Genomic DNA, 55,624 nt, shown 5'->3' on the forward strand with positions numbered 1-55,624 from the left:
GCGGTGGGGTCTGCCAGTGCCGTCGGGTCTGCGAACCCCGTCGGGTCTGCCAGTGCCGTCGGGTCCGCGAACCCCGTCGGGTCCGCCAGGGCCGCCGCCTGGTCGAAGCCGGTCGCCGAGATGTCCGGGACCACGGCGAACAGGTCCGTGCCCGCGAATGCGCCGCTCACGTCGTTCCTCCTGTACGAGTTCCGCTTGGCGTCGGGTCTGCCAGTCCCGTGGGGCCCGCCAGGGGCGCCGCCTGGTCGAAGCCGGCCGCCGAGATGTCCGGGACCACGGCGAACGGGTCCGCGCCCACGTACGTGCCGCCGCTCACGTCGTTCCTCCCGTGCGAGTTCCGCCTGCCGTGGGGTCCGTCGGCGGGAGGGGGCGGCTGCGGGCCTCCGCGCGATGCCGACGCCAGGCCCGTGCGCGCAGGAACGCCGAGATCAGCAGCCCCAGGACGGTGGCCAGCGGCCAGATCCAGACGGCGAGCCGGAACGTCCCCCAGGCCACGAGCCCGACGGCCGCGAGCCCCGCCAGGGTGGGCAGCGCCCGCAGCAGCCTGCCCCGGCGGCCGCCGCGCACCAGGCGCGTCAGCGGCAGGGCGCGGCGGCTGAGCTGGCCCATCAGGGAGAAGTCCGGGTGGTACCGGTAGCCGATGTACCAGGCGGTCCAGCACTCGACGGCCAGCAGCGCGGCCAGGGACGGGACGCTCAGCAGCCAGGCCGTCAGGACCGTGGTCTGCGGGGCGTCGTAGACGTCGGCCAGGCCGACCACGAAGGTGTGCGGGAAGAACAGCAGAAGGGCGCCGCCGGCGGCCCGGCCCAGCATGACGGGCAGTTCCAGCCGCCGCATCACCAGCAGGAACTGCCGTGCCTGGCGGTCGCTCGCCCGCAGCAGCCGGGCCTCCTCGTCGGCCCGCCGCCGTTCCCGGGCCTGCTCCAGCGCCAAGGGGTGCAGGCGCAGCGCGAGCAGCAGCGTGACGGGCCGGCTGTCCTCGGCCAGCCGCGCGAACCACGGCACCGGCGCGGGCAGCCCGTCCCGTGCCTGCCGTACGTCCTCCCGCAGCTGCCGGGTGACCTGGGCCGGACGGGCGGCCAGCTGCAGCAGCTCGGCGGTCAGCCGGGGCCGTACGGCGACGGCCTCGCGCACCCGTTCGCGAGGGGCGGCCAGCTCGGGGACGCGGTCCAGCAGCTCGACGGCCGCCGCCCACTCCCGGTGGTGCTCGTGCCAGCGCTGGTCGACGTACGCCAGCTCCTCGCCGCCCCTGCGGTGTCCGAGCCGGACCAGCAGATGGTGGGCGTGCAGGTCGGCCATGACGGAGACACACTGGCCCTCGCCGGCCGCCGCGGCGGTGGCGAAGTCGGGCAGGTCGGCCATGCCGAGCGGGATGCCGCGGTAGGAGGGTTCCTGCCGGGGTGCCAGCCAGCCGATGAGGTCGATCAGCGTGCCCGGGGTGGGGCGGCCACGCAGCCCGTCCAGCAGCACGTCGAGGGCCTCGGCGCGGGGCGCGTCTCCCTCGGGGCGGAACTCCGCCAGCCAGGCGCGCAGCCGGGCCCGCTCCCGGCCACGGTTCAGCCGGGAGACCATCGCCTCCCAGTGGGCGTCGAACTCCTCGCCCAGCCGGACCGGGTCGGTGAAGGTCCGGCCCGCGTGCGAGAACGCCGGCGCGTCCGGGGCGGGGGCCGGGGCCGGGCGGGGGGCGGTGCGCTGTCCGGGGATGCGGGGCATCACCCGCGGGGTGCCGCCGGTGAGCCACTCCTCGACCTGCGGCGCGCCCCAGCGATGCTCCGGGCGCTGGGTGAGCAGCCCCTCGCACAGCAGGCGCAGCCGCCGGTCGCCGATCCGCTCCAGACCGAAGTCGCCCTCGACGACGGCCTGTCCGACCGTGCTCGGCTCGGTGTGCGGGATCGGGTGCCGGCCCAGCGCGGCCTCGGCGACGACCATCCCCAGCGCCCACCAGTCGTCCTCCGGGCGTACGGCGGCCCGGTGCAGGACGGCCTGCGGCGAGGAGTAGCGCAGCGTGCCGGACCAGCCGGCGGGCGCCGTGACCGGGAAGGGCCCGGCGACGGCGATGCCGAAGTCGACCAGGACCAGGCCCTCGGCGGGGTGACCGTAGTCGCCGAGCACCAGGTTGGACGGTTTCACGTCACGGTGCACGACCTCCGCCGCGTGCAGCGCGGCCAGCGCCCCGTGCAGCCGCGCCACCGTCGCCCGGATGCCGTCGGCCGGCATCCGGCGACCGTCCTGGCCGCGCAGATAGGCGGCGAGGTCGCTGCTGCCGTGCGAGGGCAGCAGGTGGTACGGCGCCCCGTCGGCCGTGCCCTCCTCCAGCACGTACGACAGCCCGGCGTGCAGGTCGGGCCGCAGCAGCGCGGTCACTCGGGCGTCGGGGACGGCGGCGGGGTGGAACCACTTCAGGACCCGTACGGGCCGGTCCGGGGCCAGGCGGTCCTGGACCCGGAACACGGACGCGCGCAGCTCGGCGGAGTGCCCCGCCTCCGCCCTGCGGTCCTCGGTCCGCTCGCCGTGCCGGGGCAGCGGCTCCAGCAGCTGGAACCGGTCGGTGAGCGAGGGCGGCAGCCGGTCCGGGTCGGGGCGCGGGTCGGGTCCGAGGGCGCGGCCGGCCGCCGGATCGGGGTCGACGAGGGTCGGTGCGGCGAGGCCGTCGTGCGGATCCGCGGCCTGGAATCCGTCCGGGTCGGCGCCGCCGGGCGGATCGACGGGAAAAGTCATGGCATTCACCTGGGGGTGAAAAGGACGCGGTGGCCCGTGAGCGGACGAGAAGTGAAGACGGCGTGGAGAGATGTACGGCTCATTCGGCGCGAGCGTGCCGGGAATTCCACGGCACGGCGAAAAGCGCCCCGAGAGGGCGGGCCGGGTGAAGGGGCAAGCCGGGCCGGAAGGATAGCGGCCCCTTCCCGCCGGACACCCGAGAACGCGGAATTCCGTACCCTTTCGTGGTCCGTCGGCCCGATCCGGTCCGTACTCCCGGAAGAACCCGGGGCACTCCCGGAAGAGCCCGCGGCCGCACCGCCGACGCGGTTATCTTGACCGGCATGAAGCCTGACGGTCTGCCGGATCGTGCCGAACTCGTACAGGAGCTGCGGCAGTTGCGCCGTGGCGGCCTGCCGGCGCTGCAGTCGCTGGTCCCGGAGGCACTGCGCGCCGCCACGCTGCACGCCGGATACGCCCGGGACGACGGCGACCTGGCCGACGGGGCGGAGCGGCTGCTGGGCGCGGCCGCGGCGCGGCTCGGCGCGGACGACCTGATAGGCCGGGCCGCGCAGTGCACGTTCGGGCTGCTGCCCGGCCGCCGCGGCGATCCGGCCGCCGACCGCCGCCGGGCCGCCGCGCTGGTGTACGGGGTGACCCCTGAGCGGTTCCGGCACAGTCAGGAACGGCAGGTCGTCGAGCAGCTGGCGGGGGCAGTGCTGGCGGAGGCGCGCGAGCCGTCGGGGCCCACGGTCCGGGCGCCGGGGACCCCCGCCGCCCGGACCCCCGCCCGCGTGCCCACGGTCGGGCTGCCGGGACGGGCCGGGAACAGACCGGTCACCGTCCACATATCGCCCATCGAGCTGCTGCGGGACATCGACATCCTGGTCTCCTCCGAGAACGTGCACCTGGAGATGTCCAAGTCGTTCCGGCCCACCGTCTCCGGCTCGCTGCGCCACGCGGCGTCCGTGGGCTGCGCCGCGGACGGGCCGGTGACCGACGTCCTCGCGGACGAGCTCGCCGCCTGGGTGCGGGCCCGGCCCGGTGTGCTGCCCCTGCGGCCGGGCGCCGTGGTGCCGACCGGTCCGGGTGCGCTGGCCGAGCGCGGAGTGCGCCGCGTCTACCACGCGGCCGTGGCCGTCCCCGAGGGCCATGGCTACCGCGTCGACCCCCAGAGCATCGCCACCGCCGTCGCCGCATGCTTCACCCACGCCCGCCGCGAACGCACCGACACCCACCCCGCCCTGCGCTCCCTCTGCTTCCCCGTCCTCGGCGCGGGCCGCGGCGGCCTCGACCGCAGGACCAGCGCCTCCTGGCTCCGCTGGGCGATCGAGGACGCCCTCACCGCCGACCCGGACTGGCAGGTCCATGTCGTCACCCGTTACCCGGAGGTGGCCCGCCTGTTCGAGGCGGCACCGCCGGAGGGCTGAGCGGGCGGGTGCGGAGTTCAGGGGTGGCGTCGGCTGGGGCCGGTGAACCGCATGTGCGGGGTTGCTGACGCCCGCGGCCTCGCCCGCAAGGCCCGCGCGGCCCGGCTGTGCCGGGCGATCCCCGACGTCCTCACCCTCGACCCGGGCCGGCAGGCCCACGGGGTGCGCTGCCAGGAGGTGGCCCGCCTGTTCGAGGCGGCACCGCCGGAGGGCTGAGCGGGTGGGTGCCGTGCTCACGGGCGCCAGCTCGGGTCGGTCAGGTGGACGCCCGTGGCCGCCGAGGCCCGCTCCAGGCGGCGGAGTTCGCCGCGTGCGGGGACGCCGTACACGCGTGCGTGGGTGCCGTCCGTGTGCACCGTCACCCTCGGCCCGCGCGGGTAGTCGCGGTCGAGGTGCGGGGCGTACCGGCGGGCGCCCAGGGGGGTGCGGGGGACCAGGCGCTGGTTGGCCGAGCCTCGCCAGACCAGGTCGGTCGGCTCGGCGATCCGGAAGCGGCCGGTCACCACCGCGTCCGCGCCGTCCAGCGCGGCCCACACCTCGGGCGGCACCTCACCCGGCTCGTGCCCGGTGTAGACGAGCAGGTCGGCCTCCGGGCGGCCGCGGGCCAGTCGCAGCCGGCCCGCGCCGAGCAGCAGCGCGGCCAGCGCCGACGGCTGCTGGAGCGGCTCCCCGCCGCTGACGGTCAGCCCCTCGGCGCCGTCCGCCAGTGCCGCGTCCCACAGCTGGAGCAGGTCGCCCACGGTGGCCGCCCGCCCGCCGTCCGCGTCCCAGGTGTGCCGTGACATGCAGCCCGGGCAGGCCAGCGCACAGCCCTGGAACCACAGGGCCAGCCGGCGGCCGGGGCCCAGCGTCTCCACCGGGAAGTACGCGTCGGCGATCCGGACGGGTCCCTCGGCGCCCGGGTACACGCCCGCCCCGAGCCGTTCGGTGTTTCCCGCCATGCGCGCCCCCGGTAATTCGAAGATTCATTCGCCTTCTCCGGCGCACTTCCCCGCCGCTCCCCAGCCGCTTCCCCGGTGTGCTCGGCACACGGAGGAAGGGAAGCGTATTGCCTCCCTCACGGTTCCAGCTGGGGTTTTTCGAAGTTTTCCAGGATCGGTCCTTCCCTTCCGGTCGTTCACCGGTCGATCTCCGGCTGATTTCCGGATGCTGGTATTCCGTGCGGGAAATCCCGCCTGTCGGAGGCATTTATCCCCTAGGCTGCGCCGCGAATCCCGGATCACGGCGAAGCCCCAAAGCTTTGGCCATTAATTCCGGCGAGGGGGACTCGACGGAAGACGAGGGGAGGGCATATGAGCGGAGCGAGGTCCGTACCGACGGACTACGGCCGCAGCCGCGTCACCGCACGCACCCGATGGCGGGCCGGCCGCCGCGGGCGGCGCGACGCGGCGGCCCGCATCACCACCGAGCACTACGCCCAGCAGGTGCAGCTGGGACTGGAGCTGGCACTGGGAGAGCTGCGCTCCCGCTTCCACACGGAGCACGCAGCCCTCATCGAACGCCTCCACGCGGAGGCCGCCCGGATCGTGACGGAGTACGACCAGCGGCACGAACAGGTGCCGACGGCCCTGGCGCGCTTCGGCGGCTGGGTGGCCCAGTGGCGCACCGCGGTGACGGCCTGCCAGCAGCGCGGCCTGGCTCTCGCCGCCTGCGCCGACCAGGAACTGGCCCACTATGAGGCCGCGTACGCCCGCAAGGAGGACCGCATACGCGTGCCGCTCGAGGAGCGCGCGCCGACGACACCGCCCGGCGAACGGCCGAGCGCCGCCGTGCTGGACGAGACCTGGACGGGGGAGCCGGACTGGCGGCTGGACACCCCGCCGGTCCCCAGAGCGCTGCGGATTCTGGAGCAGGAACCGGTGGCCGGTACGGCCGGCCCGGGAGAGTGGGGGATGCGATGACCAGGGCGACACGCGCCCGGCGCGACGGGCGGGGACGGCTGGCCGCGGTCCTGGGCACGGCGGGACTGCTGCTGACGGCCTGCGGGACGGGGGAGGTGTTCGGCGAAGAGGAGCGGCTCTCCGCCGACTGCGCCGTCGTCCTCGACGGCTCAGGCTCCGGCAACGACGACGCGGGCGGGTTCCGGGCCCAGGAGAAGCTGAACGCGACCCTGGTGCCCTTCCTCGCCGACAAGAAGTGCAAGTACCTGTCGTACGCGCCGATCACCTCGGCCTCCGCCGCCTCCTCCTGCCAGGTGGCCCGGACCGACATCGACCCGGACGCGTACACCCGCTCCGACCGCGAGAAGCTGTGGGACCAGACCCGGGAGATCGCCAAGACCGCCGCCGACAAGATGCTCAAGTGCGCCCGCGAGCGCCAGCCCGGCTCGGATGTGTTCGGCGGACTCGAACGGGCCGCCGACGTGCCCCGCGAGAAGACCGACGCCACCTTCCACGTGCTCGTGATCAGCGACTTCGACCAGGCGGATCCCGACTTCCGGCTGTCCAAGTACCAGCTCGAGACCCAGGCGCAGCGCGACACCGCCGTCGAGGAGCTGGTCACCGGACGCGGCCTGCCCGACCTGCCGCACACCACCGTCTACCGCGTCGGCTTCGCCATGCGCGGCGGCAAGACCAACCCCGAGCGCGTCGAGCAGATGGAGCAGTTCTGGCAGCAGGTGCTGGAGAAGGAGGTGAAGGTCGATGTCGACGACGGATACGGGGCCTGACGAGCCCCGTCGGCTCGGCCGCGGCATGTGGCGCCGGCGCGGCGAGGGCCGGGCGCCCGGACTGGGCCGCGGACGGGCCGCGACCCCGCAGCGCGGCAACGTCCCGCCGACCGACACCAGAGAGGCCAGACGCCTGCTCAAGGCGGCCGAGAAGGCCGGCCGCACCGCCGCGAAGGACGGCACACTCACCCCGTACCTCCTCGGCTCCCCCCACCGCCTGCCCTACTTCGGCCGGCTGATCGGCCTGCGCGGGCACGCCCGGGACCGGGTCAGGGCCCTGCACCACGGCCACGAGGAGCGGCAACTGCGCGCCTCGGCGGACCTGTACGCGCAGACGGCGCGACGCGAGGCCCAGGTACGGCGGGCGCGGGCCCGCCGGCAGGAGGAGGAGCAGCGGCAGAACGCGGCGACCTCCCGGCTCGACCGGGTGGCGACCCGGCTCGCCGCCCGCGAGGACCGCCGCGACCGGGTCCTGCCCTGGATGGCGGCCCGCATCGGCACCCGCCGCACCGACGACGCCACCCCGGGCGGCCGGTACGACGACCCGTACGCGCCGGATGCCCAGGGCACCACGTCCGACTGGGACGACGACTCCGGGCCGGCCGCCGCTGCGGCCCCCGCCGCCCCGACGCCGCGCGCGTCCTGGGAGGGCCTCACCGAGACCGCGGCCATGGCCCGGCTGCCCCGGTTGGGCCTCACCGGACTGCTGATCCTCGTCGAACTCCCGGTGTACCTCGGCCTGTTCCTCTCCCTGGAGAACGGGACGCGAGAGGGCCGGACGAGTGCGTTCCTGCTGGCGATCGCGGTCGGCGTGGCCATGACGGTGGCCCCCTTCCAGGCCGGCCGCCGATGGCGCCGCCGGGCCGGCACGGGCTCCCTGTGGATCACCGTCCCCTTCGCGGCGCTGGTCGTCTCGGTCTGGGCTGCGGCGGCCTGGTACCTGGGCGACATGCGGGCGAGGTCCATCGTCCGGGACGACTCCTCGTCGGTCCTGACGGACCTGGCGCAGCAGTACGGCGCCAAGGTGACGTCCGAGCCGCAGACCCTCCTGGAGGAACTCGGCCTGGCGCCGCAGACCGTCAGCCACACCTTCATCGCGCTGCTGCTGCTCTCCGGCGGCATCGCCTTCCTGCTGGCCGTGACCGAGGAGCACCCGTTCGTCGCCGCCTACCGGCACCACGGCCGGCGGCTGAAGAACGCGGAGGCCGCGCTGGCCCGCGCGGAGGCGGCCGCCGCGGCGGCCCGCCGGCAGCAGGAGACGCAGGAGCAGCGGCGCAGGGAGCGGGACCAGGCCCTGCTCGCCGAACTCGCCGCGGTGGACGGCGCGTTCGAGGCCGCCGCCCACGCCTACCTCGACGGCGTCCAGGCCGCCTCCCACGACCCGGCGGTCACGGAGGGCGCCATGCGCCTGTCGGTCCGCTACCCGCTGCTGCCGGAAGTGGGGCCGACGCCGGGCTCGGGCTGAGCCCCTGCCGGGGGCGGTGACCGCTCACCGCCCCCGCAGGCTCACGCCAGCCAGTCGTCGACCCCCGCCAGCAGCTTCTCCTTCACGTCCTCCGGCGCGGCCGAACCCCGGATCGACTGCCGGGCCAGCTCCGCCAACTCCTCGTCCGTGAAGGCGTGATGGTGGCGGGCCAGCTCGTACTGGGCCGCCAGGCGCGAGCCGAAGAGGAGGGGGTCGTCGGCGCCCAGGGCCATCGGGACACCCGCCTCGAACAGGGTCCGCAGCGGCACGTCCTGGGGCTTCTCGTACACGCCCAGCGCCACGTTCGAGGAGGGGCACACCTCACAGGTCACGCCCCGGTCGGCCAGCCGCTTCAGCAGCCGCGGGTCCTCCGCGGCCCGCACCCCGTGCCCGATCCGTGAGGCGTGCAGATCGTCCAGACAGTCCCGGACCGAGGCCGGCCCGGTCAGCTCGCCCCCGTGCGGCGCCGACAGCAGCCCGCCGTCCTGCGCGATGGCGAACGCCCGGTCGAAGTCGCGCGCCATGCCCCGCCGCTCGTCGTTCGACAGCCCGAAGCCCACCACGCCCTGGTCCGCGTACCGCACCGCCAGTCGGGCCAGCGTCCGCGCGTCCAGCGGATGCTTCATCCGGTTCGCCGCCACCAGCACCCGCATCCCGAGCCCCGTCTCCCGCGACGCCGTCTCCACCGCGTCCAGGATGATCTCCAGCGCCGGGATCAGCCCGCCCAGCCGCGGCGCGTACGAGGTCGGGTCGACCTGGATCTCCAGCCAGCCGGAGCCGTCCTTGAGGTCCTCCTCCGCGGCCTCTCGCACCAGCCGCTGTATGTCCTCCGGCTCCCTGAGGCAGGACCGTGCCGCGTCGTACAGCCGCTGGAAGCGGAACCAGCCCCGCTCGTCCGTGGCGCGCAGTCTCGGCGGCTCCCCGCTGGTCAACGCGTCGGTCAGCGCCTCGGGCAGACGCACCCCGTACTTGTCGGCCAGCTCCAGCACGGTCCCGGGCCGCATCGACCCGGTGAAGTGCAGGTGCAGATGGGCTTTCGGCAGCTCAGAGACATCACGTACACGCTCCATTCAGCGATCCTGCCGTACGTCGATGTCGTCCGGGTAGCCGTTTCCCCGAACGTGGTCTTGCTCGCACAAAGCAACGGGCCGCCTCCCGAAGGAAACGGCCCGCAACCTACTCACGTGAGTAGGTTCAGTCCCTGGCCTCAGCCAGCAGCTTCTGAATACGGCTCACACCCTCGACGAGATCCTCGTCACCCAGCGCGTACGACAGCCGCAGATAGCCCGGCGTGCCGAAGGCCTCGCCCGGGACGACCGCGACCTCGGCCTCCTCCAGGATGAGCGCCGCCAGCTCGACCGTGTCCTGCGGACGCTTCCCGCGGATCTCCTTGCCGAGCAGCCCCTTCACCGACGGGTACGCGTAGAACGCACCCTCGGGCTCCGGGCAGAGCACGCCGTCGATCTCGTTGAGCATGCGCACGATGGTCCTGCGGCGCCGGTCGAAGGCCTCCCGCATCTTCGCGACCGCTTCCAGGCCGCCGGAGACGGCGGCGAGGGCGGCCACCTGGGCCACGTTCGAGACGTTCGACGTCGCGTGCGACTGCAGGTTCGTCGCCGCCTTCACGACATCCTTCGGGCCGATGATCCAGCCGACCCGCCAGCCCGTCATCGCGTACGTCTTGGCGACACCGTTGACCACGACGCACTTGTCGCGCAGCTCCGGCAGCAGCGCGGGCAGCGACACGGAGGCGGCGTCCCCGTAGACGAGGTGCTCGTAGATCTCGTCCGTCATCACCCACAGGCCGTGCTCGACGGCCCAGCGGCCGATCTCCTCGGTCTGGGCCTCCGTGTAGACCGCGCCGGTCGGGTTCGACGGGGAGACGAAGAGCACGACCTTCGTCTTCTCCGTGCGCGCCGCCTCCAGCTGCTCCACCGAGACCCGGTAACCGGTCGTCTCGTCGGCGACGACCTCCACCGGCACGCCCCCGGCCAGGCGGATCGACTCCGGATACGTCGTCCAGTACGGCGCCGGGACGATGACCTCGTCGCCCGGGTCGAGGATCGCGGCGAAGGCGTTGTAGATCGCCTGCTTGCCGCCGTTGGTGACCAGGATCTGCGACGGGTCGACCTCGTAGCCCGAGTCGCGCAGCGTCTTCGCGGCGATCGCGGCCTTCAGCTCGGGCAGACCGCCGGCCGGCGTGTAGCGGTGGTACTTGGGGTTCTTGCAGGCCTCTACGGCCGCCTCGACGATGTAGTCCGGGGTCGGGAAGTCGGGCTCACCGGCGCCGAAGCCGATCACCGGACGCCCGGCGGCCTTCAGGGCCTTGGCCTTGGCGTCCACGGCGAGGGTGGCGGACTCGGAGATCGCGCCGACTCGGGCGGAGACCCGGCGCTCGGTGGGAGGGGTTGCAGCGCTCATGGAGCCCATGTTTTCAGACAGGAAACCGGCCCGGCACGCGGGTTTCACAGACTGAACATGCACGGGCAAACCCCTGAACATCCGTCCGGACCCGGCCGCGAACCCGGGCGATGGCCTGGTGATCTTCGGGCGATTTCCCGACGATCTTCCGCCCGGGGCGCCCCACGGGCCACTTTCCGTTCGACGAGGCGCTCAGGACCACGTACACTCCTACGACGTTGGCCTTCAACAGCCGCGCCACAACCGGTGCACACCGAGCATCCGGGCAGATGCGGTACGTTGGGGAACACACAAAGGGTCGTAGCTCAATTGGTAGAGCACTGGTCTCCAAAACCAGCGGTTGGGGGTTCAAGTCCCTCCGGCCCTGCTACACACACCTTCGCCAGGATGTGTGCGCATGTACGTACAGCAATGCACCGCCGTGCGGCTCAGACCGGGCGCGGCACGGCCACGACCCGGGAACAGGTGAGGACGAATGGCGGATGCCGTGGGCTCCATCGACACGCCTGACGCCCAGGACGAGGTCCCTGAGGCCAAGAAGAAGACCCGCAAGGGCGGCAAGCGCGCCAAGAAGGGCCCGCTGAAGCGGCTCGCGCTCTTCTACCGACAGATCGTCGCGGAGCTCCGCAAGGTCGTCTGGCCGACGCGGAGCCAGCTGTCGAGGTACACGACGGTGGTGATCATCTTCGTCGTCGTCATGATCGGCCTGGTGACCCTGATTGACTATGGACTCAGCAACGCCGCCAAGTACGTCTTCGGCTGAGCCAGGAGCGAAGGGCGCCGGGTGATCGGCGCCCCTTTCGCGTGTTCCACCCCTATGTATCCAGGAAGAAGCAGCCACCGTGTCTGACCAGAACCTGAACGACGCCATCGAGCCGGACGAGGCTGACGACGAGCTCGACATCGTCGAGGGCGCGGACGAGGACCTGGACGAGTTCGAGGCTGCCGACGACGAGGCGGGTGAGCCCGCCGAGGAGGCCGCGCTCCACGTCGAGGACGAGGCCGACGAGGCGGTCGCCGAGGACGAGGCCGAGGAAGAGCCGGCCGAGCCCGTCGACCCCGTCGCCGCCCTGCGCGAGGAGCTGCGCACCCTGCCCGGCGAGTGGTACGTCATCCACACCTACGCCGGCTACGAGAACCGCGTGAAGACCAACCTGGAGCAGCGCGCCGTCTCGCTGAACGTCGAGGACTACATCTTCCAGGCCGAGGTGCCGCAGGAAGAGGTCGTCCAGATCAAGAACGGCGACCGCAAGACGATCAAGCAGAACAAGCTCCCGGGTTACGTCCTGGTCCGCATGGACCTGACGAACGAGTCCTGGGGTGTCGTCCGCAACACCCCCGGCGTCACCGGCTTCGTGGGCAACGCCTACGACCCGTACCCGCTGACCCTGGACGAGATCGTCAAGATGCTCGCCCCGGAGGCCGAGGAGAAGGCCGCCCGCGAGGCCGCCGAGGCCGAGGGCAAGCCGGCTCCGCAGCGCAAGGTCGAGGTCCAGGTGCTGGACTTCGAGGTCGGCGACTCGGTCACTGTCACCGACGGCCCGTTCGCCACGCTCCAGGCCACCATCAACGAGATCAACGCCGACTCGAAGAAGGTCAAGGGCCTCGTCGAGATCTTCGGCCGCGAGACCCCGGTCGAGCTGAGCTTCGACCAGATCCAGAAGAACTAGTTCTTTCTGGACGTACCGCTTCCGCGCAGGTCAGGCGGGCTCTTCGCAGCCGGTCTGACCTGCGCGGTTTCAAGCCGCGCAGCTATACCCGTTATCGTTGTGCGGTATGCCTGCGTCCGGGTGGTCCCCGAACGCGGGCAGGACCCGAACCGAAAGGACCCGGAGAGCTATGCCTCCCAAGAAGAAGAAGGTCACGGGGCTCATCAAGCTCCAGATCCAGGCCGGCGCCGCCAACCCGGCTCCGCCGGTCGGCCCGGCGCTGGGTCAGCACGGCGTCAACATCATGGAGTTCTGCAAGGCCTACAACGCCGCGACCGAGTCGCAGCGTGGCTGGGTGATCCCGGTGGAGATCACGGTCTACGAGGACCGTTCCTTCACCTTCATCACCAAGACGCCGCCGGCCGCCAAGATGATCCTCAAGGCCGCGGGCATCGAGAAGGGCTCCGGCGAGCCGCACAAGACCAAGGTCGCCAAGATCACCGAGGCGCAGGTCCGCGAGATCGCCCAGACCAAGCTGCCCGACCTCAACGCCAACGACCTGGACGCCGCCGCGAAGATCATCGCCGGTACCGCGCGTTCCATGGGCGTCACGGTCGAGGGCTGAACCCCAGCCCCGTAGCACCTTCGTAGAAACGCGGCTCCGGCCGCACGTGGAAGGGCCTGCTCGGCCCGGACCACGACTCCTCTTCAGCACACAGGAGCAGTAGTGAGCAAGCGCAGCAAGTCTCTCCGCGCTGCGGACGCCAAGATCGACCGGGAGAAGCTCTACGCCCCGCTCGAGGCCGTCCGTCTCGCCAAGGAGACCTCCACGACCAAGTTCGACGGCACCGTCGAGGTCGCCTTCCGTCTGGGTGTCGACCCGCGCAAGGCCGACCAGATGGTCCGTGGCACCGTGAACCTGCCGCACGGCACCGGCAAGACCGCCCGGGTCCTGGTCTTCGCGACCGGTGACCGTGCTGCGGCCGCGGAGGCCGCGGGCGCCGACATCGTCGGCTCCGACGAACTGATCGACGAGGTCGCGAAGGGCCGTCTGGACTTCGACGCCGTCGTCGCCACCCCGGACCTCATGGGCAAGGTCGGCCGCCTCGGCCGCGTGCTCGGTCCGCGTGGTCTGATGCCGAACCCGAAGACCGGCACCGTCACCCCCGACGTGGCCAAGGCCGTCACCGAGATCAAGGGCGGCAAGATCGAGTTCCGTGTGGACAAGCACTCGAACCTGCACTTCATCATCGGCAAGACGTCGTTCGACGACACCAAGCTGGTGGAGAACTACGGCGCGGCCCTGGAGGAGATCCTCCGTCTGAAGCCGTCCGCCGCCAAGGGTCGCTACATCAAGAAGGCCGCGGTCAGCACCACCATGGGCCCCGGCATCCCGGTCGACCCGAACCGCACCCGCAACCTCCTCGTCGAGGAGGACCCGGCCGCGGTCTGAGCCTCAGGCTCACCGAAGTCGGTCACGGGCCCCGCACCTTCCCAGGTGCGGGGCCCGTTCCCGTGTGGGGGTGCCGTGACCTGGGTTAGCGTGACACGGGAAACGCACAGGGGGATCGATGAAGTGGACGACGGTCCGCGGGGGACTCTCGCCGACGGTGGTGGCCGTGCTCGTACTGGCCGGTGCGGCCGCCTGCACCTCGACCGGCGAGCAGCCGGAGAACGACGAACACCGGACGACCCCCGTCTCCCTCACGGCCCTGCGGTCCGCCGAGCGCTCCACCGGGCGGGCGGCGTCGGCCAGGGTGAGGTCCACCGCCGTCATGGGCCCCGCACTGTCCCTGAAGGCCACCGGCGCCCTCGGCTGGGGCGACGGCCTCACCGGCACCCTCACGATCACGTACACCGGCGGCACGACGGCCCAGGCGATGCGCGACCTCGGCATCACCTCCATGGAGGCCCGCTACCTGCCCGACGCCTACTACGCGCGCACGGGCGAGGCCCTCGCCGCGAAGACCGGCGGCAAGCACTGGCTCCGGTACGCGTACGACGACCTCGAGGGCCTCGGGGCCGGCGCGAACTTCGCCGACCAGATGCGCAACATCACCCCCAACCAGTCGGTGAGGCTGCTGCTGGACTCCGAGGACGTGCGCAAGGTCGGCGAGGAGACCGTGGAGGGACGGCGCGCGACGCACTACTCGGGGACCGTGGCCGTGGGGGACGTCACCGACTCCGGCCTCAGGAAGCAGCTGGAGCAGGCCGGCGTCACCACCGAGTCCGTCGACATCTGGGTCGACGACCGGGACCTGCTGGTCAAGAAGGTCGAGAAGGGCCGGACGACGACCGGCGAGTACAGCCAGACGGCGTACTACAGCGACTACGGCACCGAGGTCGCCGTCGAGGCGCCGCCGGCGCACGACACCGCGGACTTCTCCCAGCTGCTCGGGCGGCAGGACAGCGGCAGCGGCTCGTAGGAATTCACGGGACCTCACCCGCCTCTCTGGGATACCTTCACACCGCGCTGTGAATCGACCATGTGTTCACTGTGCTCGTCGGTGTTTCCTGGGGGGAATTGCATGAGATCTTCCGTCGGTGTCCTCGTGCTGTCCGCACTGCTCGTCGCGGGCTGTGGCGCGGCGGGCGGTACGGAGAAGAGCGGGGACGACTCGGCGGCCGCGACCGCCGTCGGGCTGGCCGCGGCGAAGACGGAACAGCTTCCGTCCCTGCGCTACCGGATGACCGGCCGGATGCCGGAACAGGGCCGGATCGAGGCCGAGGGCGCCCTGGCCAGGAAGCCGCCGGCCATGAGCCTGAAGTCGGTCGTGCTCAGCGGGCCCGACAAGGGCAGGGGCGAGGTCCGGCTGGTCGACGGGGCGGTGTACTGGGGCAGCGACGAGGCCAACGAGGACGGCAAGCACTGGATCAAGTTCGGCGCGCCGGGCCGCTCCAAGACCCCGAGCGGCGTCGAGGTCGACTCCGGCCCGATGGCCGACAAGGTCAGCCAGAATCCGGCCCGGGAGGGCGCCTTCCTCGCCGCGGCCGACGACCTGAGGAAGACCGGCACCGAGACCGTCGAGGGCGCGCGCACCACGCACTACCAGGGCACGGCCACCCTCGACGACATCCGGGCCTTCTACAAGGACGAGGACAAGAGCGTCCGCCAGCGGCAGGAGCAGGCCCTCGCCCAGTACGAGAAGCTCGGTGTCGACGAGCTGACCATGGACGTGTGGATCGACGACGCCGACCACACCCGGAAGCTGCGCATGCGGGGCTTCGGCCGGAAGGGCGAGCTCGACGTCACCACCACCCTGCTCGACCTCGGCAAGCCGGTGACCGTGAAGGCACCGCCGGCCTCGGACACGGTCGACATGGCCAAGGAGATGGAGAAGGCCCGGGGGTAGGGCCCGTACGGGCGGATTTGCTTGACGGCGACCCGTTCGCGTACGCTCCTGCAGAAGCCAAAGACCGCTGGTCGTTGCCGTGCGCTCGGGAGAGGGCGCGGTGGCCGAAGGATCCGCTGAAAATGCGGGCGACCCGCGCAGGTGACAGTGGAAGTGCTCCCGGACGGACTCCGCCCCACGGATTTCGTTTGGTCGAGCTACGCCCCGTGCGCCTGCGCCGGGGCGTTTCGTTTGTCACAGCCCCTTCCGCGCGGTCGTCATCACCCGGAAGGAGGCCGACGCTCATGGCAAGGCCCGACAAGGCTGCCGCGGTAGCCGAGCTTGCGGAGCAGTTCCGCAGCTCGAACGCCGCCGTGCTGACCGAGTACCGGGGTCTCACCGTGGCGCAGCTCAAGACGCTGCGTCGTTCGCTCGGTGAGAACGCCCAGTACGCCGTGGTGAAGAACACGCTGACCAAGATTGCGGCCAACGAGGCCGGGATCACGACGCTCGACGACCTGTTCAACGGTCCGACGGCGGTCGCCTTCGTCACCGGTGACCCGGTGGAGTCGGCGAAGGGTCTTCGTGACTTCGCCAAGGACAACCCGAACCTCGTCATCAAGGGCGGTGTCCTTGAAGGCAAGGCGCTGTCCGCCGACGAAATCAAGAAGCTTGCGGACCTCGAGTCCCGCGAGGTTCTGCTCTCCAAGCTGGCGGGTGCCTTCAAGGGCAAGCAGTCCCAGACTGCGCAGCTCTTCCAGGCGCTTCCCTCGAAGCTCGTCCGCACCGTGGACGCTCTTCGCGCCAAGCAGGACGAGCAGGGCGGTGCCGAGTAACTCGGCTCGCGAAATGACCGCCGCCTGAGGCAGCCCGCCTGAAGCGGTGGTCGTAGCGGGCCGAACGTACGCCCGCCATACATGTACATCCCGGCACCAGCCGAATTAGTGGAAGGATCGCCCACCATGGCGAAGCTCAGCCAGGAAGACCTGCTCGCGCAGTTCGAGGAGATGACCCTCATCGAGCTCTCCGAGTTCGTGAAGGCCTTCGAGGAGAAGTTCGACGTCACCGCCGCCGCCGCGGTCGCCGCTGCCCCCGTCGGCCCGACGGCCGTTGCCGAGGCCCCGGAGGAGAAGGACGAGTTCGACGTCATCCTCACCGGCGCCGGCGAGAAGAAGATCCAGGTCATCAAGGTCGTGCGCGAGCTGACCTCCCTGGGTCTGAAGGAGGCCAAGGACCTCGTCGACGGCACCCCGAAGCCGGTCCTCGAGAAGGTCAACAAGGAGGCCGCGGACAAGGCCGCCGAGGCCCTCAAGGGCGCCGGCGCGTCCGTCGAGGTCAAGTAAGTAACCCTTACGGCTACCGCCGTATGGTCTCGCGGTCGGCGACGACCGTAGCGCAGGCTGAAACAGCCCCCGCGGGGCTGTAACGCTCACGCACCGAGGAGCGATCATCCATCCGGGTGGTCGCTCTTCGGCGTTCTCGGGGTGCGGCCGGGGTTGCCTTGCACCCGCGTTCGCGGGGGGTATGGTGATCTTCGTCGTGTCTCCGGGAACCCCCGTTCGGGCAAGGGGGCCTTGACGAACCGCACGCAGCGCGCAATTCTCAGGACGCGTCGTCACAAGGATCCGAATCCGAGGCATGGATCGACGACGAAGAGGGCAGTATCAACGTGCGTTGAGGGCAGTGCCTTGTCGCAGGAGTTGAGAGCAACGAGGGTCTCGAAAACCCGCACTGGACATCAGTGTGCCAAGTGGCTACACTGACCCTTTGCGCTGCCTGTTAGCTGTCCCCTGCCCGTCACCAGGGGCATGCCCTCGCCCGAGCATCGATGATGGAAAGATCCCTGACCTGGGTTTTCTGTCTCTTTCCGTGGGAGAGGGGCCGGTACGCGCGTAGTGAGTCCGAGCCCTCGGAAGGACCCCCTCTTGGCCGCCTCGCGCAACGCCTCGACCGCGAATACGAACAACGGCGCCAGCACCGCCCCGCTGCGCATCTCCTTTGCAAAGATCAAGGAGCCTCTTGAGGTTCCGAACCTGCTCGCGCTGCAGACCGAGAGCTTCGACTGGCTGCTCGGCAACACCGCCTGGCAGAGTCGGGTCGAGGAGGCTCTGGAGAACGGTCAGGACGTCCCCACCAAGTCCGGCCTCGAGGAGATCTTCGAGGAGATCTCCCCGATCGAGGACTTCTCCGGGTCGATGTCGCTGACGTTCCGGGACCACCGCTTCGAGCCGCCGAAGAACTCGATCGACGAGTGCAAGGAGCGCGACTTCACGTACGCGGCTCCGCTCTTCGTCACGGCCGAGTTCACCAACAACGAGACCGGTGAGATCAAGTCCCAGACGGTCTTCATGGGCGACTTCCCGCTCATGACGAACAAGGGCACCTTCGTCATCAACGGCACCGAGCGTGTCGTGGTGTCGCAGCTGGTCCGTTCGCCCGGTGTCTACTTCGACTCCACCATCGACAAGACGTCCGACAAGGACATTTTCTCCGCCAAGATCATCCCGTCCCGGGGTGCCTGGCTGGAGATGGAGATCGACAAGCGCGACATGGTCGGCGTCCGTATCGACCGTAAGCGCAAGCAGTCGGTCACCGTGCTGCTCAAGGCGCTCGGCTGGACGACCGAGCAGATCCTCGAGGAGTTCGGCGAGTACGAGTCCATGCGCGCCACCCTGGAGAAGGACCACACCCAGGGCCAGGACGACGCGCTGCTCGACATCTACCGCAAGCTGCGTCCGGGCGAGCCCCCCACGCGTGAGGCCGCGCAGACGCTTCTGGAGAACCTGTACTTCAACCCGAAGCGTTACGACCTCGCGAAGGTCGGCCGCTACAAGGTCAACAAGAAGCTGGGTGCGGACGCTCCGCTGGACGCGGGCATCCTGACCGTCGAGGACGTCATCTCGACGATCAAGTACCTGGTGAAGCTGCACGCCGGCGAGACCGAGACGGTCGGCGACAGCGGTCAGTCGATCGTCGTCGAGACCGACGACATCGACCACTTCGGCAACCGTCGTCTGCGCAGCGTCGGCGAGCTCATCCAGAACCAGGTCCGCACCGGTCTGGCTCGTATGGAGCGCGTCGTCCGTGAGCGCATGACGACTCAGGACGTCGAGGCGATCACGCCGCAGACGCTGATCAACATCCGGCCGGTCGTCGCCTCCATCAAGGAGTTCTTCGGCACCAGCCAGCTGTCGCAGTTCATGGACCAGAACAACCCGCTGTCGGGTCTCACCCACAAGCGCCGTCTGTCGGCTCTTGGCCCGGGTGGTCTCTCCCGTGAGCGGGCCGGCTTCGAGGTCCGTGACGTGCACCCGTCGCACTACGGCCGTATGTGCCCGATCGAGACCCCTGAAGGCCCGAACATCGGTCTGATCGGCTCGCTCGCCTCCTACGGTCGGGTCAACGCGTTCGGTTTCGTCGAGACCCCGTACCGCAAGGTCGTCGAGGGCCAGGTCACCGACGAGGTGGACTACCTGACCGCCGACGAGGAGGACCGCTTCGTCATCGCGCAGGCCAACGCCACGCTCACCGACGACCTGCGCTTCGCCGAGAACCGCGTCCTGGTCCGCCGTCGTGGCGGCGAGGTCGACTACGTCGCCGGTGACGACGTGGACTACATGGACGTCTCGCCGCGCCAGATGGTGTCGGTCGCGACCGCCATGATTCCGTTCCTCGAGCACGACGACGCCAACCGTGCCCTCATGGGCGCGAACATGATGCGTCAGGCCGTGCCGCTCATCAAGAGCGAGTCCCCGCTCGTCGGCACCGGCATGGAGTACCGCTCCGCCGTCGACGCCGGAGACGTGGTCAAGGCCGAGAAGGCCGGTGTGGTCCAGGAGGTCTCCGCGGACTACATCACCACGGCCAACGACGACGGCACGTACATCACCTACCGTCTGGCCAAGTTCGCCCGGTCCAACCAGGGCACCTCGGTCAACCAGAAGGTCATCGTCAACGAGGGCGACCGCGTCATCGAGGGCCAGGTCCTCGCCGACGGTCCGGCCACCCAGAACGGCGAGATGGCGCTGGGCAAGAACCTGCTCGTGGCGTTCATGCCGTGGGAGGGTCACAACTACGAGGACGCGATCATCCTGTCGCAGCGCCTCGTGCAGGACGACGTCCTCTCCTCGATCCACATCGAGGAGCACGAGGTCGACGCCCGTGACACCAAGCTCGGCCCCGAGGAGATCACCCGGGACATCCCGAACGTCTCCGAGGAGGTCCTCGCCGACCTCGACGAGCGCGGCATCATCCGCATCGGTGCCGAGGTCATCGCCGGTGACATCCTCGTCGGCAAGGTCACCCCGAAGGGTGAGACCGAGCTGACGCCGGAGGAGCGCCTGCTGCGCGCGATCTTCGGTGAGAAGGCCCGTGAGGTCCGTGACACCTCGCTGAAGGTGCCGCACGGCGAGACCGGCAAGGTCATCGGTGTGCGCGTCTTCGACCGCGAGGAGGGCGACGAACTGCCGCCCGGCGTGAACCAGCTGGTCCGCGTCTACGTCGCGCAGAAGCGCAAGATCACCGACGGTGACAAGCTCGCCGGCCGTCACGGCAACAAGGGTGTCATCTCCAAGATCCTGCCCATCGAGGACATGCCGTTCCTCGAGGACGGGACCCCGGTCGACATCATCCTCAACCCGCTCGGTGTGCCGTCCCGAATGAACCCGGGACAGGTCCTGGAGATCCACCTCGGCTGGCTCGCCAGCCGCGGCTGGGACGTCTCCGGTCTCGCCGACGAGTGGGCCCAGCGCCTGCAGGTCATCGGAGCCGACCAGGTCGCCCCGGGCACCAACGTCGCCACCCCGGTGTTCGACGGTGCGCGTGAGGACGAGCTGGCGGGTCTGCTGCAGCACACCATCCCGAACCGCGACGGCGAGCGCATGGTGCTCCCGTCCGGCAAGGCGCGGCTGTTCGACGGCCGTAGCGGTGAGCCGTTCCCGGACCCGATCTCGGTCGGCTACATGTACATCCTGAAGCTGCACCACCTGGTCGACGACAAGCTGCACGCCCGCTCGACCGGTCCGTACTCGATGATCACCCAGCAGCCGCTGGGTGGTAAGGCCCAGTTCGGTGGCCAGCGGTTCGGTGAGATGGAGGTGTGGGCCCTCGAGGCCTACGGCGCCGCGTACGCCCTCCAGGAGCTGCTGACCATCAAGTCCGACGACGTCACCGGCCGCGTGAAGGTCTACGAGGCCATCGTCAAGGGCGAGAACATCCCCGAACCCGGCATCCCCGAGTCCTTCAAGGTGCTCATCAAGGAGATGCAGTCCCTTTGCCTGAACGTGGAGGTGCTGTCCAGCGACGGTATGTCCATCGAGATGCGTGACACCGACGAGGACGTCTTCCGCGCTGCGGAGGAGCTCGGCATCGACCTGTCCCGGCGCGAGCCGAGCAGCGTCGAAGAGGTCTGACGGGAGTTCGGCGGACCTTGAACCATCAGGGTCCGCCGGCCCCGGGACCCCCGTTTCAGACCCCAAGACTTACAACCCTGAGAGGGATTGACGCATAGTGCTCGACGTCAACTTCTTCGACGAGCTCCGGATCGGCCTGGCCACCGCTGACGACATCCGTCAGTGGAGCCACGGTGAGGTCAAGAAGCCCGAGACCATCAACTACCGCACGCTCAAGCCCGAAAAGGACGGACTCTTCTGCGAGAAGATCTTCGGTCCGACCCGGGACTGGGAGTGCTACTGCGGCAAGTACAAGCGTGTCCGCTTCAAGGGCATCATCTGTGAGCGCTGTGGCGTCGAGGTGACCCGCGCCAAGGTGCGCCGTGAGCGGATGGGCCACATCGAGCTGGCCGCGCCCGTCACGCACATCTGGTACTTCAAGGGCGTCCCGAGCCGTCTGGGCTACCTGCTCGACCTGGCTCCCAAGGACCTCGAGAAGGTCATCTACTTCGCGGCGTACATGATCACGTACGTCGACGAGGAGCGCCGTACGCGCGACCTGCCCTCGCTGGAGGCGCACGTCTCCGTCGAGCGGCAGCAGATCGAGAACCGCCGGGACGCCGACCTGGAGGCCCGCGCCAAGAAGCTCGAGACCGACCTGGCCGAGCTCGAGGCCGAGGGTGCCAAGGCCGATGTGCGCCGCAAGGTGCGCGAAGGCGCCGAGCGTGAGATGAAGCAGCTGCGTGACCGTGCGCAGCGCGAGATCGACCGTCTCGACGAGGTGTGGACCCGGTTCAAGAACCTCAAGGTCCAGGACCTCGAGGGCGACGAGCTGCTCTACCGCGAGCTGCGTGACCGCTTCGGCACGTACTTCGACGGTTCGATGGGTGCGGCTGCCCTGCAGAAGCGCCTGGAGTCGTTCGACCTCGACGAGGAGGCCGAGCGCCTCCGCGAGATCATCCGTACCGGCAAGGGCCAGAAGAAGACCCGTGCGCTGAAGCGGCTGAAGGTCGTGTCTGCCTTCCTGCAGACCTCCAACAGCCCCAAGGGCATGGTGCTCGACTGCGTGCCGGTCATCCCGCCGGACCTGCGTCCGATGGTGCAGCTGGACGGTGGCCGCTTCGCGACCTCCGACCTGAACGACCTGTACCGCCGTGTGATCAACCGCAACAACCGTCTGAAGAGGCTCCTGGACCTGGGTGCCCCGGAGATCATCGTCAACAACGAGAAGCGCATGCTTCAGGAGGCTGTTGACGCCCTCTTCGACAACGGTCGTCGCGGCCGCCCGGTGACCGGTCCCGGTAACCGCCCGCTGAAGTCCCTCAGCGACATGCTGAAGGGTAAGCAGGGTCGCTTCCGTCAGAACCTGCTCGGCAAGCGTGTCGACTACTCGGCGCGTTCCGTGATCGTCGTCGGTCCGCAGCTGAAGCTGCACCAGTGCGGTCTGCCGAAGGCGATGGCGCTGGAGCTGTTCAAGCCGTTCGTGATGAAGCGCCTGGTCGACCTGAACCACGCGCAGAACATCAAGTCGGCCAAGCGCATGGTCGAGCGTGGCCGCACCGTGGTGTACGACGTCCTCGAAGAGGTCATCGCCGAGCACCCGGTGCTGCTGAACCGTGCGCCCACGCTGCACCGCCTCGGCATCCAGGCCTTCGAGCCGCAGCTGGTCGAGGGCAAGGCCATCCAGATCCACCCGCTCGTGTGCACCGCGTTCAACGCGGACTTCGACGGTGACCAGATGGCCGTGCACCTGCCGCTGTCCGCGGAGGCGCAGGCCGAGGCCCGCATCCTGATGCTGTCCTCGAACAACATCCTCAAGCCCGCCGACGGCCGTCCGGTGACGATGCCGACCCAGGACATGGTCCTCGGTCTGTTCTTCCTCACCACCGACGGTGAGATGCGGGACATCAAGGGTGAGGACCGCTCCTTCTCCTCCGTCGCCGAGGCGATCATGGCCTTCGACGCGGGCGAGCTCTCGCTCCAGTCGAAGATCGACATCCGCTTCCCGGTCGGCACCATCCCGCCGCGCGGCTGGACCCCGCCGGCGCAGGAGGAGGGCGAGCCGGAGTGGCAGCAGGGTGACAGCTTCCGGCTGAAGACCACGCTGGGCCGTGCGCTCTTCAACGAGCTGCTGCCCGAGGACTACCCGTTCGTCGACTACGAGGTCGGCAAGAAGCAGCTCTCCGAGATCGTCAACGACCTCGCCGAGCGCTACCCGAAGGTCATCGTGGCGGCGACGCTCGACAACCTGAAGGCGGCCGGCTTCTACTGGGCCACCCGTTCCGGCGTGACCGTCGCCATCTCCGACGTCGTCGTTCCCGAGGCGAAGAAGGAGATCGTCCGCGGTTACGAGGCGCAGGACGAGAAGGTCCAGAAGCAGTACGAGCGCGGTCTGATCACCAAGGACGAGCGCACGCAGGAGCTCATCGCGATCTGGACCAAGGCGACCAACGAGGTCGCCGAGGCGATGAACGAGAACTTCCCGAAGACCAACCCGATCTTCATGATGGTGAACTCGGGTGCACGAGGCAACATGATGCAGATGCGTCAGATCGCCGGTATGCGTGGTCTGGTGTCGAACGCGAAGAACGAGACGATCCCGCGTCCGATCAAGGCCTCGTTCCGTGAGGGTCTGTCCGTGCTGGAGTACTTCATCTCCACGCACGGTGCCCGTAAGGGTCTGGCGGACACCGCTCTGCGTACCGCCGACTCGGGTTACCTCACCCGTCGTCTGGTCGACGTCTCCCAGGACGTCATCATCCGCGAGGAGGACTGCGGCACCGACCGTGGCCTCAAGCTGGCGATCGCCGAGCGCGAGGACGGTGTCCTGCGCAAGACGGGCAACGTCGAGACGTCCGTGTACGCGCGCTGCCTCGCCGAGGACATCGTGGTCGACGGCAAGGTGCTGGCCCCGGCCGGTACCGACCTCGGCGACGTGCTCATCGACGAGCTGGTCCGCCACGGCGTGGAGACGGTCAAGACCCGCTCGGTCCTGACCTGCGAGTCCGCCGTCGGCACCTGCGCCATGTGCTACGGCCGCTCGCTGGCCACCGGCAAGCTGGTCGACATCGGTGAGGCGGTCGGCATCATCGCCGCCCAGTCCATCGGTGAGCCCGGTACCCAGCTGACGATGCGTACCTTCCACACCGGTGGTGTGGCCGGTGACGACATCACCCAGGGTCTGCCGCGTGTCGTCGAGCTCTTCGAGGCCCGTACCCCGAAGGGTGTCGCCCCGATCTCCGAGGCCTCCGGCCGCGTGCGGATCGAGGAGACCGAGAAGACCAAGAAGATCGTCATCACGCCGGACGACGGCAGCGACGAGACGGCCTACCCGATCTCGAAGCGCGCCCGACTCCTGGTCAGCGAGGGCGAGCACGTCGAGGTGGGCCAGAAGCTCACCGTGGGTGCCACCAACCCGCACGACGTGCTGCGCATTCTGGGCCAGCGTGCCGTCCAGGTCCACCTGGTCGGCGAGGTCCAGAAGGTGTACAACTCGCAGGGTGTGTCGATCCACGACAAGCACATCGAGATCATCATCCGGCAGATGCTGCGCCGCGTGACGATCATCGAGTCCGGCGACGCCGAGCTGCTGCCCGGTGAGCTGGTCGAGCGCTCGAAGTTCGAGCACGAGAACCGTCGTGTGGTCCAGGAGGGCGGTCACCCGGCCTCCGGTCGTCCGCAGCTCATGGGTATCACCAAGGCCTCGCTGGCCACGGAGTCCTGGCTGTCGGCGGCGTCCTTCCAGGAGACGACCAGGGTCCTCACGGACGCGGCGATCAACGCCAAGTCCGACTCCCTGATCGGCCTCAAGGAGAACGTCATCATCGGTAAGCTCATCCCGGCCGGTACGGGTCTGTCCCGCTACCGCAACATCCGGGTCGAGCCGACCGAGGAGGCCAAGGCCGCGATGTACTCGGCCGTCGGCTACGACGACATCGACTACTCGCCGTTCGGCACCGGCTCCGGCCAGGCCGTTCCGCTGGAGGACTACGACTACGGTCCGTACAACCAGTAAGGCGTACGTCTGAGGACCGAAGGGCGGTCACCCACACGGGTGACCGCCCTTCGGCGTTGTTCAGCGGCCCGTCAGCTCCCAGACGGTGACGGCCACCGTCGCCACCGCGGCCAGGGCGCCGATGCTGGCGATCGGCCAGCGGGAGCGTTCCAGGGCGTCCAGGCGCTGTTCGTGGTCGGCGAGCTGCTTGTCGGTCTGGTCGCTGCGCTGGACCAGCAGGGCGAGCTGGCCGTCGGCGCGGGCGAAGCCGGCCTCGACGGTGCCGCGCAGCCGTTCCAGCTCGACGGCCACGGCGGTCGGGTCGGACAGTGCGGAGGGTTCGTTCATGCGTCGTCCTCCTCGGTGGACGGCGCACCCGTCCGCAGCCACCCGGGCAGCAGGGCCTGTACGGCGGGCAGGGCCATGGCCCGGGTGACGCCCGCGGCCGCGGCCAGGGCGCCGGCCACCCATGGAAGCGTCTCGGGGATGCCGGCGGCGTCGACGACCGCCGGCAGCAGGACGCACAGGCCGACAGCGGTCTGGAGGACGGTACGGAGGGTTCGCTTGGCGGCCTCTGACACGGGGAGCCTCGTTTCTCGGGAGTTCTCAGGAGCTGTACGGGACCCTCAGGGCCGCCCAGGACTTGGCGCCCGGCCAGCCGTCGGCGGCGGCGCCGGTGTAGCCGAGCTTGCGCTGCCACCTCGCGTACGACTTCCGGTCGGCCTCGGTCCACTGCGGGCCGGGGCCGTCCTCGTACGCGGAGCAGCCGACGGCGACCAGGCGCTTGCCCATCGCGGTGACGATCGCCGAGCGGGGCGTCTTCCTGAACCACTCGGCGCCCGGGAAGGGCTGGTACGCCGGCTTCGTGGCTCCGGAGCCGGTGTCGGTCGGCGTCTTGTCCAGCCGGGCTGCGATCCGGGCGCGCAGGTCGGCCATGGCGAAGCCGCGGGGGTCGATCTTGGCGCTGGTCCACTCCTTGTGGCCGATCACCGAGCGGGCGCTCCAGCCGTGCGCCCGGCACAGGGCGGCCGAGGCGCGCACGATGGCCTCCAGCTGGGCCTCGGGCCACGGGTCCTTGCCGTCGCCGAGGTTGACGCACTCGAAGCCGTAGAAGTGGGCGTTGCCGTCCTTGGTGCGCTGGTTCGGGGCGGGCAGGGTGGCGTGTTCGGCGGCGACCGCGGCGAGGACGTCGGGGTCGCCGGTGCCGGCGTGGTTGGCGCGGCCGTTGCCGACGAGGTGGACCGTGCCGTCCTTGGCGATCACGCCGTGGCAGAGCGGACCGGGCAGGGCGGAGTGGCCGTTGAAGCACAGGCGCACGGTGGCGCTGGTGCCGGTGGTGACGGTGTGGTGGATGACGACGCCGTTGACGGGGCCCCAACTTCCCTTGTGGTTGCGGTTGTTGGTGCGCCAGCCGGGGTGCTCGACGACGGCGACGCCCTCGGCCCGCAGCGCGGACACGAGGGCGGTGGCGGAGAGGGGGTTGGCCATGGGCGGTGCCTCCCTGGGTGGGTTCCGGGCATGAGAAAACCCCGGCCGGCGAGGCGGCTCGGGGTGCGTGGGCTGCGGTGGGGTGGGGGAGAGGGCGTGCGTCAGACGCCGCTGTCGGTGTCGGTGTCGGTGTCGGTTTCCGTGCCGGTGCCGGTGCCGGTGCCGGTGTCGGTTCCGGTTTCCGGGTCGGAGCCGCCGCCGGTGTCCGGGGCGCCGTCGCCCTCGTCGGTCGCCCACGCGGCGCACAGCGCGACGTATGCCGCCCGGTTGGCCTCGAAGTCGGCCAGGGCGGCGGCGACCGCCCGCTGGACGGCCGTTCGGTCGGGGACGACCGGGGCCGTTCCGACGGGCATGACCGTGACGCGGCCGGTGCCACGCAGGACGGCCCCGTTGTCGCCGGTCTCGGTGAACTGGGCGGTGATGTTGACGGGTGAGTAGGTGCCGGTGATCGAGTCGGGCTCGATGACGCTGCTGAGGCTGGTGTCGGAGACGTTGACGTGGAGGGAGTGGCCCGCCTCGGTGAGGGTGGCGCGGCCGGCGTAGTCGATCGCGATGCCCCAGGGCTGGCTGGTGTCGATGTCCATGTGTGCTGCCTTCCTCGGGGGTCAGCTCTGGCGGCCGTGCATGAGCACGGGATTGGCGTAGACGGTGCCGGACGTGGCCTTGGCCTGGATCTCGAACTTGACCGTCGTGCCGTAGACCGAGGCGAAGTCGCTGCTGATCAGCCCGGTGTGGTCGAAGTCCGTGCCGGCGGCGACGGCCGTGCCCCACTCGGCGCCGTTGACGAGCACCTGGACGGAGCCGGCCCCGCCGGAGCTGACCTTGGTGCTGACGATGAGCCGCATCTTCGGCTGCCACACGACGTTGTAGGACATCGCGACGGTCGTCCAGGCGGTCGCCGTGGTCTGCGGCCAGCGGGCGGTCGAGCTGTCCTGCGGCGGCAGCATGGTCATCCACGGCCGGGCGAGGCCACCGGTGTTGACGTCGTCCGCGAAGATCTCCCGGCCGCCGTTGTCGAAGATCCGCAGCGGCTGGAGCGACGTGCTGGAGCCGTCGCCGTTGTGCAGGCTCATCGCGAGGGAACCGGTCTGGCGGCGGATGGCCAGGCCGTACTCGTCGCCGCTCCACGCGCCGACCGTGAACACGGCCGGACCGCCGTCCGGCGGCCGTACGGCGAGGTAGCCGCCGTCGGTGATCTCCACACCGCCGCCGGAGATCTTGTTGAGCGCCGGCCGGCTGTTGACGGCGGTGGACAGCTGCTGGATCCGGCGTTCCATCTGGGTCAGCCGGTCGATGATGTCTTCGGGGAGCTGGGGCATCAGGCCTCCTCCAGGTAGAGCTCGGCGGTGTCGGGCCGGCCGCGCTGGGCCGGGCTCACCTTGACGCCGATGATCCGGTAGCGGGCGTCGAGGCCCTCGGTCCACCATTCGTCGGTGATCCGGATGCGCACGGTGCGGCCGAGCAGTGCGGGCGGCACCAGGTCGTCCAGCCGGACGCTGATCTCGGGGATCACCACCGCGCCGGTGCCCGCGGCCAGTTCGGCGCCGGCCAGGGCGTTCAGGGTGGCGCCGTCGGTGATCTCGTTGTGGTCGGAGGACAGGTCGATGCGCGGGTACTTCGCGTCGTCGATCAGGGCCGTGGCGACCGCCACCGTGGACGCCAGCGGCCGGGACTCCTCGGCCTGGTTGGTGTTGGTGGAGGCGCCGCGGGCGCGGGCGGTGGTGCCGCCCCGGGTGGCGTCGCGCGGGAAGGAGTACGACAGGATCGTGCCCGGCCGGTCCATCACCAGGTCGCTCGTGCCGATCTCGATCTTCGGGCTGCCCAGCCGCAGCCGTCGCACGCGCGCGCCGGTGGCCGGGTCGCGGTAGACGGCGATGTGGTGCTCGAAGCCGTTCTCCAGGGCGGCGAGCGCGTCGATCGCCTCCAGGTAGACGGTCTCGTCGCCGTCTCGGTAGGTGACCGTCCGCTTCACGCCGGAGTGCTCGTCCCCGTACGTGACGCCGATGCCGCCGCCGGGCAGCACGGTCTGCAGGTCGGTCCACAGGCCCCGGACGATGTCCAGCTGGTACTTGTCCTTGAACTCCAGCTTGTACTGCGGGTCGTAGGCGGGGGTGGCGGCCCGGATGCGGCGGCGGCCCGCGTACGACTCGAAGGTGGCCGCCTGGATGCCGAGGGTGATGACGCCCCGGTCGTCGCTCTGCAGGGTGGACGTCCAGATGATGCCGCCCCACCACAGGTCGTTGCCGCGCTGGAGGTAGACCGAGGTGCGGCCCTCCTCGATGCGGCGGACGCGGGCGGCCATCTCCGCGTTGGGCACGGGAATCGTGCCCGAGAGCGAGCCGGCCTTGCCGATGTAGTCGTCCACGGTGACGTCGCGCAGGGGCAGGATGTCGATGGTGCGGTCGGTGAGCAGATCGCAGAAGATCGCCCGGTAGGGGGTGGTGGTCGTCATGACGCGGCCTCGTAGGTGGCGGTGCCTCGGATGGTGTTGCCGCTCGCCCAGGTCCAGGGGGTCAGGGCGTCGACGGAGCCGTAGTTGGCGTGGACGGCGGCGTTCGGCCGGCCCGTGGAGATCTGCATCTCGAAGGTGGTCGTGGTGCCGCAGTACATCCGCGCCACCGCACGCGTCTCGTTGGCGGCACCGAGCTCGGCGAAACCGATCTGCGGGTGGACCGCCGACGCGGCCACCGGCAGGGAGAACCGCCAGTTGTCCGACGTCGTGGCGCTGGTGCCGTAGGTGGTGGTGCTGCCGAACGTGATCGAGAAGTTGAGGTGCACGGTGGTGCCGAACTTGACGTACCGGCAGCTGAGCGTGGCGTTGCCGAACGAGGGCGTGGCGGCGCCGGTGTTGGTCGTCCACGTCGGGGTCCAGCTCTGCCAGGTGGGCAGCACCGGGTAGTCGGTCCAGGCGGTGCCGTTCCAGCGCTGGAGCTGGCCGTCGATGTCGCGGTACTGGCCCGGATAGGCGCCGCCCGCGGTGTCGCTGATGACGGGCAGGATGCCGCCGACCGCGACCGTGGCCGTACGGCGTCCGGTGAGCGCCGTGCTCCAGGGGATGCCGTTGGTGCCCGTGCTCGCGTTGGCCGGCACGCGGACCTCGTACAGCGGCAGGGACAGGCCGGGCACGTCGGGCACCACAGGGATGGCGGCGGCCGTGCCCTGGACGATCTCGACGACCGCCTCGAAGCGGCCGGAGCCGTCGTAGGCGTCGTCGTGGACGCGCAGGACGACCAGGTCGATGCGGTCGTACTGGGCGTTGCCGTCGGCGAAGACGAGCGGCAGGTACTCCGTGAGCGCGACCGGGTACGCCCCCCGGGCGTCGGTGCTCTGCACGACGGCCCGGCCCGGGCTGATCGTGGCGCTCATGGTGCCGGACGTACCGGTCAGGGTGAAGCCGGAGAGGCGGAACTCGCCGTTGGAGGAGCCCGGCAGGATGCCGGAGCGGGTGGCGACGGGCGAGGTCGGGGTGAGGGCGCCGAGCGAGACGAGGCGGGTGTCCTCGCGGGACTGGCCGTCGGGGGACAGCCATCCGGAGCGTACGGGCATGGTCAGCTCCTTTCGGGAGGGGTGGGTCAGGCGGCCGGGTCCACGCGCAGGAAGAGGGTGTCGAACCAGCAGGTCACCGTGGCGCTGCTGGAGCGGTACATGGCGGTGACCGTGTAGCTCGTGCCGGCGGTCAGCCCGGACATCCGGAACTGGGTGGAGACCGACCCGTAGACGGCGCCTCCGAAGGTGACGGCGTGCTCGTCGTCGGCGGCCAGGACCACGGTGGAGCCCTGGGTGACCTGCGGGGCCATGAACGCGTTCGTGGTGGTGCTGTTGATGATCTGGATGCGGGCGCCCAGGCTGAGCAGCACGGCACCGGTGGTCGGGGCGGTGAAGGTGAGGGTCAGCGCGCTGACGGCGGTGTCGGTCAGGGCGGAGGTGTACGTCGTCGACGTGGTGTAGCCGGCGTCCAGGGACGAGGCGAACGACGGCGGCGTCACGGCCGGCAGCCACGCCGTGCCGTTCCAGCGCTGGAGGACGCCGGTGGAGGAGTCGCGGTACTGGCCGGTGTGGCTTCCGGTGGTGACCGCGCCGGCGGGTGCGATGCCGCCTACGCCCTTCGGGTACGGCACCCAGGCGGTTCCGTTCCAGCGCTGGAGCGTGTCGTTGATGTCCCGGTAGTGGCCGGGATAGCCGCCGGGCGCGGTGTCGTCGGAGCGGGTCGGCAGGATGCCGCCGACGGCGACGGTGGTGGGGCGCAGGTCGACGCGCGCGGTGTCCCAGTCGATGCCGTCGTTGCCGGCGCTCCTGCCCGCCGCGACGGCGACGGTGAACAACACCAGCGAGGTGTCCGGGGCCGTGGGCGCGACGGGCTGGGCCGCCGCCGTGCCCTGGACGATCTCGACGGCGGCCTCGTACCGTCCGCCGCCGTCGTGGTCGTGGTCGTGGATCCGCAGGACGACCAGGTCGATCCGGCCGTACTGCGGGTCGCCGTCGGCGAAGGTGAGCGGGACCGGTTCGGTGACGGTGACCGGGTAGGCGCCGCGGGCGATCGACGACTGGATCACCGCCCTGCCGACGCCGACGGTGGCGGACATGGTGCCGGCCGTGCCGGCCAGCCACAGGCCGGTGACCCGGTACTGGCCGCCCTCGGAGCCGGGCAGCACACCGGAGCGTCCCTTGACGTCGGTGACCGGGGTGAGGGCGCCGACCTGGGTGACCCGGGTGTCCTGCCGGGTCTGGCCGTCGGGGGACAGCCAGGCGGAGTGTGCGTTCATGGCGAGTCCTTCGGGTGCGGCCGGATCAGGAGGCGGATTCGTAGGTGCCGTAGACGGACAGCACGTCTCCGGTCTGCCAGGTGAACGGGAAGCCCTTGTCCCAGAAGGCGTTGGCCTGCTTCAGGGACTCACGCAGGTTGCGCACGGTGCCGCCGCCCGTGGTCGAGAGCAGTCCGCTGCCCGGGTACTGCAGGCCCGCGGAGGCGTCGAAGCCGAGCACGTTCAGCACCCGGCCGTCGAGCTTCCAGGTCGAGGAGACCGGCGCGACCGGCAGGGAGAAGTTCCAGTTGCCGTTGGCGGCCTGGGCCGCCAGGTTGGTCGTCGAACCGATCTTGAGATAGATCCGCACGTGGACGAGCGTGCCCATCTTCACGTACGAGCCGGCGAGGGTGCCGTTGCCGATGCTGGGGGCGGTCCCCGTCTCCGCGCCCCACTTGGGCGTGTAGTCGGTCCAGGTCGGCACCGGCTGGTACGGCACCCACGTCGAGCCGTTCCAGCGCTGGAGCTGCCCGGTGGAGCTGTCGCGGTACTGGCCGGTGTAGCTGGCCGTGGTGATGGTGCCCGCCGGGGCGATGCCGCCCAGCGCGCTCGGGTACGACACCCAGGCGGAGCCGTCCCAGCGCTGGAGCGCGCCGCCGGAGTCGCGGTACTGGCCCGGGTATGCGCCGTTGCCGGTGTCGCCGACCACCGGCAGGATGCCGCCGACCGCGACGATGGGCGTACGCAGGTCCAGGGCGTCGTTGTTCCAGTTGATGCCGCCGTTGCCCGCGCTGACCCCGGCCCGGACCCGGACCCGGTAGATCGGCAGCACGATGTCGGGCAGCGCGGGCTCCACCGGGTTGGCGTCCGGCGTGCCCTGGATGATCTCGAGGGCGGCCTCGGTGCGGTTGGACTCGTCGTACAGGTCGTCGTAGATCCGCAGGACGACCATGTCGTAGCGGTCCTGCGCCTGGCCGGCGGCGAAGGTGAGGCCGAACGGTTCCGAGAGCGTGACCGGGTAGGCGCCCTGGCTGCCGTCGGCCTGGATGACGGCCCGGCCCTCGTGGACGGTCGCGGACAGGGTGCCCGCGTGGCCCTCCATCCAGAAGCCCGACAGGCGGTACTGGCCGTCGTAGGAACCGGGGAGGATGCCGGAACGGACCTCCAGGGGGTTGGCTGGGGTGGTCGCGCCGATCTGGGTCAGGCGGGTGTCCTCGCGGGTCTGGCCGGTCTCGGCCACCCATGAGCTGCGCAGGTTCATCTGATGGTCTCCTGGGATCTCCGGAAGGGACAAGGAAGGTGAGGGGCCGTCAGGACCTGAGCCATTCGGCCGTGAGACTGGTGGCGTAGCCGGAACCGCCGAGGGTGGTGATGGTGGAGCCCGACTGCTGCAGCCCGTAGAGGGCGAGCTTGTCGCCGGCCGCCAGCCTGAGCAGGCAGCTGCCGCCGACGCTGGTCGCGCCCGGACCCGCGCCGATCAGCCAGGTGCCCCGCGGGACACCGGTGCCGTTCTGGTAGATGCGCGCGCCGCGGTTGCCCGTGGTGGACTCCGTGTACCAGGTGATGGCGCAGGACACCCGCCACCAGCCGGTCCTGGGCACCGTGTAGGTGTGGGAGCCCGACCAGCCGGCGGCGTCGTCCACCTCGGTGCTCTGCATGCTGATCTGCGTCCACGCGCCGGCGGGCACGGACTGCGCCGTGGTCTGCGAGACGCTGAGCAGCACGGTGGTACGGCCCTCGGCGTACTGCCAGGCCGAGCCGTCCCAGCGCTGGAGCAGTCCGGCGGCGTCCTCGCGGTACTGGCCGAGGTAGCTTCCGGTGGTGACCGCGCCGGTCGGGGCGATGCCGCCGACGGCCTTGGGGTAGGCGACCCAGGCCGTGCCGTTCCAGCGCTCCAGGACGCCCGAGTTGTCGCGGTACTGACCGGCGTACGCGCCGTTGAAGCCGCTTGCCGGGACGATCCCGCCGAGGGCCACCGTCGGGTAGCGCAGGCTGGTGACCGCGCTGTCCCAGGTCAGGCCGCCGGAACCGGCCGACGCCCCGACGGGCACCTTGATCTGGTAGAGCGGCAGGGCGCTGCCGTCGGGGCTGCTCGGCGCCACGGGCGTGGGCGCGGGGGTGCCCGTGACCAGGCGGACGACGGCCTCGGTGGCGTCGGTGCCGTCGTAGGTGTCGTCGCGGACGACCAGTTCGACGAGGTCGATGCGGCCGTGCTGGGCGTCACCGTCGGGCACCGTCAGGGTCTCCGGCTCGGTCACGGCCACCGGGTAGGTGCCCTGGCCGGTCCGGCCGCCCTGCACGAAGGCGCGGCCGGGGCCGATCGTGAAGGACATCCCCCCGTTGGCGGCGGTGAGGGCGAAGCCGCCGGGGACGATGCCGCCGCGGGCCTTGAGCGGGATGTTCTCCGCCACCAGGGCGTTGGGGGTGAGCAGACCGGACAGCGTGATCCGGGTGTCCTCCCGGGTCTGACCGTTCTCGGTGAGCCAGGCTGAGCGTACGGTCATGCGATCACCACTCCGCCGCGCGCCAGCGCACCGTCATCCGGGCACCGGGGTCGTGGGTGTCGGGGCGGAACGCCAGCTGGGCGCGGCCCGGTTCGAAGGCGAACAGTTCCTCGGGGCTGCTGTCGGCGGCGGCGGTGTTGCGGCGCGAGGCGGTGCCGTTGAGGGTGACGGTGCCGGCCGCGGTGTCGACGACGAGCTCGTCGCCGGGGGTGAGGACGATCTGGTAGCGCAGTCGGCGGCCGGAGGCGCGGTCGGTCACCGTCGGGTTGGTGCAGGGCCCGGTGAAGGCGATCACCGGGTGGGTGGGCGCGGAGCCCGTGTTGTCGGCGTTCACATCGCCGGTGGAGGCCGTCTGACCCCAGTACAGCGGCCAGGTCAGCGGCCAGGTCAGACCGGTCTCCGGCTGCGGGGCGCCGGTGACCGCGGTCTGCTCGGTGACCGAGTAGCGGCGCGGGTCGGTGGCGTACCACTGCACGGACGCCCGGGAGACGCCCTGCGTGGTGTACGTCCGGTCGGCGGCCAGCACCCGCTGGCTGACCCGGGCCCGTACGGCCAGGGTCTCGCCGTGCAGCCGCACCGCCAGCCAGCGCTCGGAGTCGCCGAGCAGCAGGGCCTGGCGCAGGGCGCGGGTCGCGGCGAGCGCGGAGGCGGTGTCGTCCTGCGGCGGGACCGCCCACACCGTGCCGCCGATCCGGCGCGGCTTGGCGTAGCGGGCGCCCGGCCAGGCGCCGTGCGCGGTCGGGTGGTCGGCGTCGGAGGCGTCGTACTCCGGCAGGTCCTCCCAGCCGCTCAGACCCGCGCGGTCGATCTCGTACGGGGTGCCGGGGCCCATCAGCAGTCCGGCCCACTGCATCTGCCCGTCGCGGGTGATGAGTGAGCCGGGGGGAAGGTCCTCGGTGTATGCGGTTGTGGTCGTCTCGGCCATGGGGCCGTCACCTCACTGTCATGTGCAGGCGTGAGCGGATGCGAGGAAGAGCAGGTCTTCGGCGGTGCCTCGGGCGCCGGCGCCCCGGCTCTCGTGGAACTCCTTGATGTGGTGGCGGTGTCGGCGGACCGCGGCCGCCCGCCGCTTCTGGACGAGGGCGCGCCGGCGCTCCAGGTCGGTCAGCGGCAGCACCCGGCCCGCCTGGCGGGAGGCGCCCGGGACGGCGATGCCGCCTTCGGCGAGCATCGGGATCTTGTCCAGGTTCACGCCGAACTTCTTGCCGAGGATGTTGACGCTGAGGCTGTTGAGCCCGTCGATGACCCAGTTGGCGAAGGCGATGAGCCCCTGGATCGGCCCCTTGACCACACCGGCGACGGTCTGGGCGCCGGTCGTCACGAACTTCCCCATAGCGCCGAGGGTGCGGGAGGTGGCCTCCTTGATCCGGGTGAACATCCGGGGGATGTCCTGGGTGATCCACTGCAGCGCGGGCCTGACCGCGTCCTTGAACCCGCGCCAGATCGACGACACCCTGCCGCTGAGCGCCCGGGTGTCCCCGGTGGTCAGCGCCTTGAGCACGGCGAATCCGGTGCCGACGAGGGCGCCGATGACGGTGAGCGCGGTGGTGATGAGGGTCAGGTAAGCCGTGACGTACGTGTTCACCGCGCTAGCGATGCCCTTGAGCAGCGGGGTCATGACGGTCAGGTAACCCTCGACGTACTTCAGCACGAGGGTGGCGAGCTGTTCCATCAGCCGTTGCCCGGTCTCGGAGTTCAGCGCGAGATCGAGCAGCCAGCCGGCGACCGGGAGGAGGAGACCGGTGACGAAGCCGATGGGGTTGGCGCGGGTGAGGGCGTTGATGATGAGCATGACGCCGGCGCCTATGGTCATGGCGGTGCCGAAGGCGCCGAGGGCGGGGCCGAGGAGGCCGGTGACACTCAGGAGGCCGCCCACCAGGGCCACGACACCGCCTGTCATGGACACCAGCTTGCCGAGGGACCGGGCGGAGCCCTTGGCCTCGCCGCCGACGGCCTTCACACCGGCGGCTGCCGAGGTGGCGGTCTGTCCGGCCTTGGCCACGGCGCGGGTGGCGGCGTCGGCGTTTGCTTTCGTCCGGCGTACGGCGGCGGCGGCCTGGTCGGTGGAGGTGCGGACGCGGTCGGTGGCGGTGGCCGCGTTTCTGATCCCGCCGGTGACTGACCGCAGCGTGCTGCCGCTCTGCTCGATCCGGGCCCGGAAAGCGCGCAGGGCGGCCCCCGCGCCGACGAGCGGGTCGGCCGTCCATCCGCCGGTCGTTCTCGCGACGGCACTCATCCGCGTGCCTTCGCCAGGAACATGAGCGCGTCGGCGGTGCGCTGCGGGCTGCTGTTCTCGGCCGCGTAGTAGTGCTCGATGTGCAGCGCGCCGCCGGCCGACCCGCCGGCTCCCGCGTACGCCCGGCCCTCGGCGGCGGCCCGCCGCAGCAGCCGGTCCAGCTTGCTCAGCGGCAGGACGGCCTCCGCCTCACCGGCCTCGGCGAGGATCGCCGGGACACCGCCGGAGCGGGGCATGACGACACCGCCGGTGGCCAGCATGGGGATCCTCGGCAGGCTGACGCCGAAGGTCTTGCCGCCGACGCCCGGGACCCAGCCGGGGATCGAGACCTTGATGCCGTTGAGGGCACCGATCGCGCGGTTGATGATGCCGATGACCGCGTTGATCGGGCCCTTCACCGCGCTCTTGATGCCGTCGAAGGCACGGCTCGCGATGCCCTTGAGGCCGCCCCAGATGCTGGACAGCTTGTCCTTGACGGCCCGGAAGGCGTTCGGAATCGCCGACTTGACCCAGTTGACGACCGGGGAGATGACGGCCTTGATGCCCTTCCAGACGCTGGAGACGACCGTCTTGATCGCCTTCAGCGCGGTGCTGATGACCTTCTTCCAGATGTTGACGTAGGTCTTGATGACGGTGGCGACGGCCTTGACGACCTTCGAGATCGCCGTCTTGATGCCGTTCCAGACCGACTTGATCAGCTTGGCGGCGTTCTTCATGATCGGCCCGATGGCCTTCATGACGCTGCTGATGACGGACTTGATGACACCGAAGGCCGTCTGCAGGACCTTCTGCATGGTTTTCGACTTGGTCGCCATCTCGACGACCTTCTGGATCAGCGGCATGAGCAGTTCCATGAGCATGCCGAAGAAGTTGCCCTTCATCGACTTGTTCATCTTGTCCTGGCCCTTGGCCGCCTTGTTCGCCCCGGACTCGTACTTGCCGAGGTTCTTGCCGGCGGTGGAGCCGGTTTTGCCCGTTTTGGAGAGGGACTTCTCAGCCCGGTCGGTGGCCGACTTGAGGTCCTTCAGCTCCTTCTCGGCGCCCTGGGCGGCCGATTTGAGTGTCCTGAGCTGGCTCGCGCCCTTCTGGCCCGCGCCGGCCAGGCCCTGGGCCGCGGCCCCGGCTCCAGAAGCCTTCGCTCTGAAGTCCTGAAGAGAGCCGGAGGCCCGGCTCAGAGATCGTACGAGAGACATTCAACCCTCCAGATGTATCGCCTGTGACCTGCTTCGACGCAACGTGAGGCGCTCAGGGCGCCGCTCACCCTCCGTCGATCTGCGAGCGCAGTTCCGCCGCTCGGTTCACAACGCCCCGGAGTGCCTGCTCTGCGGCTTGGGCATCCCGGGTGGCGTTGCGCAGCGCCTCGGTCGACGGCGGAGGTCCCTGAGGGCCACGCGGGCCCTGCCGGCCCACGGGACCCTGTTCGCCGCGTGGCCCCGGCCTGCCCTGACGGCCGCGCTCGCCCCGCTGGCCGCGACGGCCCTCGCGGCCTTGGCGGCCTTCGGGTCCCTGTGGGCCGGCCGGACCGGGCTCGCCGCGCGGCCCTCGCGGCCCCGGCCTGCCTGTGCCGCCACCTGTTCCGCCGTCGGCGGGCTGTCGGGTGAGGACGCCCCACTGGTTGTAGTCCAGGTTGAACTGTTTCTTGATCAGTTCCTCGAGACTGAAGAGGGACGGCAGGGTGGCGAGCAACGGAACCCACTCGGACTTGAGGATGGTGAGTTCCGACTTGATGCCGTTGAGCTCCGTGGGGACCCAGTTCTTCCAGTCATTGACCCACTTGGGCTCCTCTGCGGCCTTCTTGGCGTCGTAGGCATCGATCGCACCCTTGATCTCCTGGGAGATGGTGGTGTGGGTTGCGCCGATCGCATCCTTGATCTCCTGGGAGATGGCGGTGCGGGCTTCGCCGAGTTCCTTTTGACTGACGTACTCGGGCATGGGGATCCTCCGTGCTGGGCTTCGTCCGGACATGGCGATGCCCTCTCCCGCGGGTGCGGAAGAGGGCATGGGCGGGGTCGTGCGTGCGGATGGGCGGGCGGAGTCAGGACAACGAGCCGGCCACGGCGGCTGCCACCAGCAGCAGGCCGAACAGTGACTGGATCACATATCCGACGCGCGATCCGGACGAGGAGAGGTGGTACTGGCTCTCGACGGTCGAGGGGTTCCGCCTGTCGAACACGACCGGAAACTCGTCGCCCACCTGCGGTACTGGTCTCGGCGTCCTGACGAGTGCCCAGGCCTCGTCACCGTCGGTCGTGCGGAAAGAGCAGTTCAGCATCTCCACCGCCGTGCCGCCGCGCCGGATGCGCTCCTCGCAGACTGCGAGGGTTTCCACGCCACTCTTCCTGAGCCGTCGTTCACGCAGCTGTTTGGGGATGAAGAGGAGCGACGTGACCCCGAAGGGCACGGAGATGATCAGGAACGGTATGGCGTAGTTCGTTGAGCTCGCGAGCGTGGTGTACATGCGTGTTCCTCCCCCTGATGACCGCGATGCGAGTGCCGCAGCATACAAGCGGCCGTCCGTGAGCGGGGGCTGTGGCGACCTTGCGTGTTGTCAGTCGGGCTGTGTGTCTGCGGCTGAGGTGTTCAGTCCCTGCGGACCTGCCGCGCCTCCCTCAGCGCGTCCGACCACCCCGCCGCATAAGCACGCGACTCCCGGGCAAGCAGTTCTTCGTACACCCGGTCGAGCAGGGCCTCGCCGTCAGGGGCCGTGGTGTGCAGGAGATGGGCGAGGCGGGTGTAGGTGTCGATCGGCTGCTTCGGGGAGTTGCTGGTGCCAGTCGCCATGTCGGGCCTGCTTTCCGGTCTGTCCGCTGGTCTGTGGTGCAGATGACGCTCCTGGGGTGTGCGAAGCGTCTGTTCGAACTAGTGTACGAGTAAACGCGTGGTGTCGTTCCGTGTTTGGTGAGAACTCTCCGTGTTTCCGCGGTCCGGACCTGCGGCGATGCGGGGTGCGCTGAAAGTTGTGTCAGGTTCGTGGAGTAGGATCCGGCCGTTCTCCCGTCGGTAAGAGAACGAATGAACTACAGGGCCCCGCAAGCGACCTGAGGGCCCGTCAGGCGACGGTGGGCGGCGACGGGCGGCCGTCCGCGCGCGGGGGGCGCGGAGAGACTGGGGACGAGAGCAAGGCCAACGGGGTGGACGGGGACGCGAGCAACGCGCTAAACGATCATGAGATCGACTGGCTCGAACAGTCCGCCGATCTGCCCCATCTCATCGCCCGTGTCTCCGAACTCGTCCTGCGTCTCGGCTACGACCCGGAGGAGCTGGTGACGCTGCCCCGCGGCGAGCTCGACCGCCGCGAACTGGCCGCCTACAGCGCCGGCTGGGCCGACGTCGTCGCCGAGCAGCTCCCGGCGATCCGGCGTGCCTACGAGGAGCGGATCACCGCCGCCTACCTCCAGGGTCAGGAGGACGCCCGCACCGGCCGCAGGCCGCGCCGCGCGCGGAGGGCGGAGGGTGAGGCGGGCGGTGACGTCATCCCGCTGCCGTACGTCCAGCTGCTGCGGCCTCCTTCCGAGGTGACGCGAGTGGAGGAGCGCGGGGAGCGGGAGCGGTCCGTCGCGGACGGGACACCGGTACCCGTGAACGCCCCCCAGCAAGGGGGCCGGAGCAACGGCGGCCGGCCGGTCCCGGAGCGGCAGGAGGATGAGCGGCGCGAGGACGGGCACGGCGGACGCGAGGGTGTCGGGGGCGAGCCCGGAGGTTCCTCCGGCGGCTCTACCGACGACGCCTCGGGTGACTTCCTCCTCTCCGCCCGTGAGGTACGGGAGAAACGGTCGGCGCCCTCGGAACGGCGTCCGGTGGTCCGTCGCAACGGCCGCCCCAGCGTGCCCCCGCTGGACCGGCCCGGCGACGCGGGGGCCGCCGGGCGGGACAGGGGGCGTCGTACGGAAGCGGCGGAACGTTCCGCGCAGGGCCCGGCCGAACCGGCCGAACCGTCCGAACCGTCCGAACCGTCCGAACCGCCCGGGGCCGGAGGCGACGAACGCCGCCGGCTCTCGGACATGGCCCGGGCACTCGCCGACGAGTTGGAGGGCCGGGCAGGCGGCCGACGCCGGAACGAGCAGCCGGGGTCGCCGGGGTCCCGATGAGCATCGGCACCGCCCCGGTTCGGACAACGGTACGGCGGGGCACGGCGCCGGCGTCGGCACGGTGCCCCCTGCTCAGGCGAAGAACCGGGCCAGCTGGACCGCGGACGGCGCCTGGTCCTCGGCCCCGGCTCTTCGCGTAGCGCCGGTCCCCGGTCCCGTATGCGCAGACGTGGCCCGGCCGGCGTCCCCGGTCTCGTCCTCGTCCGGCTCCGCCGCCCCGTCACCGGGACGCGGCACCGGCACCGGTGGCTCCGGCTGGTCCCCGTCCTCCGCCGAGTTGACGCAGGCGAACATCCAGTTGGCGGCTGCCAGATGGTCCACCGCGGCGGCGAGCAGATGGTCCGTCACCGACCACTCGGCGGCCTCGCCGTACAGGTCGCGGTTGAGGGCGCTGTCGCGCGGCAGGTGCTTGATGAGCACCGAGAGCCGCCGCGCGGAGAGGCGGTCCCGGTGCCAGTCGAGCAGGTCGATGCCGTAGTAGCGGAGCAGATCCGCTTCGAGGGCCTCGGCGTGTTCGTCGACGAACCCGACGAGGCTCAGCCTTCCCCCAGGCCGAGCCCGGTCTCCTTGCCGTAGGCCTCCAGGAGGGCGGCGATGTCCTGCATGGTGACCTCGTGCCGCTCGAAGCGGGCGAACTGCTGCTCGCCCATGAGCAGTCCGAGCAGCCCGTCCACGTCGTTGTCGTCGAGCTTGCGCAGCGCCTTCGCGGTGGCGCGGGTCAGCTCCGTGGGCAGGGTGAAGCTCTCGCCGTCGAGCTCGAACGACCAGGTGCGGCCGAGGGCTTCCAGGCGCTGGGCGCGGGCGGCGTTGACGTCGAAACGGGCCATGGTGATGGGTGCTCCTTGGGTCCGTGAAGCTTGATGGGAAGCGAGATGGGGGCGCGGGGTGGGACAGGCCGGGGGCCCGCCCCACCCCGGTGGGTCAGGACGCGGCGTACGAGGCGTCCTTCATCACGAAGCTGGCCAGCGCCGAGCCGTCGCCCGAGGCCATCGCCGTGAAGGTGATGCCGAGCTGGGCCGGCGACTTGCGGGCCAGCTTGATGTCGTCGGCCGCCGTGACCTGGCCGCGCGGGATGCCGAAGCGGTAGGTCACCGGGGTGGTGCCGTCGCTCGCCCGGACGTCGGTGAACTCCAGGCCGAGGGCGCGCACGTCGGCGTACGGGCGGTCGGCGATGTCGTACTGGTAGACGCCCGTGGCGCCGGTCACGGCGGTGACGCCGCCGCCGCCCATGAAGAACGGCAGCGTGTCCTCGTTGAACTGCAGCAGCGAGAACTTCAGGGTCAGGTCGCGGTCCGAGTACACGAAGTGCACCGGGCTGACGGCCTGCCACACGTCGACCGGCTCCAGCTTGTCCTTCTTGCTGAAGGTGACGCCCTCACCGGAGGTGAAGCCGAGGTTCTTCCAGCCGGCCCAGTCGGTGGCGGTGTCGGAGGAGAAGGTCGTCGGGATGTCGGTGTCGGCCGTGGCGACGTAGAGCCGGCCGACTCCGGCGATGCGGATCTCGGAGGAGTTGGTGCCTGCCATGGGTGGGTCTCCTTGTAGAGGGGTGGTGATGCGGGGTGCCGTCCCCGGCCGTTCCGGGTACGGCGAAGGCCCCGCCGGGACGGCAGGGCCTTCGGTCTGTGGGGCGCGGCGTACGGACGGGCCGGCCGCGCGGGGGACGTCAGTGGACGTCGGAGTGCGTCAGTAGACGTCGATGAACACCTTGAGCACGGTCACGTAGCGGTTGGCCGCGCTGTAGAGGTAGTCGGGCAGCCAGCGCGGGCCGTCCTGCTCCTCCACCTCGGTGATGAGGTTGGTGCCGTAGCGGTTGCCGGCCGCGGCCATCAGGGCGCGGCGGGCGGAGTTGGCCAGGACGTGCGCGGCCTGCTTGGTCGGGCCGTACACCTCCAGCTCGATCAGCGGCTGGTCGACGTGGAGTTCGCCGACCCAGGCGCCGCCGCGCCGGTTGACGAGTACGGCGGCGGTCGTGCCGTTGAAGTCCGACGGCGGCTCGACCGTGACGAGCGCCGTGGAGAGCGCCGAGTCGGCCTCCAGGATGTCGACGACCAGGGCCTCGACGTCCGGGAAGGCGCTCGGTGGGGTGGGTGTGGTCATGTGCCGGGTCACCTCGCCGGGAAGAAGGGGAAGACCGCCGGGCGGGCGCCGCGAGGGGCGGCAGGGGAGGGATGCGGCGCCTCGGCCCGGCGTACGGCGACGGATGCGGCCCGCGTCGCGGGCACAGCTCCGCCGCTGCACCAACTGTGACAGACGAGCGTGCGCGCACGCAACTAAATCGGCGAGTCGGTTGCGAACGGAGGTGACTGAGGGGCGGAAGCGCAGGTGGGGCTGAGGGGGGAGGACGTGGGCAGTCCGGGCGCGACTGGGGCTGTGGGGGCTGTGGGGGCTGTGGGGGCGTGGGGAGCCGGGGGAAATGTGGGTGGCGTGGGGGAGGCGAGTAAGTCCATGCGGCGCCGCTCGGCGCACGGCGCCGCCGTCTCGTGGGCCGGCGGCTCCTGTTGCCGGTGCCTCCGCGGCCGTCGAACCGAGCCCCCGTCGGCCCACGGGTGCTCGTCGATCGAACGTCCGCCGAGGCCGGGGTCAGTCGGCGGCGGGGGACATGCCCGTCGCCGACTCCACCAGTACCCGCCCGTCCTCACGCGTCCTGGTCGTGGCCGCGGTCGTGACCGCCGCCTCCGTCTCCGCCTCGGTCGGCAGGAACTGCTCCACGACTCTGACGAACATCTCCCGCCGGTCGGCGGGAACGCCCAACAGGTCGGCGACCTCCTCGAGGGTCGGCCGGCGGCCCAACTCCGTGCCGGCCGCGGTCGTTTCCAGGTAAGCGTGCGGATCGGCCAGCTCCTCGGCGGTGAGCCGGCCGGAGCGGATGAGCATGTCGCGGACCGGCACGCCGAGCACCCGCGCGAGGCGGCGCGTGGTCTCGAGGTCCGGCATGCTCTGTCGCTGCAGCAGGCGGGTGACGGCCGCGCGGTGCACACCCGCCTCGTCCGCGATCCGCGACTTTCCGCCGCCGCGGGGACTGTCGATGTCGTAGCCGCGCTCGCGCATGAGGGCTTCGACCCACGCGGCGAACGCGTCCAGATCCTGGGTGGTCATGTCTGCTCGCTTCCTTCGGGGGTGGGCAAGAGTTTAGCTTGCTTGCGCGCGCGGAATTACGTGCTCTCGTGCAAGCATTGAGGAAAATCCGTGCCGTTTGTGGAGGTTCGGGAAGGGGTGGCGAAGCGCCGGGTATCCAAACTCGTTGCGAGCGCGCACGCAATCTGTAAGGTGGAGGCGTCCACTTCGCCTTCGTACGGCTCGCTCACGAACCGACAGGGGGTCCCTTTTGTCCACGCTTGCCACCAGATCCTGCCCGCCACCGGATCGCCTGGAACGCGTCCGTCCGTCCCGTCCGGCCGGCTGGCAGTCCGCGGCCGCCTGTGCCGGACTCTCTCCCGCGGTCGTCTTCTCCAAGAAGCCGAAGGAGGCCGCCCCCGCGCTGCGGGCCTGCGCGGTCTGCCCCGTACGGCGCGCCTGCGAGGAGACGGTGGCGCCGGCGGAGAACTGGTTCGACGGCGTCTGCGGCGGCCGCCTCTGGCGCTCCGGTCATCCGGTCTCCGTACCCGCGCACCTCCTGCCCCCGGCCCTGGCCGCCACCGTCGCGCACCTGCCGAGCCAGGGCGGTGCCCGTGCCTGACGAGCGCCCCACCACCGAGGCCGCCCTGTGGATCACCCAGCTCCTCCAGCAGTTCCCCGAACTCTCCGCCGAGCTGGTCCCGGGCCGCACCACCCCCGCTCACCGCCCGGCACCGTCCCCGCCCCCCGCCGACCTCGCCGCCCGCCTCCGCGAGGAGCGGGAGGAGGCGCTGCTGCTCCAGCAGCGGCACGGACTCGTCGCCCTCGGGCACAGCGCGGCCCCCCTCCGCCTGCACATCTCCGACGCCCTCCGGGACATCTCCGACGGCGTCGTCGAACTGGAGGAGGCCGTACGCGACCGCCTCGGCCTGCCCCGTGCGCGCCGCGCCCCCGTGCCCGAGCGGCTTCGGCGGATCGCCTCCCTCCTCGACGGCATCGCCGCCGACCCCGTCCTGGCCGCGCACGTGCGCGACGAGACCCGGCGAATGGCGCGCCGCTGCGCCCGTGCGCTGGGGGACACCGAGACCGTCGTACGGATGCCCGGGCGCTGCCCCTGGTGCGACTCGGTGTCGTTGCGGGCCTTTCCCGACCGCGGCGCCGTGCTCTGCGTCAACCCGGCCTGCCGCTGCCCGGAACCGGACTGCGGCTGCCACGACGACCCCGCCTACCGGCACACCTGGGACGAGGGGGAGTGGCAGCGCGCATGAGCGGAACGAACAGGCCCGACCGCCCCACCCTCATCCCCGGCCCCCTGGCCGCCCAGGAGGTCGGCGTCGCCCCCGCGACCATCCGCAAGTGGGTCCAGCTGGGCCACCTGAAACCCGCCGGCAAGGCGGGCCGCGCCCAGCTCTTCCGCCTGGAGGACGTCTTCGCCGCGGAGCGCGCGGCCCGTGGGGCGAACCGACGACGGACGCGGTGACCGGCCCCGGCGGCGCGTACGCGAGGACGTAACCATGTAACCCGGGACACAAACGACGGAATCGGTGGTTCGCGTGGGGGAACCATCGCGGGACCTGGAGCGTAGGGGAATGATGGAGGCATTCAAGTCGTCCGGGGGAGGTGTCCGTGTCGTATCCGTCGCCATGGCAGCCGTGGCAGGCGCAGAACAGTCCGTCGATGCTCGCGTCCCACGCCGATCGTGAGCGCGCCGTCGACGTGCTCAGAGCGGGTTTCGCCGAGGGGCGCCTTCAGCAGGCCGAGTTCGACCGGCGCGTGGCCCGGGCGTACGAGGCCCGTACGGTCGGCGAACTGACCCTGCTCGTCGCCGACCTGCCCCAGGGCCCCGTCGCCGTACAGCCCTCCCTCCCGCCGGCCCAGGCGTACCCCCCGGTGCCGCGCACGTTCCTGCCCGCCCCGCCGCCGCCCACGAACGGCAAGGCGGTCGGCGCGATGGTCTGCGGTGTCCTCACCACGATGACGGCGGGCATCACCGGCATCCCCGCGGTGATCCTGGGGCACACGGCCCGCGCCGAGATCCGCCGCACCGGCCAGGGCGGCGACGGCTTCGCCCTGGCCGGCCTGATCCTGGGCTGGCTGTCCGTGGCGGGCTGGGCGCTGTTCCTGACGATCATGATCCTGGCGGCGGCCTCGTCATCGGGCGGACCCTGACCCCGGCCGGCCCTCGCGCCCCGCGGGCTACGGAATGCCCAGCTCGAACATCACGTAGTGCGCGTACCACCCCGACGCCACCGCCGCCGTCGAGAAGAACACCACCAGGCTGGGCAGCTTCAGCCTGCCCATCGCCGCCGCCGGCGCCAGCAGCAGCGGGAAGCAGGGCAGCAGATAGCGCGGGGTGTTGCCGAACATCTGCTGGGTGCCCAGCACGGTGACGATGCTCGCCAGCGTGTACGCGACCAGCACCAGCGGCGGCTTCCTGCGCAGCATCAGCGCGACCAGGAAGGGCAGGGCCAGCACCAGCTGGACGGCGAGCAGATCGGGGACGGAGAAGGCGAACAGGTAGTTGTTGTGCCCGATGGCCGTGTTGCCCAGGACGTCGAGGGTGTAGGCGCCGAAGTCGAAGTAGTGCGCCCACCCCTCCCGCTGGAGCGTGAAGTACGCCGTCAGATCGCCCATGCTGAGGCCGACCCAGGTGATGTAGGTGAGCAGGCCGAGCGGCGCGGCGAACATCGCGTACACCGGCCCCGCCACGCCGTGCTCGCGTCTGCTCTCCCGTCGCGCCAGCGTCACCAGCGCGGCGAGCCCCACCGCGCCTATCAGCGCGGCGGAGGTCGGCCGGTTCAGTCCGGCGACGAAGGCCAGCAGCCCGGCCGCCACCCAGCGGCGCTTCATCACGCAGTAGCAGCACCAGGCGGCGATCGCCACGAACAGGGACTCCGAGTACACCGCCCACTCGACGCCCGCACCGGGCACCACGGCCCACAGCCCGGCGGCGATCGTGCCCGCGCGGGCGCCCGCCAGCAGCGAGATCACGGCGTAGATGCCGGCGGCCGCGACGAAGGACGCGATCACCGAGACGAGGATCCCCGACCCGAACAGGCCGAGCCCGGTGATCTCGGAGACCCCCCTGATCAGGCCCGGGTACAGCGGGAAGAAGGCGACGGAGTTCTGCTTGACCGTGAACAGGCCGGTGGAGTCGAGCCGCTCCAGCGGACGCGGGTCGTACCCCTTCTCGGCGACCTGGAGGTACCACCAGCCGTCCCAGGTGGCCAGGACGTCCCACCAGTGCGCGCCCCCGCCGAAGCGCGGCTCCTTCTTGCGGAAGTCCCCGGCCGCCTCCAGCAGAAACGCGAAGACGGTGAGCCCGACGAGCTTCGTGACGCCGTAAAGGATCAGCGGGGCAAGGTACGGTCGTACACCGGCCGGCAGGGTCAGGCGGCGGATCCTTGGGGGCCGCTCCTCCTGCTCGTCGGGCACGGCGGGATCCGTCGCCGCGTCGCTGGAAGCCGTGCTCATGAGTGTGGACCCCCCTCGGCCCCGATCACCGGGTCCCCGAGGCGGCACCACTGTCCGGATGATCGTGAAGTGTCAGTCATAAGATCACAACAGAGTCGCACATTCGCGCCAGCGGTTGGGGAGGGGCGGGTGGCTGAGGTCATGGAAACAACGAGTCCACCGACCGTCTTGTCGGTCGTCATACCGATGTACAACGAGGAAGAGGTCCTTCCCGCACTGGTCAGCAGGTTGCGCCCGGTCCTCGCGGAGCTTGGCGTCCCCTACGAGGTGGTCGCCGTCGACGACGGCAGTACCGACCGTACCGCCGAACTCCTTGCCGCCTTCCGGCTGGGCTGGCCGCAACTGCGGGTGATCGGCCTGCGCCGCAACTCCGGCCACCAGGCCGCCCTCACCGCGGGCCTGGACCGGGCGCTCGGCGCCTACGTCGTGAGCCTCGACGCCGACCTCCAGGACCCGCCCGAGAAGATCCCCGACATGCTCGCGCTGGCCCGCGGCGAGGGCCTCGACATCGTCTACGGCATCCGGGCCGACCGGGCCAGCGACACGGGGTTCAAGCGGTGGACGGCCGGCCTCTACTACCGCCTGGTGCGCCGCCTGGCCGGACCCTCGGTCCCCGCCCAGGCCGGCGACTTCCGGCTGCTCAGCCGGGCCGCCGTCGACGCGCTGAAGTCCCTCCCCGACCAGCAGCGCGTCTACCGCCTCCTCGTGCCCTGGCTCGGCTTCCCCAGCGGCCGCGTCACCTACGAGCGCGCCCCGCGCCCGGCGGGCCGCAGCAAGTACCCCCTGGGCCGGATGATCCGCCTCGCGGTCGACAGCGTCACCGGCTTCTCCGCGGCACCCCTGCGGATCGCCACCTGGCTGGGCGGCTTCTCCTTCCTGGTCTGCCTGGGCCTGATGGTCTACACCCTCAGCGCGCACGCCCTGGACCACACCGTCGCCGGCTGGACCTCCCTGTTCACCGGCGTCCTGTTCATCGGCGCGGTCCAGCTGATCTGCGTGGGCCTGCTCGGCGAGTACGTCGGCCGCATCTACACGGCCGTACAGAACCGCCCGACGTACTTCGTGGGGCACGACACGGCGGTGTCGCCGCACTCGGAGGCTCTGGCGGACACCGCGGACACCGCGGACACCGCGGACACCGCGGACACTCCGGCGACGCATGAAAGCTCTCTGCGTGGGTAACGGGCCACATAACACACGCCTGCCAGGGGACAAAACAGGCACCCCCGAGGCGGTGAGCATTCCGGTGGTGGGTACCCGGCCGCAGTGTGAAAAGCGCGTACCTTCGGATAAGCGCAGGTCACACGCCTTGCGTCGGTCGGCGTGTCGGTGGCGTTGCTTTTGTTTTGACCGGAGTCGGCGCGCTGGGTACGCTCAGACCTTGTGCCTGGGGTGTGCCCTGGCTCTCGTGCGTGCCTTCAACCGCACCGGAGCCGAGAGCGGCCACCGTAATCTGCGCCTCTTTCTGCCTTGCGGCGGGAGTCCGCGGGATTCGACACACCCGACCGCGTGGGTCGGCGACGTTCCAGGTTAGCTGTACCCATCGGCACACAGAAACCGGAGAAGTAGTGCCTACGATCCAGCAGCTGGTCCGCAAGGGCCGGCAGGACAAGGTCGAGAAGAACAAGACGCCCGCACTCGAGGGTTCCCCTCAGCGTCGCGGCGTCTGCACGCGTGTGTTCACGACCACCCCGAAGAAGCCGAACTCGGCCCTGCGTAAGGTCGCGCGTGTGCGTCTGACCAGCGGGATCGAAGTCACCGCTTACATTCCGGGTGAGGGACACAACCTGCAGGAGCACTCCATCGTGCTCGTGCGCGGCGGCCGTGTGAAGGACCTGCCGGGTGTTCGCTACAAGATCATCCGTGGCTCCCTCGACACCCAGGGTGTCAAGAACCGCAAGCAGGCCCGCAGCCGTTACGGCGCCAAGAAGGAGAAGTAAGAATGCCTCGTAAGGGCCCCGCCCCGAAGCGCCCGGTCATCATCGACCCGGTCTACGGTTCTCCTCTGGTGACCTCCCTGATCAACAAGGTGCTGCTGAACGGCAAGCGCTCGACTGCCGAGCGGATCGTTTACGGCGCCATGGAGGGCCTGCGCGACAAGACCGGCAACGACCCGGTCATCACGCTCAAGCGCGCTCTCGAGAACATCAAGCCGACCATCGAGGTCAAGTCCCGCCGTGTCGGTGGCGCCACCTACCAGGTCCCGGTCGAGGTCAAGCCCGGCCGTGCCAACACCCTGGCGCTGCGCTGGCTCGTCGGCTACTCCCGCGCCCGTCGCGAGAAGACCATGACCGAGCGTCTGCTGAACGAGCTCCTCGACGCGTCCAACGGCCTCGGTGCCGCTGTGAAGAAGCGCGAGGACACGCACAAGATGGCCGAGTCCAACAAGGCCTTCGCGCACTACCGCTGGTAGTCGCAGTCCACATCGAGACCGAGAGAAGACTGAAGCCTTATGGCTACCACTTCGCTTGACCTGGCCAAGGTGCGCAACATCGGCATCATGGCCCACATCGACGCGGGCAAGACGACCACCACCGAGCGGATCCTGTTCTACACCGGCGTTTCGTACAAGATCGGTGAGGTCCACGACGGCGCTGCCACCATGGACTGGATGGAGCAGGAGCAGGAGCGTGGCATCACGATCACTTCTGCTGCCACCACCTGCCACTGGCCGCTGGAAGACGTCGACCACACCATCAACATCATCGACACGCCGGGCCACGTCGACTTCACCGTCGAGGTGGAGCGTTCCCTGCGCGTGCTCGACGGTGCCGTGACGGTGTTCGACGGCGTCGCCGGCGTCGAGCCCCAGTCCGAGACCGTGTGGCGTCAGGCGGACCGCTACGGCGTTCCGCGTATCTGCTTCGTCAACAAGCTCGACCGCACCGGTGCCGAGTTCCACCGCTGCGTCGACATGATCGTCGACCGCCTGGGCGCGCAGCCGATCGTCATGCAGCTCCCGATCGGTGCCGAGGCCGACTTCCAGGGTGTCGTGGACCTGGTCCGCATGAAGGCCCTGGTCTGGTCCGCCGAGGCGACCAAGGGCGAGATGTACGACGTCGTCGACATCCCGGCCACCCACGTCGAGGCTGCCGAGGAGTGGCGCGGCAAGCTGCTCGAGGCCGTCGCCGAGAACGACGAGGAGCTCATGGAGCTGTACCTCGAGGGCACCGAGCCCTCCGAGGAGCAGCTCTACGCGGCGATCCGTCGGATCACCATCGCGTCCGGCAAGGGCGGCGGCACCACCGTCACCCCCGTGTTCTGCGGTACCGCGTTCAAGAACAAGGGCGTCCAGCCCCTGCTCGACGCGGTCGTGCGCTACCTGCCGTCGCCGGTCGACATCGAGGCCATCGAGGGCCACGACGTCAAGGACCCGGAGACGGTCGTCAAGCGCAAGCCGTCCGACGAGGAGCCGCTGTCGGCGCTGGCGTTCAAGATCATGAGCGACCCGCACCTCGGCAAGCTCACCTTCGTGCGCGTCTACTCCGGCCGTCTCGAGTCCGGCTCCGCCGTGCTCAACTCGGTCAAGGGCCGCAAGGAGCGCATCGGCAAGATCTACCGCATGCACGCCAACAAGCGTGAGGAGATCGAGTCGGTGGGCGCCGGCGACATCGTCGCCGTCATGGGCCTGAAGCAGACCACCACCGGTGAGACGCTCTGCGACGAGAAGAACCCGGTCATCCTGGAGTCCATGGACTTCCCGGCGCCGGTCATCCAGGTCGCCATCGAGCCCAAGTCGAAGGGCGACCAGGAGAAGCTGGGCATCGCGATCCAGCGCCTCGCCGAGGAGGACCCGTCCTTCCAGGTCCACTCCGACGAGGAGACCGGCCAGACCATCATCGGCGGCATGGGCGAGCTGCACCTCGAGGTGCTGGTCGACCGTATGCGCCGTGAGTTCAAGGTCGAGGCCAACGTCGGCAAGCCGCAGGTCGCCTACCGCGAGACGATCCGCAAGGCCGTCGAGAAGGTCGAGTACACCCACAAGAAGCAGACGGGTGGTACCGGCCAGTTCGCTCGCGTCATCATCGGCATCGAGCCGATCGAGGGCGGCGACACGTCGTACGAGTTCGTCAACAAGGTCACCGGTGGCCGTGTGCCGAAGGAGTACATCCCCTCGGTCGACGCCGGTGCGCAGGAGGCCATGCAGTTCGGCATCCTCGCCGGTTACGAGATGACCGGTGTGCGTGTGACGCTGATCGACGGCGCCTACCACGAGGTCGACTCCTCCGAACTCGCGTTCAAGATCGCCGGTTCGCAGGCCTTCAAGGAGGCCGCGCGCAAGGCCAGCCCCGTGCTGCTCGAGCCGATGATGGCCGTCGAGGTCACCACGCCCGAGGACTACATGGGTGAGGTCATCGGCGACATCAACTCCCGCCGTGGCCAGATCCAGGCCATGGAGGAGCGGGCGGGTGCCCGCGTCGTGAAGGGTCTCGTGCCCCTCTCGGAGATGTTCGGTTACGTCGGCGACCTGCGCAGCAAGACGTCCGGCCGCGCCAGCTACTCCATGCAGTTCGACTCCTACGCCGAGGTTCCGCGGAACGTCGCCGAGGAGATCATCGCGAAGGCCAAGGGCGAGTAACGGACCCCGTCCGTACGCCGTAGGCTTGACTCCGGAGCCTCACGGGGGAAACGCGCACATTCGTGGGTGTTTGCCCCGGGGCCCGGGACTTAACAGCAAAGATCACCTGGCGCCGATGAAGTAAGGCGTACAGAACCACTCCACAGGAGGACCCCAGTGGCGAAGGCGAAGTTCGAGCGGACTAAGCCGCACGTCAACATCGGCACCATCGGTCACATCGACCACGGTAAGACGACCCTCACGGCCGCCATTACCAAGGTGCTGCACGACGCGTACCCGGACCTGAACGAGGCCACCCCGTTCGACAACATCGACAAGGCGCCCGAGGAGCGCCAGCGCGGTATCACCATCTCCATCGCGCACGTCGAGTACCAGACCGAGGCGCGTCACTACGCCCACGTCGACTGCCCGGGTCACGCGGACTACATCAAGAACATGATCACCGGTGCCGCGCAGATGGACGGCGCGATCCTGGTGGTCGCCGCCACCGACGGCCCGATGCCGCAGACCAAGGAGCACGTGCTCCTGGCCCGCCAGGTCGGCGTTCCGTACATCGTGGTCGCCCTGAACAAGGCGGACATGGTGGACGACGAGGAGATCATGGAGCTCGTCGAGCTCGAGGTCCGTGAGCTCCTCTCCGAGTACGAGTTCCCGGGCGACGACCTCCCGGTCGTCCGTGTCTCCGCGCTGAAGGCCCTCGAGGGCGACGCGCAGTGGACGCAGTCCGTCCTGGACCTCATGAACGCTGTCGACACCGCGATCCCGGAGCCGGAGCGCGACGTCGACAAGCCGTTCCTCATGCCGATCGAGGACGTCTTCACGATCACCGGTCGCGGTACGGTCGTCACCGGCCGTATCGAGCGTGGTGTCCTGAAGGTCAACGAGACCGTCGACATCATCGGCATCAAGACCGAGAAGACCACCACCACGGTCACCGGCATCGAGATGTTCCGCAAGCTGCTCGACGAGGGCCAGGCCGGTGAGAACGTCGGTCTGCTGCTCCGCGGCATCAAGCGCGAGGACGTCGAGCGCGGCCAGGTCATCATCAAGCCGGGCTCGGTCACCCCGCACACCGAGTTCGAGGCGCAGGCCTACATCCTGTCCAAGGACGAGGGTGGCCGCCACACGCCGTTCTTCAACAACTACCGTCCGCAGTTCTACTTCCGTACGACGGACGTGACCGGCGTCGTGACCCTCCCCGAGGGCACCGAGATGGTCATGCCGGGTGACAACACCGAGATGAAGGTGGAGCTCATCCAGCCCGTCGCCATGGAAGAGGGCCTGAAGTTCGCCATCCGTGAGGGTGGTCGCACCGTGGGCGCCGGCCAGGTCACCAAGATCAACAAGTGAGTTCGCTCGCTTGAGGGTCGGCCTGACCCGGGTCAGTTGACCTGAAGAGGCCTGAAGGGGCCCGTACGACTCCGGTCGTACGGGCCCCTTCGCGTGTCGTGTGTGCGGTAGGTGAACCGTTGGGGAACGCTCGTCGGCGTAACCGATGAGGCTGCTGTGGCGGCCGTAGCCTGATCCGTCGGACCCACCGACGAGGATGACTGGCTTGTCTCTCATACGCGACGTGCAGCCGCTGCCCCCGCTCGCCGCACCGTCCCCACCCGTTGCCGTCACGCACCGCCGCGAGCGCGGCTCCCGGCTCCACGCCGTCGACGGCATCCGCCTGCTCGCCGCGCTGATGGTCGCGCTCCACCACTTCGCGGGCACGAACCGCGTGAACCAGCCGGACAACCGGATCTGGGACCGCCCGGTCTCCGACATCATGCCGACGGTCTTCCACGTGGCGAGCTACGGCTGGATCGGCGTCGAGATCTTCTTCGTCATCAGCGGTTTCGTGATCTGCATGTCGTGCTGGGGCCGGACGCCGAAGCAGTTCTTCGTCTCACGGGTGATCCGTCTGTATCCCGCGTACTGGTTCGCGGTGCTGTTCACCACGGGTGTGCTGGTGGCGCTGCCGGGCGTGTGGGAGCGCCTGCCCTGGCGGGACGTCCTGCTGAACCTGACGATGCTGCAGTCGGGTTCGGGCGTGCGGAACGTCGACGGCGTGTACTGGACGCTCTGGTCCGAGCTCCGCTTCTATCTCCTCTTCCTGGTCGTCGTCGCCACGGGCCTGACGTACCGCAAGGTCGTGCTGTTCTGCTGCGTGTGGGGCGTCGCGGCGATGCTGGCGCCCGTGGCGAAGCTGCCGCTGCTGGAGCTGATCGCCAACCCCGAGGGCGCCTGGTACTTCATCGCCGGCCTGGCGCTGTATCTGATGCATCGTTTCGGCCAGGACCTGCTGCTGTGGGGCATCCTCGGCATGTCCTGGCTGATGGCCCAGCGGGAACTGGGCCTGCGCGTCGACGAGGTCGAGCATGTGTCGAGCTGGCGGGGCGCGGTGCTGATCTTCACCGTGTTCCTGCTGACGATGGTCGCGATCGCCCTGGGCCACACGGACCGGATCCGTGGGCGGTGGCTGGTGACGGCGGGCAGCCTGACGTATCCGCTGTACCTGACGCACTACGCGGCCGGTACGACGGTGATCAACCGCCTCCGCGACACGATGGACGCACGGCTGCTGGTGGGCGTCGTCCTCGTCGGCTTCCTGGTGCTGAGCTGGCTGGTGCACCGGTTCGTGGAGCGGCCGGTGGCGGGGGTGGTGAAGCGGGGGCTGGAGACGGCGTTCGTCCGGGTGCGGACTGCCCGGTAGTCACGGAGGAATCGTGTAGCACTGGTGTCACAACCCGCAGTGTTCGAACACGGCGTCAGAAACCGTTGCTAGTCTGCCCGCCGTACGCCGGCTGAGCGCACGGGGGAAGGCAGTCATGACACAGCCGACAGGGGAACAGCACAGAGCCGCCAGTGGGGCCGAGGGCCCTGTCGGCACGCGGCTGAACCAGATTCCGTCCGATCCGGGGGGTTCAGCGGGGGGTTTCCCCTCCGGGGGCCAGAAGAAGGACCTGGCGTCGTCGCCCGCCCAGAAGAGGGCGGCGGCCAAGGCCATCGAGGACGACATCGAGCCCGGCACGAAGAAGGCCGGCGACTGGGCGGACACCGAGACGGACGCGGTCGTCAAGGCGTTCGGACCGCAGGACGGCGAGGGGTGGATCACGTCGGCGGCCCTGAAGAAGGCCCACAGGACGTGGGGCGAACAGGTCACGAACCTGATGAACCGGCTCGCGTCGGAGAAGGCGGCGCTGCGGGGCACCAACACGGTGCTGCAGGGCACGGACCTCGGAGTCGGCAACGGCATCCGTCAGTCCTCGAACCTCGACGCGTACTGAGCCGGCGCCGAGTCAGCGCCGCGTCCGCGGCGCGTCAGCGCGCTGAGTCCCACCGAGTCCGACCACGCCTGACGGGGGCCCCATGCCGACGTACCACGAGATCATGACGACCGACCTGTCCACGCTCACGACGGCCGCCGACCGCTGGGACGGCATGGCCGCGGAGTTCACCAAGCAGGAGAAGGCCTACAAGCGCGATGTGCACGGCATCACCATGGGCGACTCCTGGGTGGGCCTGAGCGCGTACGCGGCCAACCGGCGTTTCGACACCACGCTCAAGGAGTTCCAGAACGCCCAGGTCGAGGCCAAGGCGATCGCCTCGCTGCTGCGGGACGCGCACACGCAGTTCGTCGCCCTGCGGGGCAAGCTCAAGTCGGCCCGCCAGGACGCCGTCGACGCCGGCATGAAGGTGTCGGACCAGGGCGTCGTCACCTTCGACACCGAGAAGCTGACCCAGGGCGAACGCACCGCCTACGTCCACGATCCCGACTACCAGGACAGCGTCCGCAAGGCGGTCGCCTCCTGGCAGCAGCTCATCGACCAGCTCGTGAAGGACGTGGGGGAGGCCGACAAGGGCGTCGAGATCGCCTTCGCGGCCGTCGTGATCGACTCCGACCTGAGCGACGGCACCCTCAACGGCTTCAACGGCAAGGCCTACGGCGACATCGAGAGGTACGAGGCCGAGGCGGCGGCGGCCAAGGAGGGCCTGAAGATCTCCGGGTGGGTCTCGGAGCGCAAGTTCACGGTGACGGGACCCGACGTCGGGTACAGCGTCACCGGGCCCAAGTACGGCAAGGAGGCCTCGTTCAAGGCCTACGCCGACCTCTTCCACCTCACCGCGGAACGCAAGCTGACCAACGGGCAGTGGAAGCTCTCCGGCATCGCCGACGTCTACGGGGGAGCCAGGGCCACCGCGAACGCGGGGTTCACGGACAAGGGCCTCGTCGCCAAGGCCGAGGCGTCCGTGGGCATACGGGCACTGGCCGAAGGCCGGGCCGAGTACGGGCCGTACGCCGGTGCGTACTTGCGGGCCGAGGGCTTCGCCGGAGCCGAGGCCGGAACCAGCCTCAAGCTGACCAGGGAGGAGATCACCGTCGGCGGAAAGGCGTTCGCCGGGGCGAAGGGCGGCGTCGCCGGCGGT

54 protein-coding genes and 1 tRNA gene (1 of these 55 cut by a window edge) are annotated in these 55,624 nt (G+C 70.2%); 29 read left to right on the plus strand and 26 right to left on the minus strand.

Annotation, left to right across the window (positions count from 1 at the left end):
* Positions 1–312: 312 nt before the first annotated feature.
* Positions 313–2,718, minus strand: a complete 2,406-nt coding sequence (locus IE263_RS06515) for a serine/threonine-protein kinase (protein ID WP_189933238.1) — start codon at positions 2,716–2,718, stop codon at positions 313–315.
* A 323-nt stretch (positions 2,719–3,041) separates the two neighbouring features.
* Here IE263_RS06515 and IE263_RS06520 point away from each other — a divergent pair, with 323 nt between their 5' ends.
* Both IE263_RS06520 and IE263_RS06525 read left to right on the plus strand, forming a co-directional pair.
* Positions 3,042–4,127, plus strand: coding sequence for a macro domain-containing protein (locus IE263_RS06520; protein WP_189933240.1), 1,086 nt, complete (start codon positions 3,042–3,044; stop codon positions 4,125–4,127).
* Between the two features lie 51 nt (positions 4,128–4,178).
* A complete protein-coding gene (locus IE263_RS06525) occupies positions 4,179–4,343 on the plus strand; it encodes a hypothetical protein (RefSeq protein ID WP_189933242.1) in 165 nt (54 codons plus the stop codon).
* A gap of 17 nt (positions 4,344–4,360) precedes the next feature.
* Here the strand turns inward: IE263_RS06525 and IE263_RS06530 are convergent, their stop codons facing one another.
* On the minus strand, positions 4,361–5,068 hold the full coding sequence (locus tag IE263_RS06530; protein ID WP_189933244.1) for a 4Fe-4S single cluster domain-containing protein: 708 nt from the start codon (positions 5,066–5,068) through the stop codon (positions 4,361–4,363).
* A gap of 351 nt (positions 5,069–5,419) precedes the next feature.
* Here IE263_RS06530 and IE263_RS06535 point away from each other — a divergent pair, with 351 nt between their 5' ends.
* From IE263_RS06535 to IE263_RS06545, 3 genes are read left to right on the plus strand one after another with little or no spacing between them, the layout of a single operon-like run.
* Complete coding sequence (locus tag IE263_RS06535; RefSeq protein ID WP_189933246.1) at positions 5,420–6,028, plus strand: hypothetical protein; 609 nt, start codon at positions 5,420–5,422, stop codon at positions 6,026–6,028.
* Positions 6,025–6,795, plus strand: a complete 771-nt coding sequence (locus IE263_RS06540) for a hypothetical protein (RefSeq protein WP_189933248.1) — start codon at positions 6,025–6,027, stop codon at positions 6,793–6,795. The genes IE263_RS06535 and IE263_RS06540 overlap by 4 nt, the downstream gene beginning before the upstream one ends.
* On the plus strand, positions 6,770–8,260 hold the full coding sequence (locus tag IE263_RS06545) for a hypothetical protein (protein ID WP_189933250.1): 1,491 nt from the start codon (positions 6,770–6,772) through the stop codon (positions 8,258–8,260). Before IE263_RS06540 ends, IE263_RS06545 begins: the two co-directional genes overlap by 26 nt.
* A gap of 41 nt (positions 8,261–8,301) precedes the next feature.
* On the opposite strand, the gene IE263_RS06550 is transcribed toward IE263_RS06545, so the two are convergent.
* Together IE263_RS06550 and IE263_RS06555 are read right to left on the minus strand one after the other, a co-directional pair.
* On the minus strand, positions 8,302–9,330 hold the full coding sequence (locus IE263_RS06550) for an adenosine deaminase (RefSeq protein WP_189933252.1): 1,029 nt from the start codon (positions 9,328–9,330) through the stop codon (positions 8,302–8,304).
* A 124-nt stretch (positions 9,331–9,454) separates the two neighbouring features.
* Complete coding sequence (locus IE263_RS06555; RefSeq protein ID WP_189933254.1) at positions 9,455–10,681, minus strand: pyridoxal phosphate-dependent aminotransferase; 1,227 nt, start codon at positions 10,679–10,681, stop codon at positions 9,455–9,457.
* A gap of 294 nt (positions 10,682–10,975) precedes the next feature.
* Here IE263_RS06555 and IE263_RS06560 point away from each other — a divergent pair.
* The 11 genes from IE263_RS06560 to IE263_RS06610 all read left to right on the plus strand — a co-directional run bounded on the left by IE263_RS06560 (position 10,976) and on the right by IE263_RS06610 (position 25,067).
* Positions 10,976–11,048 (plus strand) — tRNA-Trp (locus IE263_RS06560).
* 108 nt (positions 11,049–11,156) lie between these two features.
* Positions 11,157–11,444, plus strand: coding sequence for a preprotein translocase subunit SecE (gene secE / locus IE263_RS06565; protein ID WP_189933257.1), 288 nt, complete (start codon positions 11,157–11,159; stop codon positions 11,442–11,444).
* A 79-nt stretch (positions 11,445–11,523) separates the two neighbouring features.
* Entirely contained in the window at positions 11,524–12,351 is an 828-nt protein-coding gene (gene nusG / locus IE263_RS06570; RefSeq protein WP_189933259.1) for a transcription termination/antitermination protein NusG, read from the plus strand.
* A gap of 169 nt (positions 12,352–12,520) precedes the next feature.
* On the plus strand, positions 12,521–12,955 hold the full coding sequence (rplK, locus tag IE263_RS06575) for a 50S ribosomal protein L11 (RefSeq protein ID WP_003998857.1): 435 nt from the start codon (positions 12,521–12,523) through the stop codon (positions 12,953–12,955).
* Between the two features lie 102 nt (positions 12,956–13,057).
* Positions 13,058–13,783 carry a 50S ribosomal protein L1 gene (gene rplA / locus IE263_RS06580; RefSeq protein WP_189933261.1) on the plus strand — a complete coding sequence of 242 codons (726 nt, stop codon included), beginning with the start codon at positions 13,058–13,060 and terminating at the stop codon, positions 13,781–13,783.
* A gap of 118 nt (positions 13,784–13,901) precedes the next feature.
* Positions 13,902–14,756 carry an SCO4651 family lipoprotein gene (locus IE263_RS06585; RefSeq protein ID WP_189933263.1) on the plus strand — a complete coding sequence of 285 codons (855 nt, stop codon included), beginning with the start codon at positions 13,902–13,904 and terminating at the stop codon, positions 14,754–14,756.
* Between the two features lie 102 nt (positions 14,757–14,858).
* Positions 14,859–15,683 (plus strand): SCO4651 family lipoprotein, encoded by an 825-nt coding sequence (locus tag IE263_RS06590; RefSeq protein WP_189933265.1) that lies wholly within the window; start codon positions 14,859–14,861, stop codon positions 15,681–15,683.
* 284 nt (positions 15,684–15,967) lie between these two features.
* A complete protein-coding gene (gene rplJ, locus IE263_RS06595; protein ID WP_189933267.1) occupies positions 15,968–16,498 on the plus strand; it encodes a 50S ribosomal protein L10 in 531 nt (176 codons plus the stop codon).
* A 126-nt stretch (positions 16,499–16,624) separates the two neighbouring features.
* Entirely contained in the window at positions 16,625–17,005 is a 381-nt protein-coding gene (rplL, locus tag IE263_RS06600) for a 50S ribosomal protein L7/L12 (RefSeq protein WP_189933268.1), read from the plus strand.
* Positions 17,006–17,587: 582 nt separating this feature from the next.
* Positions 17,588–21,073 (plus strand): DNA-directed RNA polymerase subunit beta, encoded by a 3,486-nt coding sequence (rpoB, locus tag IE263_RS06605; RefSeq protein ID WP_189933271.1) that lies wholly within the window; start codon positions 17,588–17,590, stop codon positions 21,071–21,073.
* A gap of 97 nt (positions 21,074–21,170) precedes the next feature.
* Positions 21,171–25,067: a DNA-directed RNA polymerase subunit beta' gene (locus IE263_RS06610; RefSeq protein ID WP_189933273.1), complete on the plus strand. Its 3,897-nt coding sequence runs from the start codon at positions 21,171–21,173 to the stop codon at positions 25,065–25,067.
* A 60-nt stretch (positions 25,068–25,127) separates the two neighbouring features.
* Here IE263_RS06610 and IE263_RS06615 read toward each other — a convergent pair whose 3' ends face one another.
* From IE263_RS06615 to IE263_RS06690, 16 genes are all read right to left on the minus strand, one after another.
* Positions 25,128–25,394, minus strand: a complete 267-nt coding sequence (locus IE263_RS06615; protein WP_189933275.1) for a hypothetical protein — start codon at positions 25,392–25,394, stop codon at positions 25,128–25,130.
* Complete coding sequence (locus IE263_RS06620; protein WP_189933277.1) at positions 25,391–25,627, minus strand: hypothetical protein; 237 nt, start codon at positions 25,625–25,627, stop codon at positions 25,391–25,393. Before IE263_RS06620 ends, IE263_RS06615 begins: the two co-directional genes overlap by 4 nt.
* A gap of 25 nt (positions 25,628–25,652) precedes the next feature.
* Entirely contained in the window at positions 25,653–26,534 is an 882-nt protein-coding gene (locus tag IE263_RS06625; protein ID WP_189933279.1) for a peptidoglycan-binding protein, read from the minus strand.
* A 101-nt stretch (positions 26,535–26,635) separates the two neighbouring features.
* Complete coding sequence (locus IE263_RS06630) at positions 26,636–27,118, minus strand: ATP-binding protein (RefSeq protein ID WP_189933281.1); 483 nt, start codon at positions 27,116–27,118, stop codon at positions 26,636–26,638.
* A gap of 21 nt (positions 27,119–27,139) precedes the next feature.
* A complete protein-coding gene (locus IE263_RS06635; RefSeq protein ID WP_189933283.1) occupies positions 27,140–27,853 on the minus strand; it encodes a hypothetical protein in 714 nt (237 codons plus the stop codon).
* A complete protein-coding gene (locus IE263_RS06640) occupies positions 27,853–28,986 on the minus strand; it encodes a hypothetical protein (RefSeq protein ID WP_189933285.1) in 1,134 nt (377 codons plus the stop codon). The genes IE263_RS06635 and IE263_RS06640 overlap by 1 nt, the downstream gene beginning before the upstream one ends.
* Positions 28,983–30,080, minus strand: coding sequence for a hypothetical protein (locus IE263_RS06645; RefSeq protein WP_189933287.1), 1,098 nt, complete (start codon positions 30,078–30,080; stop codon positions 28,983–28,985). The genes IE263_RS06640 and IE263_RS06645 overlap by 4 nt, the downstream gene beginning before the upstream one ends.
* 26 nt (positions 30,081–30,106) lie before the next feature.
* Positions 30,107–31,297 carry a hypothetical protein gene (locus IE263_RS49455; protein ID WP_189933289.1) on the minus strand — a complete coding sequence of 397 codons (1,191 nt, stop codon included), beginning with the start codon at positions 31,295–31,297 and terminating at the stop codon, positions 30,107–30,109.
* 25 nt (positions 31,298–31,322) lie between these two features.
* Positions 31,323–32,537, minus strand: coding sequence for a hypothetical protein (locus IE263_RS06655; protein ID WP_189933291.1), 1,215 nt, complete (start codon positions 32,535–32,537; stop codon positions 31,323–31,325).
* 49 nt (positions 32,538–32,586) lie between these two features.
* Entirely contained in the window at positions 32,587–33,780 is a 1,194-nt protein-coding gene (locus tag IE263_RS06660) for a hypothetical protein (protein WP_189933293.1), read from the minus strand.
* A gap of 4 nt (positions 33,781–33,784) precedes the next feature.
* Positions 33,785–34,705: a phage distal tail protein gene (locus IE263_RS06665; protein WP_189933295.1), complete on the minus strand. Its 921-nt coding sequence runs from the start codon at positions 34,703–34,705 to the stop codon at positions 33,785–33,787.
* Between the two features lie 18 nt (positions 34,706–34,723).
* Positions 34,724–36,016, minus strand: a complete 1,293-nt coding sequence (locus IE263_RS06670) for a tape-measure protein (RefSeq protein WP_189933297.1) — start codon at positions 36,014–36,016, stop codon at positions 34,724–34,726.
* Positions 36,013–37,209, minus strand: a complete 1,197-nt coding sequence (locus IE263_RS06675) for a phage tail protein (protein ID WP_189933299.1) — start codon at positions 37,207–37,209, stop codon at positions 36,013–36,015. The genes IE263_RS06670 and IE263_RS06675 overlap by 4 nt, the downstream gene beginning before the upstream one ends.
* Positions 37,210–37,273: 64 nt before the next feature.
* On the minus strand, positions 37,274–37,948 hold the full coding sequence (locus IE263_RS06680; RefSeq protein WP_189933301.1) for a hypothetical protein: 675 nt from the start codon (positions 37,946–37,948) through the stop codon (positions 37,274–37,276).
* A gap of 103 nt (positions 37,949–38,051) precedes the next feature.
* Positions 38,052–38,474 (minus strand): hypothetical protein, encoded by a 423-nt coding sequence (locus IE263_RS06685; RefSeq protein ID WP_189933302.1) that lies wholly within the window; start codon positions 38,472–38,474, stop codon positions 38,052–38,054.
* A gap of 122 nt (positions 38,475–38,596) precedes the next feature.
* On the minus strand, positions 38,597–38,797 hold the full coding sequence (locus tag IE263_RS06690) for a hypothetical protein (RefSeq protein WP_189933305.1): 201 nt from the start codon (positions 38,795–38,797) through the stop codon (positions 38,597–38,599).
* A 350-nt stretch (positions 38,798–39,147) separates the two neighbouring features.
* Here IE263_RS06690 and IE263_RS06695 point away from each other — a divergent pair, with 350 nt between their 5' ends.
* Positions 39,148–40,104, plus strand: a complete 957-nt coding sequence (locus IE263_RS06695; RefSeq protein WP_189933307.1) for a hypothetical protein — start codon at positions 39,148–39,150, stop codon at positions 40,102–40,104.
* Between the two features lie 72 nt (positions 40,105–40,176).
* Here IE263_RS06695 and IE263_RS06700 read toward each other — a convergent pair whose 3' ends face one another.
* From IE263_RS06700 to IE263_RS06720, 5 genes are all read right to left on the minus strand, one after another.
* Positions 40,177–40,524 carry a hypothetical protein gene (locus IE263_RS06700; RefSeq protein WP_373311891.1) on the minus strand — a complete coding sequence of 116 codons (348 nt, stop codon included), beginning with the start codon at positions 40,522–40,524 and terminating at the stop codon, positions 40,177–40,179.
* A gap of 116 nt (positions 40,525–40,640) precedes the next feature.
* Positions 40,641–40,931: a hypothetical protein gene (locus IE263_RS06705; RefSeq protein ID WP_189933309.1), complete on the minus strand. Its 291-nt coding sequence runs from the start codon at positions 40,929–40,931 to the stop codon at positions 40,641–40,643.
* Positions 40,932–41,025: 94 nt separating this feature from the next.
* A complete protein-coding gene (locus tag IE263_RS06710) occupies positions 41,026–41,628 on the minus strand; it encodes a phage tail tube protein (RefSeq protein WP_189933311.1) in 603 nt (200 codons plus the stop codon).
* A 159-nt stretch (positions 41,629–41,787) separates the two neighbouring features.
* Complete coding sequence (locus tag IE263_RS06715) at positions 41,788–42,201, minus strand: phage tail termination protein (RefSeq protein ID WP_189933313.1); 414 nt, start codon at positions 42,199–42,201, stop codon at positions 41,788–41,790.
* 483 nt (positions 42,202–42,684) lie between these two features.
* Complete coding sequence (locus IE263_RS06720) at positions 42,685–43,200, minus strand: helix-turn-helix domain-containing protein (RefSeq protein WP_189933315.1); 516 nt, start codon at positions 43,198–43,200, stop codon at positions 42,685–42,687.
* Between the two features lie 229 nt (positions 43,201–43,429).
* Here IE263_RS06720 and IE263_RS06725 point away from each other — a divergent pair, with 229 nt between their 5' ends.
* The 4 genes from IE263_RS06725 (at position 43,430) to IE263_RS06740 (ending at position 45,327) form a co-directional block, all read left to right on the plus strand.
* On the plus strand, positions 43,430–43,780 hold the full coding sequence (locus tag IE263_RS06725; protein ID WP_229910826.1) for a WhiB family transcriptional regulator: 351 nt from the start codon (positions 43,430–43,432) through the stop codon (positions 43,778–43,780).
* A complete protein-coding gene (locus IE263_RS06730; protein ID WP_229910827.1) occupies positions 43,773–44,426 on the plus strand; it encodes a hypothetical protein in 654 nt (217 codons plus the stop codon). The genes IE263_RS06725 and IE263_RS06730 overlap by 8 nt, the downstream gene beginning before the upstream one ends.
* On the plus strand, positions 44,423–44,638 hold the full coding sequence (locus IE263_RS06735; protein WP_189933319.1) for a MerR family transcriptional regulator: 216 nt from the start codon (positions 44,423–44,425) through the stop codon (positions 44,636–44,638). Before IE263_RS06730 ends, IE263_RS06735 begins: the two co-directional genes overlap by 4 nt.
* 197 nt (positions 44,639–44,835) lie before the next feature.
* Positions 44,836–45,327, plus strand: a complete 492-nt coding sequence (locus tag IE263_RS06740) for a DUF1707 and DUF4190 domain-containing protein (protein ID WP_189933321.1) — start codon at positions 44,836–44,838, stop codon at positions 45,325–45,327.
* 27 nt (positions 45,328–45,354) lie between these two features.
* On the opposite strand, the gene IE263_RS06745 is transcribed toward IE263_RS06740, so the two are convergent.
* Entirely contained in the window at positions 45,355–46,632 is a 1,278-nt protein-coding gene (locus tag IE263_RS06745; protein WP_189933323.1) for a putative hexosyltransferase, read from the minus strand.
* A 141-nt stretch (positions 46,633–46,773) separates the two neighbouring features.
* Here IE263_RS06745 and IE263_RS06750 point away from each other — a divergent pair, with 141 nt between their 5' ends.
* From IE263_RS06750 to IE263_RS06785, 8 genes are all read left to right on the plus strand, one after another.
* The gene (locus tag IE263_RS06750; RefSeq protein WP_268256003.1) at positions 46,774–47,814 is read left to right on the plus strand and encodes a glycosyltransferase family 2 protein; all 1,041 of its coding nucleotides are present in this window, start codon (positions 46,774–46,776) and stop codon (positions 47,812–47,814) included.
* A gap of 386 nt (positions 47,815–48,200) precedes the next feature.
* A complete protein-coding gene (gene rpsL / locus IE263_RS06755) occupies positions 48,201–48,572 on the plus strand; it encodes a 30S ribosomal protein S12 (protein ID WP_003948652.1) in 372 nt (123 codons plus the stop codon).
* Between the two features lie 2 nt (positions 48,573–48,574).
* Complete coding sequence (rpsG, locus tag IE263_RS06760; protein ID WP_168371942.1) at positions 48,575–49,045, plus strand: 30S ribosomal protein S7; 471 nt, start codon at positions 48,575–48,577, stop codon at positions 49,043–49,045.
* Between the two features lie 39 nt (positions 49,046–49,084).
* The gene (gene fusA / locus IE263_RS06765; protein ID WP_189933325.1) at positions 49,085–51,211 is read left to right on the plus strand and encodes an elongation factor G; all 2,127 of its coding nucleotides are present in this window, start codon (positions 49,085–49,087) and stop codon (positions 51,209–51,211) included.
* Positions 51,212–51,367: 156 nt separating this feature from the next.
* Complete coding sequence (tuf, locus tag IE263_RS06770; RefSeq protein ID WP_189933327.1) at positions 51,368–52,561, plus strand: elongation factor Tu; 1,194 nt, start codon at positions 51,368–51,370, stop codon at positions 52,559–52,561.
* Positions 52,562–52,757: 196 nt separating this feature from the next.
* A complete protein-coding gene (locus IE263_RS06775; protein WP_189933330.1) occupies positions 52,758–53,909 on the plus strand; it encodes an acyltransferase family protein in 1,152 nt (383 codons plus the stop codon).
* Positions 53,910–54,024: 115 nt separating this feature from the next.
* The gene (locus IE263_RS06780; RefSeq protein WP_189933332.1) at positions 54,025–54,483 is read left to right on the plus strand and encodes a hypothetical protein; all 459 of its coding nucleotides are present in this window, start codon (positions 54,025–54,027) and stop codon (positions 54,481–54,483) included.
* Between the two features lie 82 nt (positions 54,484–54,565).
* Positions 54,566–55,624, plus strand: partial view of a hypothetical protein gene (locus IE263_RS06785; protein WP_189933334.1) — the 5' portion only. It continues 288 nt past the right edge of the window; only the first 1,059 of its 1,347 coding nucleotides appear in the window; its start codon is at positions 54,566–54,568; its stop codon lies off the right edge, out of view.

It is taken from the genome of Streptomyces aurantiogriseus, from assembly GCF_014649375.1.
GTDB lineage: Bacteria > Actinomycetota > Actinomycetes > Streptomycetales > Streptomycetaceae > Streptomyces > Streptomyces aurantiogriseus.

Excerpts from the sequence above, each read along its gene's own strand:
- IE263_RS06775 (WP_189933330.1), top strand. The coding sequence starts at position 52,758 with ATGACTGGCTTGTCTCTCATACGCGACGTGCAGCCGCTGCCCCCGCTC.
- IE263_RS06525 (WP_189933242.1), top strand. The coding sequence starts at position 4,179 with ATGTGCGGGGTTGCTGACGCCCGCGGCCTCGCCCGCAAGGCCCGCGCG.
- IE263_RS06670 (WP_189933297.1), bottom strand. The coding sequence starts at position 36,016 with ATGAGTGCCGTCGCGAGAACGACCGGCGGATGGACGGCCGACCCGCTC.
- IE263_RS06535 (WP_189933246.1), top strand. The coding sequence starts at position 5,420 with ATGAGCGGAGCGAGGTCCGTACCGACGGACTACGGCCGCAGCCGCGTC.
- IE263_RS06590 (WP_189933265.1), top strand. The coding sequence starts at position 14,859 with ATGAGATCTTCCGTCGGTGTCCTCGTGCTGTCCGCACTGCTCGTCGCG.
- IE263_RS06530 (WP_189933244.1), bottom strand. The coding sequence starts at position 5,068 with ATGGCGGGAAACACCGAACGGCTCGGGGCGGGCGTGTACCCGGGCGCC.
- IE263_RS06585 (WP_189933263.1), top strand. The coding sequence starts at position 13,902 with ATGAAGTGGACGACGGTCCGCGGGGGACTCTCGCCGACGGTGGTGGCC.
- IE263_RS06635 (WP_189933283.1), bottom strand. The coding sequence starts at position 27,853 with ATGCCCCAGCTCCCCGAAGACATCATCGACCGGCTGACCCAGATGGAA.
- rplL (WP_189933268.1), top strand. The coding sequence starts at position 16,625 with ATGGCGAAGCTCAGCCAGGAAGACCTGCTCGCGCAGTTCGAGGAGATG.
- IE263_RS06625 (WP_189933279.1), bottom strand. The coding sequence starts at position 26,534 with ATGGCCAACCCCCTCTCCGCCACCGCCCTCGTGTCCGCGCTGCGGGCC.
- IE263_RS06735 (WP_189933319.1), top strand. The coding sequence starts at position 44,423 with ATGAGCGGAACGAACAGGCCCGACCGCCCCACCCTCATCCCCGGCCCC.
- IE263_RS06750 (WP_268256003.1), top strand. The coding sequence starts at position 46,774 with ATGGAAACAACGAGTCCACCGACCGTCTTGTCGGTCGTCATACCGATG.
- rplJ (WP_189933267.1), top strand. The coding sequence starts at position 15,968 with ATGGCAAGGCCCGACAAGGCTGCCGCGGTAGCCGAGCTTGCGGAGCAG.
- IE263_RS06690 (WP_189933305.1), bottom strand. The coding sequence starts at position 38,797 with ATGGCGACTGGCACCAGCAACTCCCCGAAGCAGCCGATCGACACCTAC.
- IE263_RS06720 (WP_189933315.1), bottom strand. The coding sequence starts at position 43,200 with ATGACCACCCAGGATCTGGACGCGTTCGCCGCGTGGGTCGAAGCCCTC.
- IE263_RS06555 (WP_189933254.1), bottom strand. The coding sequence starts at position 10,681 with ATGAGCGCTGCAACCCCTCCCACCGAGCGCCGGGTCTCCGCCCGAGTC.
- IE263_RS06665 (WP_189933295.1), bottom strand. The coding sequence starts at position 34,705 with ATGGCCGAGACGACCACAACCGCATACACCGAGGACCTTCCCCCCGGC.
- IE263_RS06660 (WP_189933293.1), bottom strand. The coding sequence starts at position 33,780 with ATGACCGTACGCTCAGCCTGGCTCACCGAGAACGGTCAGACCCGGGAG.
- IE263_RS06705 (WP_189933309.1), bottom strand. The coding sequence starts at position 40,931 with ATGGCCCGTTTCGACGTCAACGCCGCCCGCGCCCAGCGCCTGGAAGCC.
- IE263_RS06680 (WP_189933301.1), bottom strand. The coding sequence starts at position 37,948 with ATGCCCGAGTACGTCAGTCAAAAGGAACTCGGCGAAGCCCGCACCGCC.
- IE263_RS06780 (WP_189933332.1), top strand. The coding sequence starts at position 54,025 with ATGACACAGCCGACAGGGGAACAGCACAGAGCCGCCAGTGGGGCCGAG.
- IE263_RS06540 (WP_189933248.1), top strand. The coding sequence starts at position 6,025 with ATGACCAGGGCGACACGCGCCCGGCGCGACGGGCGGGGACGGCTGGCC.
- IE263_RS06715 (WP_189933313.1), bottom strand. The coding sequence starts at position 42,201 with ATGACCACACCCACCCCACCGAGCGCCTTCCCGGACGTCGAGGCCCTG.
- fusA (WP_189933325.1), top strand. The coding sequence starts at position 49,085 with ATGGCTACCACTTCGCTTGACCTGGCCAAGGTGCGCAACATCGGCATC.
- IE263_RS06655 (WP_189933291.1), bottom strand. The coding sequence starts at position 32,537 with ATGAACCTGCGCAGCTCATGGGTGGCCGAGACCGGCCAGACCCGCGAG.
- IE263_RS06710 (WP_189933311.1), bottom strand. The coding sequence starts at position 41,628 with ATGGCAGGCACCAACTCCTCCGAGATCCGCATCGCCGGAGTCGGCCGG.
- IE263_RS06685 (WP_189933302.1), bottom strand. The coding sequence starts at position 38,474 with ATGTACACCACGCTCGCGAGCTCAACGAACTACGCCATACCGTTCCTG.
- IE263_RS06745 (WP_189933323.1), bottom strand. The coding sequence starts at position 46,632 with ATGAGCACGGCTTCCAGCGACGCGGCGACGGATCCCGCCGTGCCCGAC.
- secE (WP_189933257.1), top strand. The coding sequence starts at position 11,157 with ATGGCGGATGCCGTGGGCTCCATCGACACGCCTGACGCCCAGGACGAG.
- IE263_RS49455 (WP_189933289.1), bottom strand. The coding sequence starts at position 31,297 with ATGAACGCACACTCCGCCTGGCTGTCCCCCGACGGCCAGACCCGGCAG.
- IE263_RS06630 (WP_189933281.1), bottom strand. The coding sequence starts at position 27,118 with ATGGACATCGACACCAGCCAGCCCTGGGGCATCGCGATCGACTACGCC.
- IE263_RS06550 (WP_189933252.1), bottom strand. The coding sequence starts at position 9,330 with ATGGAGCGTGTACGTGATGTCTCTGAGCTGCCGAAAGCCCATCTGCAC.
- rpsG (WP_168371942.1), top strand. The coding sequence starts at position 48,575 with ATGCCTCGTAAGGGCCCCGCCCCGAAGCGCCCGGTCATCATCGACCCG.
- rplK (WP_003998857.1), top strand. The coding sequence starts at position 12,521 with ATGCCTCCCAAGAAGAAGAAGGTCACGGGGCTCATCAAGCTCCAGATC.
- IE263_RS06645 (WP_189933287.1), bottom strand. The coding sequence starts at position 30,080 with ATGCCCGTACGCTCCGGATGGCTGTCCCCCGACGGCCAGTCCCGCGAG.
- IE263_RS06740 (WP_189933321.1), top strand. The coding sequence starts at position 44,836 with ATGCTCGCGTCCCACGCCGATCGTGAGCGCGCCGTCGACGTGCTCAGA.
- IE263_RS06640 (WP_189933285.1), bottom strand. The coding sequence starts at position 28,986 with ATGACGACCACCACCCCCTACCGGGCGATCTTCTGCGATCTGCTCACC.
- IE263_RS06615 (WP_189933275.1), bottom strand. The coding sequence starts at position 25,394 with ATGAACGAACCCTCCGCACTGTCCGACCCGACCGCCGTGGCCGTCGAG.
- IE263_RS06675 (WP_189933299.1), bottom strand. The coding sequence starts at position 37,209 with ATGTCTCTCGTACGATCTCTGAGCCGGGCCTCCGGCTCTCTTCAGGAC.
- IE263_RS06520 (WP_189933240.1), top strand. The coding sequence starts at position 3,042 with ATGAAGCCTGACGGTCTGCCGGATCGTGCCGAACTCGTACAGGAGCTG.
- IE263_RS06545 (WP_189933250.1), top strand. The coding sequence starts at position 6,770 with ATGTCGACGACGGATACGGGGCCTGACGAGCCCCGTCGGCTCGGCCGC.
- IE263_RS06515 (WP_189933238.1), bottom strand. The coding sequence starts at position 2,718 with ATGACTTTTCCCGTCGATCCGCCCGGCGGCGCCGACCCGGACGGATTC.